General features: G+C 69.5%; 37 protein-coding genes (1 of these 37 running past the window's edge). 23 read left to right on the top strand and 14 right to left on the bottom strand.

Annotated features, from left to right (window positions below):
* Nucleotides 1-55 precede the first annotated feature (55 nt).
* Entirely contained in the window at nt 56-748 is a 693-nt protein-coding gene (locus VF092_17430; GenBank protein ID HEX6749085.1) for a hypothetical protein, read from the bottom strand.
* A 494-nt stretch (nt 749-1,242) separates the two neighbouring features.
* Between VF092_17430 and VF092_17425 the strand changes: the two genes are divergently transcribed.
* Nucleotides 1,243-3,630 carry a TonB-dependent receptor gene (locus VF092_17425; protein HEX6749084.1) on the top strand — a complete coding sequence of 796 codons (2,388 nt, stop codon included), beginning with the start codon at nt 1,243-1,245 and terminating at the stop codon, nt 3,628-3,630.
* Between the two features lie 373 nt (nt 3,631-4,003).
* Here VF092_17425 and VF092_17420 read toward each other — a convergent pair whose 3' ends face one another.
* On the bottom strand, nt 4,004-4,228 hold the full coding sequence (locus tag VF092_17420) for a hypothetical protein (GenBank protein ID HEX6749083.1): 225 nt from the start codon (nt 4,226-4,228) through the stop codon (nt 4,004-4,006).
* An 83-nt stretch (nt 4,229-4,311) separates the two neighbouring features.
* A complete protein-coding gene (locus VF092_17415; GenBank protein HEX6749082.1) occupies nt 4,312-6,120 on the bottom strand; it encodes a serine hydrolase domain-containing protein in 1,809 nt (602 codons plus the stop codon).
* A 308-nt stretch (nt 6,121-6,428) separates the two neighbouring features.
* Here VF092_17415 and VF092_17410 point away from each other — a divergent pair, with 308 nt between their 5' ends.
* The 6 genes from VF092_17410 to VF092_17385 all read left to right on the top strand — a co-directional run bounded on the left by VF092_17410 (nt 6,429) and on the right by VF092_17385 (nt 11,616).
* On the top strand, nt 6,429-6,974 hold the full coding sequence (locus VF092_17410; GenBank protein ID HEX6749081.1) for a hypothetical protein: 546 nt from the start codon (nt 6,429-6,431) through the stop codon (nt 6,972-6,974).
* 215 nt (nt 6,975-7,189) lie between these two features.
* A complete protein-coding gene (locus tag VF092_17405; GenBank protein HEX6749080.1) occupies nt 7,190-8,125 on the top strand; it encodes a S1/P1 nuclease in 936 nt (311 codons plus the stop codon).
* Between the two features lie 149 nt (nt 8,126-8,274).
* A complete protein-coding gene (locus VF092_17400) occupies nt 8,275-8,676 on the top strand; it encodes a hypothetical protein (protein ID HEX6749079.1) in 402 nt (133 codons plus the stop codon).
* Between the two features lie 98 nt (nt 8,677-8,774).
* On the top strand, nt 8,775-8,954 hold the full coding sequence (locus tag VF092_17395; GenBank protein ID HEX6749078.1) for a hypothetical protein: 180 nt from the start codon (nt 8,775-8,777) through the stop codon (nt 8,952-8,954).
* Between the two features lie 147 nt (nt 8,955-9,101).
* Nucleotides 9,102-9,716: a helix-turn-helix transcriptional regulator gene (locus VF092_17390; protein HEX6749077.1), complete on the top strand. Its 615-nt coding sequence runs from the start codon at nt 9,102-9,104 to the stop codon at nt 9,714-9,716.
* A 190-nt stretch (nt 9,717-9,906) separates the two neighbouring features.
* A complete protein-coding gene (locus VF092_17385) occupies nt 9,907-11,616 on the top strand; it encodes a M28 family peptidase (protein HEX6749076.1) in 1,710 nt (569 codons plus the stop codon).
* Nucleotides 11,617-11,731: 115 nt separating this feature from the next.
* On the opposite strand, the gene VF092_17380 is transcribed toward VF092_17385, so the two are convergent.
* A complete protein-coding gene (locus tag VF092_17380) occupies nt 11,732-11,953 on the bottom strand; it encodes a cold shock domain-containing protein (GenBank protein HEX6749075.1) in 222 nt (73 codons plus the stop codon).
* A gap of 770 nt (nt 11,954-12,723) precedes the next feature.
* Here VF092_17380 and VF092_17375 point away from each other — a divergent pair.
* The 5 genes from VF092_17375 (at nt 12,724) to VF092_17355 (ending at nt 17,116) form a co-directional block, all read left to right on the top strand.
* Complete coding sequence (locus VF092_17375; GenBank protein HEX6749074.1) at nt 12,724-13,656, top strand: DUF4382 domain-containing protein; 933 nt, start codon at nt 12,724-12,726, stop codon at nt 13,654-13,656.
* A gap of 358 nt (nt 13,657-14,014) precedes the next feature.
* On the top strand, nt 14,015-14,452 hold the full coding sequence (locus VF092_17370; protein HEX6749073.1) for a MarR family transcriptional regulator: 438 nt from the start codon (nt 14,015-14,017) through the stop codon (nt 14,450-14,452).
* Complete coding sequence (locus VF092_17365) at nt 14,452-14,724, top strand: CPXCG motif-containing cysteine-rich protein (protein HEX6749072.1); 273 nt, start codon at nt 14,452-14,454, stop codon at nt 14,722-14,724. Before VF092_17370 ends, VF092_17365 begins: the two co-directional genes overlap by 1 nt.
* A 497-nt stretch (nt 14,725-15,221) precedes the next feature.
* Nucleotides 15,222-15,734 carry a phosphohistidine phosphatase SixA gene (gene sixA, locus VF092_17360; protein HEX6749071.1) on the top strand — a complete coding sequence of 171 codons (513 nt, stop codon included), beginning with the start codon at nt 15,222-15,224 and terminating at the stop codon, nt 15,732-15,734.
* Entirely contained in the window at nt 15,731-17,116 is a 1,386-nt protein-coding gene (locus tag VF092_17355) for a CHAD domain-containing protein (GenBank protein HEX6749070.1), read from the top strand. Before sixA ends, VF092_17355 begins: the two co-directional genes overlap by 4 nt.
* A 385-nt stretch (nt 17,117-17,501) precedes the next feature.
* Here VF092_17355 and VF092_17350 read toward each other — a convergent pair whose 3' ends face one another.
* On the bottom strand, nt 17,502-18,797 hold the full coding sequence (locus VF092_17350) for a tyrosine-type recombinase/integrase (GenBank protein ID HEX6749069.1): 1,296 nt from the start codon (nt 18,795-18,797) through the stop codon (nt 17,502-17,504).
* A gap of 657 nt (nt 18,798-19,454) precedes the next feature.
* Here VF092_17350 and VF092_17345 point away from each other — a divergent pair.
* The 3 genes from VF092_17345 to VF092_17335 are packed head-to-tail and all read left to right on the top strand — an operon-like array spanning nt 19,455 to nt 21,634.
* Nucleotides 19,455-20,150, top strand: a complete 696-nt coding sequence (locus VF092_17345; GenBank protein HEX6749068.1) for an HNH endonuclease — start codon at nt 19,455-19,457, stop codon at nt 20,148-20,150.
* Between the two features lie 36 nt (nt 20,151-20,186).
* On the top strand, nt 20,187-20,825 hold the full coding sequence (locus VF092_17340) for a hypothetical protein (GenBank protein ID HEX6749067.1): 639 nt from the start codon (nt 20,187-20,189) through the stop codon (nt 20,823-20,825).
* Nucleotides 20,822-21,634 (top strand): HNH endonuclease, encoded by an 813-nt coding sequence (locus VF092_17335; protein ID HEX6749066.1) that lies wholly within the window; start codon nt 20,822-20,824, stop codon nt 21,632-21,634. The genes VF092_17340 and VF092_17335 overlap by 4 nt, the downstream gene beginning before the upstream one ends.
* Nucleotides 21,635-21,652: 18 nt before the next feature.
* Here VF092_17335 and VF092_17330 read toward each other — a convergent pair whose 3' ends face one another.
* The 3 genes from VF092_17330 to VF092_17320 are packed head-to-tail and all read right to left on the bottom strand — an operon-like array spanning nt 21,653 to nt 25,049.
* Nucleotides 21,653-22,714, bottom strand: coding sequence for a hypothetical protein (locus VF092_17330; GenBank protein ID HEX6749065.1), 1,062 nt, complete (start codon nt 22,712-22,714; stop codon nt 21,653-21,655).
* A gap of 11 nt (nt 22,715-22,725) precedes the next feature.
* Entirely contained in the window at nt 22,726-24,576 is a 1,851-nt protein-coding gene (locus VF092_17325) for a relaxase/mobilization nuclease domain-containing protein (protein HEX6749064.1), read from the bottom strand.
* Nucleotides 24,573-25,049, bottom strand: coding sequence for a hypothetical protein (locus VF092_17320; GenBank protein ID HEX6749063.1), 477 nt, complete (start codon nt 25,047-25,049; stop codon nt 24,573-24,575). The genes VF092_17325 and VF092_17320 overlap by 4 nt, the downstream gene beginning before the upstream one ends.
* A 427-nt stretch (nt 25,050-25,476) precedes the next feature.
* On the opposite strand from VF092_17320, the gene VF092_17315 reads away from it, so the two are divergent.
* Complete coding sequence (locus tag VF092_17315) at nt 25,477-26,685, top strand: hypothetical protein (GenBank protein HEX6749062.1); 1,209 nt, start codon at nt 25,477-25,479, stop codon at nt 26,683-26,685.
* Between the two features lie 32 nt (nt 26,686-26,717).
* Here the strand turns inward: VF092_17315 and VF092_17310 are convergent, their stop codons facing one another.
* Nucleotides 26,718-26,972: a hypothetical protein gene (locus VF092_17310; GenBank protein HEX6749061.1), complete on the bottom strand. Its 255-nt coding sequence runs from the start codon at nt 26,970-26,972 to the stop codon at nt 26,718-26,720.
* Between the two features lie 372 nt (nt 26,973-27,344).
* Here VF092_17310 and VF092_17305 point away from each other — a divergent pair, with 372 nt between their 5' ends.
* The 5 genes from VF092_17305 (at nt 27,345) to VF092_17285 (ending at nt 33,382) form a co-directional block, all read left to right on the top strand.
* Entirely contained in the window at nt 27,345-27,773 is a 429-nt protein-coding gene (locus VF092_17305) for a hypothetical protein (GenBank protein HEX6749060.1), read from the top strand.
* A 255-nt stretch (nt 27,774-28,028) separates the two neighbouring features.
* Nucleotides 28,029-28,328 (top strand): hypothetical protein, encoded by a 300-nt coding sequence (locus VF092_17300; protein ID HEX6749059.1) that lies wholly within the window; start codon nt 28,029-28,031, stop codon nt 28,326-28,328.
* A gap of 558 nt (nt 28,329-28,886) precedes the next feature.
* On the top strand, nt 28,887-29,450 hold the full coding sequence (locus VF092_17295) for a hypothetical protein (protein ID HEX6749058.1): 564 nt from the start codon (nt 28,887-28,889) through the stop codon (nt 29,448-29,450).
* Between the two features lie 186 nt (nt 29,451-29,636).
* A complete protein-coding gene (locus VF092_17290) occupies nt 29,637-30,182 on the top strand; it encodes a hypothetical protein (GenBank protein HEX6749057.1) in 546 nt (181 codons plus the stop codon).
* 326 nt (nt 30,183-30,508) lie between these two features.
* Nucleotides 30,509-33,382, top strand: coding sequence for an insulinase family protein (locus VF092_17285; GenBank protein HEX6749056.1), 2,874 nt, complete (start codon nt 30,509-30,511; stop codon nt 33,380-33,382).
* Nucleotides 33,383-33,660: 278 nt separating this feature from the next.
* Here the strand turns inward: VF092_17285 and VF092_17280 are convergent, their stop codons facing one another.
* Both VF092_17280 and VF092_17275 read right to left on the bottom strand, forming a co-directional pair.
* Entirely contained in the window at nt 33,661-34,983 is a 1,323-nt protein-coding gene (locus VF092_17280; GenBank protein ID HEX6749055.1) for a thymidine phosphorylase, read from the bottom strand.
* Complete coding sequence (locus tag VF092_17275; GenBank protein ID HEX6749054.1) at nt 34,980-35,426, bottom strand: cytidine deaminase; 447 nt, start codon at nt 35,424-35,426, stop codon at nt 34,980-34,982. Before VF092_17275 ends, VF092_17280 begins: the two co-directional genes overlap by 4 nt.
* Before the next feature lie 162 nt (nt 35,427-35,588).
* Here VF092_17275 and VF092_17270 point away from each other — a divergent pair, with 162 nt between their 5' ends.
* Nucleotides 35,589-37,121, top strand: a complete 1,533-nt coding sequence (locus tag VF092_17270; GenBank protein HEX6749053.1) for a serine hydrolase — start codon at nt 35,589-35,591, stop codon at nt 37,119-37,121.
* Nucleotides 37,122-37,433: 312 nt separating this feature from the next.
* Here VF092_17270 and VF092_17265 read toward each other — a convergent pair whose 3' ends face one another.
* The 3 genes from VF092_17265 to VF092_17255 all read right to left on the bottom strand — a co-directional run bounded on the left by VF092_17265 (nt 37,434) and on the right by VF092_17255 (nt 41,471).
* On the bottom strand, nt 37,434-39,632 hold the full coding sequence (locus VF092_17265; GenBank protein ID HEX6749052.1) for a hypothetical protein: 2,199 nt from the start codon (nt 39,630-39,632) through the stop codon (nt 37,434-37,436).
* Between the two features lie 618 nt (nt 39,633-40,250).
* The gene (locus tag VF092_17260; protein ID HEX6749051.1) at nt 40,251-41,042 is read right to left on the bottom strand and encodes a PhzF family phenazine biosynthesis protein; all 792 of its coding nucleotides are present in this window, start codon (nt 41,040-41,042) and stop codon (nt 40,251-40,253) included.
* 105 nt (nt 41,043-41,147) lie between these two features.
* On the bottom strand, nt 41,148-41,471 hold the full coding sequence (locus VF092_17255) for a hypothetical protein (protein ID HEX6749050.1): 324 nt from the start codon (nt 41,469-41,471) through the stop codon (nt 41,148-41,150).
* Between the two features lie 209 nt (nt 41,472-41,680).
* Between VF092_17255 and ispG the strand changes: the two genes are divergently transcribed.
* On the top strand, nt 41,681-41,932 hold the 5' portion of the coding sequence (gene ispG / locus VF092_17250) for a flavodoxin-dependent (E)-4-hydroxy-3-methylbut-2-enyl-diphosphate synthase (GenBank protein HEX6749049.1). The gene runs 999 nt beyond the window's last position; only the first 252 of its 1,251 coding nucleotides appear in the window; it begins with the start codon at nt 41,681-41,683; its stop codon lies off the right edge, out of view.

Raw genomic sequence — 41,932 nt, 5'->3', positions numbered from 1 at the left:
GTAACGGGTGCGCAGGTGCGTGAGTGCGCCAGTGCGTTCGGTCGAGTGCGCCCGCTCACGGGAGGCGCGGGCGTTTGGGGCGGCGGCTCATCAGCTGACCCATCACGTAGGCGCCCATGGTGCGCAGCGTGCTGGGGCGCGCGCGCCGGGCGATGCGCTGCGGCGCGCGGATCAGCGCCTCCACGTCGGCCGGCGCAAGGGCGCGGTGCTCCACCGCCAGGTACAGCCGGTCCAGGTCGTCGCGCAGCATGGTGCGCGCGTCGCTGCGGCGCGCGGTCACCATCCGCTCGCCGGCGTCGCGGGCGGCGCGGGCGAGGGCCCGGGCGCGGAGGCAGGCGCGCGGGTCACCCTCGGCGCCGCCGGCGCGCATCGCGCGGGGATACTCGCGCGCCAGCTCGTCGAGGATGTCGTCGAGCACCACGGCCCAGGTGGTGGCGTCGTCCAGGTCGCGCGGCTCCATCGCCCGGTCGATCAGCCGGTCCACCGCGCGCTTGAAGCGGATCGACGCCTCCACCACGCCGTCTTCGTCGTCCGGCAGCTCGGCCAGGAAGTCGACCAGCGCGTCGTAGATGCGCGCCGCCGCCACCTCGTCCAGCCGGTCGATCTCGTCCAGCAGGTCGCTGACGCGCGCGACCAGCGCCTCGCGGTAGCGATCCATCGACGCGGGGCGGTGCTCCAGCCAGAACCCCACCTCGGCGTCGATCAGCGTCTCGAGGGTGATCAGCCTGGCGAAGGTGTCGGCCCTCATGGACGCGTGCTCTCACGTTTGCGGCGATCGGGAGGGGAAAGCTCTCGGCGGGCGGGGCGGGAGTCAAGATCGGGAAGTGCCCAGTGCCCAGTGCCCAGTGCCAAGTGCCAAGTGCCCAGTAGTGCTGAGTGCCGAGTTCTGATGGGGGTGATGGAGATGCGGGGTGTTGTCTGATGCGAGCTTCCGTGGCGGCCAGGGGTGGGAGGGCGAATGAATTCGCTGCAACAACTACACGAAGTCCGCCTTCGCGGACTACTATCTGTGGTGTGGACGCGGTGCTTGCGCACGCGACGAGCATCGCCGGTCCGGCGGCATGATTCGGATGACCGGCGCGTTCTCTCCCGCGAGGTTGTAGACTGATGGTGCGGCCCGACGAAAGCGCGTCGCGCGCGCCGAAGCTTCGTTCCGAGCCGAAGCCTGCAGTCCGCGAAGGCGGACTTCGTGTGGTTGTTGCTGCGGTTTCAACCGCCCCCTCGATACCTGCGATCCCGCAGATGCCGATGATTCCGCTCACCCGTGGATGGCTCCTGCTCTCCTGCGCCCTGCTCTGCGCGCCGGCGATGCTGCGCGCGCAGGAGACGGGGTCGCTGGCGGGGCGCGTCGTTTCCGCGGCGGGGGCGCCGGTGGCGGATGCGGTGGTCACCGCGCGCGCGGCGGCGGGCGGGGAGCGGCGCGCGCGCTCGGGCGAGGACGGGTCGTGGCGGATCGCGCGGGTGGCGCCGGGACGCTACACCGTCCGCGCCGCGCGGGTCGGCTTCGCGGCGGCGGAGCTGGCGGTGGAGGTGGCCGCCGGCGCCGAGGCGCGCGTGGAGCTCCGTCTCACCGAGACGGACGTCCCCCTCGCGCCCGTCGAGGCCGTCGCGCGCGGCGACGCCCAGCGCGAGCGCTCGCGCTTCGAGAACGAGGCCGGCGTCACCACGCGGGTCATCACCGGGCAGGACATCAAGCTCCTCCCCGGCCTGGGCGAGGCCGACGTGATGCGCGCCGTCGAGGTGCTCCCCGGCGTCGTCAACACCTCCGACTTCTCCAGCGCCTTCAACGTGCGCGGCGGCTCGGCCGACCAGAACCTCGTCCTCCTCGACGGCTTCCCCATCTTCAACCCCTTCCACCTGGGCGGCCTCTTCTCCGTCTTCAACTCCGACGCGATCGCCCGCGCCGAGCTCCTCGCCGGCGGCTTCGGCGCGGAGTACGGCGGGCGCGTCTCCTCCGTCCTCAACATCGAGACGAAGCCCGGCGGCGGCGCCGACGGGTTCGGGGTAGAGATGGGAGTGTCGCTGCTGGCCAGCCGCATCGCCCTGCACGGCAACCTCCCCGGCGGCGTACGGCGCCTCCTGGGCGGCGACGGCGGGGGATGGCTGGTCTCCGCGCGGCGCTCGTACTTCGACGTGCTGCTGCGGCCCGCGGTCGACTTCCCCTATCACCTCACCGATCTCCAGGGCTCGGCGACGCTGGGGACGCGCGGGGGCGGGCGTCTCCGCTTCGTGGCCTACACCGGCGAGGACGTGCTCGACCTCAGCGAGTTCGATCCGCCCGGCGACAACCAGGACCAGGAGAGCGTGCTGCGCATCCGCTGGAACTGGGGGAACGCCGTCGCCGGCGCGCGGCTGGAGCAGCCGCTGGGCGCGTGGACGGCCACCGCCTCGCTCGGCATCACCCACTACGGCGAGGCGCTGGGGTTCGCCGACTTCCCCGACACGCGCTTCTCGTCGCGCATCACCCAGCTCACCGGGCGGGCCGACGCCGCGCGCCCGCTCGGGCCCCGTCTCACCCTGAAGGCCGGCGGCGAGGTGACGCGGATGGGGTACCACAACGTGGGCGAGGCGGGCGGCACCACTTTCTTCGAAGGCAACGCCAGCGGGGTGATGACGGGCGCCTTCGCGCAGCTCCGCTGGCAGCCCGGCGCGTGGATCGTGGAGCCCGGCATCCGCGCCGACGTCTGGCGCGCGGGAGAGAGCACGCGCGCGTACGCGTCGCCGCGCTTCGCGGTGAAGCGCTTCTTCGGCGCGGAGCGCGACGGCGCGGTGAAGCTGGCGGTCGGCCGCTATGTGCAGTTCGTCCACTCCCTGCGCGACGAGCAGCTCCCCGTCAGCAACGACTACTGGGTGACGAGCGACGAGAACGTCCCCGCCGTCGTCAGCGACCAGGCGCAGCTGGGGGTGGAGAAGTACTGGGGCGAGCGCTGGTACGCGTCGGCCGAGGCGTACTACCGCCGCTACCTCGGGGTGACGGACCTGAACGCGGCCGACGACCCGAACGACGCCGCCGACGACCTGCTGACAGGGCGGGGATACTCGTACGGCGCGGATTTCCTGGTCCGCCGCACGCAGGGGCGGCTCACCGGGTGGATGACGCTGTCGCTGCTGAAAGCGCGCCGCACCTTCCCCGACCCGCTGCGGCTGGACATCGACGGGGTGCCGGGGACGATCACGTTTCCGCCCGTGTTCGACCGGCGCGTGGACCTGGACGTGGTAGGCGAGTACCTGCTGCCGGGGAAGATCGAGGCGGGGGTGCGGCTGAACTTCGGGACGGGGGTGCCGTACTCGCGGCCGGTGGCGGCGTACGTGGGGTTCGAGACGGACCCGGTGGCGGGCGGCTACCGCGTCCCCCGCCCCGTCGGTGACGACCCCGAGATCCCCACCTACATCGTGCTGGGCGACCGCAACGCGCAGCGCTACCCCGCGTATTCGCGACTGGACCTGACCTTCCGCCGCACGTACACGCACCGCTGGGGCACGCTCACCCCGTACCTGCAGGTGCTGAACGCCACGAATCGCAAGAACGTGCTCTTCTACTTCTACAACTTCGACCTGACGCCAGCGACGAGGTCCGGCGTCAGCATGTTCCCCGTCCTCCCGACGATTGGGGTGGAGGCGGCGTTTTGAGGCTCGGAGAATTACCCTTAAATCCGTAGATTTGAGGGGTCACGTGTAGCCGAAATCCTTTTAAAGCCGACGTATGGACAAGAGTGCTCACGCAGCTCGCGCGGCTGCGATTCTCAAATCTGGTGATGATAGTAAGCTGCCCTACGCGGCGCTGGAACTCCGGATGGCGATGGAATCGATCGCCTATGAAAAGCTGCGCTTGTACGCGCCCCGACTACCAGCATCGGTTCTCGATGAGCGGGCTCAGGGCGTCGGACCCTGAGCCCGCTCTTTTTCTACCTGCTGCGCATCGTACTTCGCCGAAACCTCTTCCCGCGCAGGTCGGGTCTTCGTCCGCCTTCGATCCGTGCCTGTGCGGCACTGACCGAAAAGATCACCCACCGCACTCCAAAGGGTCGGCCGTGTAGCACACCGGCGTGCAGTCTCTTCCTCCCAAGTCGGCCGAGAAGTAGCATCGGTAATCGCGCGGGTCGTAGGTGGCGCAGTTGATGGGGTCTCCGCTGTACGCTTCGACGGTTCCCCGGTTGTCATTCGCTCGGCACTCCGGCTCGAACGTCTCCACTTCCAGCGAATCGATCTTCAGGCTCAGCTTCTTCATGTCGCCTCCCGGGGTGAATGAACCATCGCGCGGAGATCCGATGATTATGATAACGCGATATCTTTCGCGGCGTGAGCGCCAGATCATCCCTCCGGCGCCGCGCCGATCCGTGGTGCGTGGACCGGTCCCGCCGGGTCTTCGATCACCATCTCAGTCACACGGCCGCCCTCGGACACGAACCGCACTCGCAGGTCCGGCTCCTCCCAGCGGAAGGCGTCGACGAAGAAGCGGCCGCCGCCCTCGGGCCGGAGCTCCACGCGCGACGGGAGGGTGGTCCCGTAGTACCATCCCATCAGGCGCCCTTCGCCGTCCAACTCCGCGCGGACGAACCACTCGCCCTTCTCGAACGTCATCCTCGCGTCCACGAAGTAGCCGTTGCGGTCGGCGATCGTGCGCCAGGGGCTCGCCTTCACCAGCCGGCCGAAGCGCGCGTCCCGGTCGATCTTCCCGCGCAGCCAGAGGAGCGAGCTGTCCGACACTTCCGCCGCGCGGCGGGGGGCGAGCGCGCCGCGCAGCACCGCCAGATTCCCCGCCGCGAAGGCGTCGAGAATCCGCATCCCCTTCGCCACCGAATCGGAGCCGGGCGCGAGGGCGCGCTGCGCGGCGGCGGTGGCCAGCGACCACGACCCCTCGCCCGCCGCGGTCGCGATCAGCCGCCCATCGCGCAGCTCGACCACGACCTCGCGTCCCGGGGCGACGCGGTACCGGCCGGCGTAGCGGGGCAGCTCCGCGGCGGGGACGGCGGCCGGGAGGGGCGGAAGCTCGTACGCCTTCCCCAGCGCCCGCGCGGCGATGCGGCGGGCGATCTCCGCGGGAACGTCGACGCCGAGCGCCGGGAGCCGGTTGGAGAGGACGACGACCAGCAGCGAATCTTCGGGGAAGCGGTAGAACTCGGCCACGAACCCCGCCGAGGTGCCGCCGTGGCTGACCAGCGGACGGCCGTGCAGCGAGTCGGTGAACCAGCCGTAGGCGTAGCCCGCGCCGGCCCGGCCTCGCCCGACGTACGGGTGGTAGAACTTCTCGAGCTGCGCGGCGGGAAGGATCCGCCCCCCGGCGAGCGCCCTCTCCCAGCGGTGCAGGTCGCCCACGGTGGAGAAGATCCCGCCGCCGCCGAGGTTCCAGGCGGGATGCACGCAGGGCGCGCGTTTCAGCTCCGGCGCGTAGCCGTCGTACCCGGTGGCGTCCCGCGCGCCGGGCGCGGCCGGATCGGGCCGGCCGGTGTCGCGCATCCCCGCGGGGGCGAAGAGCGCCGTGCGCAGGTACTCGTCGAAGGGCATCCCGGAGACGCGCTCCACGACGGCGGCCAGCAGCGTGTATCCCGAGTTGCTGTAGCGGTACCGCTCCCCCGGCGTGAACTGGAGAGGGAGGTCGCGCGAGTACGCCAGCAGCTGCTCCAGCGTCCGCGGCGCGCAGTCCGGCTCGACGTTCTCCAGCTCGCCGCGGCGGAAGAGGCTGGGGATGCCGGACGTGTGCGTGAGGAGATGGTGGAGCGTGACCTGGTCGCCCGCGGGACGCGGGTAATCCGGGAGATGCTTCGACACGGGATCGTTGACGGACAGCTTCCCCTCCGCCTCCAGCCGGAGGATGGCCGCAGCGGTGAACTGCTTCGAGAGCGAGCCCAGGTCGAAGCGCGTGTCGACGGCGTTCGGCGTGCCCCGCTCGAGATCCGCCCGGCCGTACGCGCGGCTGAAGATCTCATGCCCGTTGCGCGCGACCAGCACCGCGCCGCTGAAGCGGTCCAGCGATGCGTACGTCCCCGCGATGTGGTCGGCCTCGCGCGCAAGCTCCGCATCGCCGGGCGGCGCCGGCTGCGCTGCGAGCGCCGGCGCGGCGAGAGCCAGCAATGCTGGGACGAGAAGCCAGGGAGAGCGGCGGCGGATCAGGGCGAGCATCGGAACCTCGGGCCGGGAGAAGGGCGGAGGGGAACGGATGTCGCTCTGTGCCGCGAGCGGCCGGAAGGGTTGCATCACCCTGCGCAGACCAGGGCATCGCGCGCGTGGTCGGGGGATGGCGTGATCCGGAATCCCCACCCCCATCGGCACCATTCTGTCCCGCCACGGAACTCCGCCGGCATCACGGAGAGTACACGCGCTGTCGGCGGACGCGGCGGACGCGGCGGACGCGGCGGAACGCGCGTCCGCGGGCGGAGCGGGAGATTCCTGCTCCGCGGGGGGATCAAACCTGCTTCGCGGGAGGCGGTATGAAGCGACGTTCGTTGGTGATGCTCGCCGTGGGATGCACGGTGTTCGCCGCGCGATCCGCGTCCGCGCAGATCGCCGAGCCGGCGCCCGGCCTCGGCGGGTCCGACACGCGCGGCCTCGCGCTGGGGATCAACCTCCTCGGGAGCAGCGATCCGCTGGGCGGCCTCAACCACGTGCCGGGCCTGGGGCTCGGCGTGACGGCGGCGTACGGCGTGAGCAACCACGTCTCCGTGTTCGCGCGCGGCGACGTGGCGTACCAGACGGCGAACATCGAGGCCGGCGCGCGTTACAGCTTCCGCGGCCCGGAAGCGCGGCTGCGGCCGTACGTGGAGGGCGCGATCACCCGCACCGGCATACGGTTCGAGGGCGCGCGCCTGTCCGGGACGGGGCTCACCGCCGGCGCGGGGGTGCAGTACTTCGTCCGGCGCAACCTCGCGCTCGACGTGGGCCTGGTCCACTCCGAGGGCAGGTTCACCAACGGCGTGCTCGACGGCCACGGGTTCTCCACCACGCGCCTGAACGTCGGCTTCCGCTGGCATCCGTAGGCGGTTCAGCCGCGGCAGAATTGGCAGAGAAGGAGCCGGGTTCGCGCACCCGGCTCCTTCGCGTTTCATCCAGCTGCGATCTTCCTTGACGCCGCCGCGATCCGTCCCGCAACGTGCTCGTCATCCGGCTTCATCCGCGCTGGAGATGCATCGGCCAACGCACCTCGATCTCCCACCGTCGTCGGTCCTTATCCCCCAATCCCCCCGAGGTCACAATGAAACGCTGTTTGAGCCTGCTCGTCGCAACCGCCGCCCTGGTGCTGGGAGCCAGCCCCGCGTACGCGTGGGACGACTTCGGGCACCGGCTGGTGGCGCGCATCGCGTGGGAGAACATGACGCCGCAGGCCCGCGCCCGCGCCATCTCCATCCTCCGCGCGGCCGACCCCGAGACGGGATTGCGCGGCACCGTCTCCGGCACGCTCAGCGAGCATCAGCAGATGCAGCTGTTCGTCTTCGTCGCCACGTGGGCCGACGTGGTGCGCGACACCACGCAGCCGCTGCGGATGGAGAAGTACCACCATCCCACCCGTCACTACATCGACACGTTCTGGCGGCAGGACACCGACTTCGGACCCGTCCAGGCGAGCACCCTGCGCCCCGAGGGCGACCTGCTGCGCGACACGCCGCGGCTCAGGCAGTGGCTGGCGAGCGGCAACGCCGAGGAGAAGGCGCTGGCGCTCGCGTGGCTGATGCACCTGGTGGGCGACATCCACCAGCCGCTGCACGCCAGCGGACGCGTGACCCCGACGGAGCCGTGCGGCGACCAGGGCGGCAACCTGTTCACGCTCGAGGAGATACCAAACTCCAACGGGCGCAGGCGCAACCTGCACTCGCTGTGGGACGGCATCATCACCAACACGCTGAGGCGCGACGGCGAGTCGGCCGACGCGTTCCTGACCCGCGCGGAGCACGAGGTCACCAGCCATCACCCGCGCAGCGAGTTCTCGAGCGAGATCAACCAGCGCGACTTTTCCCAGTGGGCGCGGGCGAGCGTGGAGATCGCGCAGCGCTCGGTCTATCGCGCGCCGCTGGTTCGCAACCAGGCGGCGCCCGCGTCGTACCGGGAGGACGCCTTCCGCGTCGCCGAGGCGCGCATCGCACTGGCCGGCTACCGCCTGGCCGACATGCTGAACCAGGCGCTGGGGCACTGAGCGGCGCTGTCTCCGCGCCCGCAATCCCCCGGCGGGACGAACGAGCCGCGCGGCAGCATGAGGTGTGCTGCCGCGCGGTTTCTCGCGCATACCCCGCGCGTGGACGGCCAATCCTCCCTTACGTCAACCACCACGACCCGGAGGTCGCGATGCGGGCAACCAAGAAGGAGACCTTCGATCTGCTGTTCGACATGCTCAAGCAGTACTACCAGGGTCTGCTGGACGGGCTGATCAAGACCGCGGGTGTGCTGATCATCGTCGCCGGGTGGGTGGCCACGTCGAGCACGCTCGCCGAGCACCTGAGGACCCATCGCTGGGAGCGGTACATCGGTATCGGCCTGATTGCGATGGGACACATCCTGTTCGCGATCATCGCCTATCGCGTCTACCGGCTCTCCCACCGGACCTACGATCTGCTGAAAGAGGTCGATTACCTCGATTCGCGGTACTACGACAACTTCCTGGTCCGGCGCATCACCTACCTGCTGTACTACTCGGCCAACCTGGTCATCACCCTGGGAATCATCCTGATGCTGTGGACCATCCAGTGATGCTTCGCCGGGTCGTCTGGGTCGCGAACGGCTCCGCGGCACGGGTCCTGCCTGCGCAACGCGTTGAACGCGTTGAACTTCGGCCAGGGGAGGAGACGATGGCACGCGAACGGGAGCTGATCGAGCCGCACAAGGGAGACAAGCGCTTCGTCCGCCGCGACGACCAGGGGCGCTTCACCAGCGACCAGGTGGACGTGGGCCGCTCGCTGGCGGCGGACCGCCGGCAGCACGCCAAGACCAAGGCGCCGCGCGGCCAGGGCGACCTCGGCGACCACTGATCGGCCGGGTCCGACGATGATCGAGGCGCCGCGGCGGGAGCTCCGCCGCGGCGCCTTGCGTTTGCTCCGCCGCGCGGCCCGGCGATTGCGTTGGAGGGGCCGCAAGTTGCTGCGTATCAACGCAATCCCGTGCACGGAGATAGAGACATGCCCATGCGACTCCTTCCCAAGCGCCTCATCGGCCAGACCATCCGCGGGATCCGCAACCGGCTGGGGATGAGCCAGGCCGACTTCGCGCAGGCCGTGGGCGCCGCCAGCGCGGCCCTGGTGTCGCGCTGGGAGAGGGGCGAGGCGCAGCCGGACTACGGCACGCTGGCCAAGATCGCCACGATGGGCGTGGTGGACGTGCTGGTGTTCCACGACGAGGTGTCGGCCGCGGAGACGCCGCAGCTGACGCCCGGCGAGGCCAACGAGCTGCGCGAGATCCTGTTCCGCATGGAAGCGCTGCTCGACGACGCGCGCCAGATCGTGGACCGCGCCAGCAGCCGCACCGCCCTGGATGCGCTGGAGGCCGCCACCGCGAACGTCCCCGTCAGCACCGCGGGCGCCGACGCGCTGGTGCTGGACGCCGAGGTCCGCCTGGAGACGAAGCCGCGCTCGCGCACCGCCTCGGCCAGCCGCCGCTCCGCCTCGCGCGCCACGCCGTCCACCACGCCGCGCAAGCGCTCGTCGAGCGGCGGCGGAACGACCTCGCGCAACCGGTCGCGCAAGCCGGCCGCGAACACTGAAACGACGGCGCCGACAGGCAAGGCGACGAGCTGAATCGAATTTCCCAAAGAAGGTCTCACGCAGAGTTAGCAGAGTCAGCAGAGAAGTAACTGCTGACTCTGCTAACTCTGCGCGAGATTATCTTTTTCTTTGATTGTGACGCTGTCGATTGCCTGCAACTTCGCGGCGGAGCATCTTCATCCGCCCTATCCGTTTCTCCATCTCCGCAACCCTGGAGCGGACCGTGATCCGATCCCGAACCGCCGCCGCGGCGCTCTCCCTCGTCGCCCTCGCATCGACCGCCGATGCCCAGCGCACGGGCGAGCTGCCGCGGAGGCACGCGCCTCGGCCCACCGCGGCCGCCATCACCCCCGCGGACCTGATGACGCGGCTGTACGTCCTGGCCGACGACTCGATGAAGGGGCGCGAGGCGGGGACGCCCGGAAACGTGAAGGGCACGAACTACGTGGCCGCGCAGTTCCGCGCCATCGGCCTGCGCCCGGCGGGCGACAACGGCACCTTCTTCCAGGCGGTGCCGCTGCAGAACCGCGGCGTCCTCCCCGGCGCCGCCCTCTCCGCCGACGGCGCGCCGCTGCGCATGGGATCGGACTTCGTGCCGCTCTTCTACCTCGGCCCGTACGTCTTCTCCTCAAACCTGCGGGCGGCGAACGCACCGGTGGTGTTCGGCGGCCGCATCGGCGCGGACACCATCACCAGCGAGCAGGCGCGCGGGAAGGTGGTGGTCCTGTTGCCGCCGCTGGGCCAGGACGGCCGCGACAACTACCGCTGGTGGCGCACGCCCGCCGTGCCGAAGTATCCGCACGCCGCCGCCATCGCCGTCGCCTCGCTGGACCTGACGCCGCCGACCACCGTGCAGGCGCTGCTGGCCCCGTCGCTGGAGCTGGGCGTGCAGACGTCCACGGACTCGGTGCTGGCGTCCGCGCCGGGGGCCATCGTCACGCGCGCCGCGGCGGAGCGGATGTTGGGCGCGCCGCTCGACCAGGCCAGGCCGGGCGAGGCCGGGAAGTCCGTGACCGGGAGCTGGGGATTCGGCGGCCTTGCCGTGGCCGCGCCGGCGCGGAACGTCGTGGGGATCCTTCCCGGGAGCGACCCCCGGCTGCGCGGGCAGTACGTGGTGATCAGCGCGCACAACGACCACGAGGGGGTGCTGGAGCGCGGGTTCGACCACGACTCGGTGCGCGCCTACAACCGGGTGATGCGGCCGCAGGGCGCCAACGACCCGCCGGGGACGCCCACGCCCGAGCAGGCGGCGCGCATCGCCGCGCTGCGCGATTCGCTGCGGCGCGTGCACGGCGGCGTGCGGCTGGACAGCATCATGAACGGCGCCGACGACGACGGCAGCGGCACGGTGACGCTGATCGAGATCGCGCAGAGCCTGGCGTCGGGCGCGCGGCCGCGGCGCAGCATCCTGTTTGTCTCCCACACGGCGGAGGAGAAGGGGCTGTACGGCTCGCAGTGGTTCACCGACCATCCCACGGTGCCGCGCGACTCGATCGTCGCCGCGCTGAACATGGACATGGTGGGACGCGGCCGGGCCGAGGACGTGGCGCACGGCGGGCCGTGGAGCATCCAGATGATCGGCTCGCGGCGCCTCTCGACGCAGCTGGGCGAGCTGATCGACTCGCTGAACGCGCGCCGGCCCAACCCGATGCAGGTGGACTACTCGTTCGACGCACCGGGGCATCCGCTGAACCGCTACTGCCGCAGCGACCACTTCATGTACGCGCGCTACGGCATCCCCATCACCTACTTCTCGCTGGGATACCACGTCGACTACCACCAGCCGAGCGACGAGCCGCAATACATCGACTACGACCACATGGCGCGCGTGGGCGCCTTCGTGCGCGACATCGCCCGCGCGGTGGCCAATCGTCCGCAGCGCTTGGTGGTGGACAAGCCGAAGCCGGATCCGAACGCGCCGTGTCGACAGTGAGTGCGTGAGTGCGTGGGGATCGCGCCGCTGGAGCGCACTCACGCACTCACGCACTGACAACGAAAGGCCGCCCGTTGCCGGGCGGCCTTTCGTTTGGGTCAGGAGACGGCTTCGCTCAGGAGGTTGCCGTGCCCAGGCGGACGACGTTCTCCGCGGCGGGACCCTTGGGGCCCTCCACGATGTCGAACTCGACGGCCTCGCCCTCGGTGAGGGTCTTGAAGCCTTCCTGCTTGATGGCGGAGAAGTGGACGAACAGATCCCTGCCACCCTCGTGTTCAATGAAGCCGAAGCCCTTGGCGTCGTTGAACCACTTCACCTTTCCGGTCGAGCGGGCCATCTCCTACTCCTGCTGCTGCGTTTTGGATGGAGCGTCGGTGCGGCACCTTCCGCACGTGCGACGTTTCGCGGGGCCGCGCCGGGCGGCGCGTTCGGGCGCCCCCGCGGGCGCACAACGGTGATCTCCTGCGGTGCGTTAGCGCTCGCGCGCGGCCCCGGCGCACGGCAGCACGGACGCCCGGGCCACGAAGGCACGGAACGCGGGACGGACGGCTGCGATGTGTGCGGGAAACACGGTATGGAGCGGGTAGAGCCGATCTTCTGCGAAGCGGAACGTGCGGGCTTGCGGAGGATCCTGAGAGGAGGAGCCGCGCGGGCTCCGGTCGCACCGACGGGGAGATGCCGTCTGGAATGGACACCTTAATAACCCGCGTGCAAGACCCTGTCAAGCGTTTTGTCGCGGCAGAGCGGGAAAAATGCCTCTCTCCGCCGCATCCTGCCGCGCGGCGTTGCGCCGCCGCCACGCTCCTTCTGAGACCGAACGGCCCGGCGCAAGTTTGCCGGGTCCTGCGAGGCGCCCGTAAGTGTAACGCTGCGTTGCACTTGCTGGCCCGGAACCTGTATCAGATCCCCGCCCGCCGCCGGATGTGACGCGGGCGGGGCCTCGTGCGTCAGGGGTTTACCAACGCGACAACGGGGGCGGGCTGCGGCGCGGATGCGCCGCAGCGGGGCGGGCGGACGCAGGCGCGTCCGCCGGGCCGATGCGGGCACCCGACGCGAGCCAGCGCCGGCGCGGGCTTCCGGCGAGACACCCTGTACGGAGGATTCGAGATGTTCAAGCGCAGCACCGTCCTTCTTCCGCTGGCCGCGGCGCTCTTCATGGGCGCCTGCAGCGGCGACTCTACCGGGGGCAGCGGCGCGCCGCGGGTCACCATCCAGCTGCACGACGCGGCGGGCGACCTGAAGGAGGCGTGGGTGAAGGTCGACCGGATCTCCCTGCAGGGCACGACCCCGGCCGACAGCACGTCGGGGCGGGTGGACCTGCTGACCACGCAGACCGGCTGGATCAACCTGACGCAGCTGACCGGCACCAACATCGCCACGCTGGTGAACAACGCCACGGTGCCGCCGGGCACGTACTCGCAGCTGCGCTTCGTGGTGTGCGAGGCCTACGTGGTGACGAAGGACAACCAGGTGTTCGCCACCTCGGGCGCCGCGCTCCCGGCGGGCGTCACGGCCACGGGGTCGCTGCAGGTGCCCAGCGGGTGCTCGAGCGGCTTCAAGGTGAAGCTGCCGAACGACGCGGTGACGCTGGAGAACGCGTCGACCATCCTGTCGGTGGACTTCGACGTGAGCCAGAGCTTCGGGCACCAGGCGGGGAACAGCGGCAAGTGGGTGATGCACCCGGTGATGACCGCCACGGCGGTGGGCTTCAGCGGCACCATCAGCGGCACCGTGTCGCTGGGCACGGGCGTGACGCTGCCCACCTGCGGCGGCGGGGCGGTGACGCTGGCCACCTTCACGCCGACGGCCACCAACGGCACCACGGTGCTGTCGGGCACGGTGTCGACGGGCGGGACGTACTCGATCGTGGCGGCGCCGGCCACGTACACGATGGGCTCGGTGCCGGCCTACAGCTTCACCAACGGCGACTCGCTGACGGTGGCGGCCACCCCCGCGCCCACCACGGCCGCGGTGACGGCGGGCGGCAACACCACGGTGAACTACACCATCACCTCCGCCACCTGCAAGCTGAAGGCGTGATCGCGGCCTGACGCTCGCTGGACGCGGACTCGGCGGCCGGGGGACTGGTTCTCCCGGCCGCTGATTTTCTTGAGTCCTAAGTCCTGAGTCCTAAGTGCTGAGTCCAAGTGCTGAGTGCTGAGTGGGTGCGCGCCGCGGCATCGCGCCCTCTCCGGCTCGCCTGGGCTCGCCACCTCTCCCGTACCGGGAGAGGTAGCACGGCCGCCATCGGCGTGGATGACGACCCATGGTGCGTTCGCGGCGCGGTTGAAGCCCGCGCGGTCACCAGCACTCAGCACTTAGGACTTAGGACCCAGGACTTAGGACTTTCCGTCCCCCCGGGGTTGCCCCGGCGCCGCCTTCGCAACATCGTTCTGGCATGAACGATTGCAGGGATACGACGTCGTCCGGGCTGCTCCCGCTCCTGCTGCGCGCGGGAACGGCCGTGGCCGACGAGTTGGAGCAGCGGCTGGAGCCGTGGAGCCTGTCGCTGGCCAAGCTGCGCGCGCTCGAGCAGCTGGCCGCCGCACCCGAGGGGCTGCCGCTGGGCCAGCTGGCCGAGCGGCTGTGCTGCGTCAAGAGCAACGTCACCCAGCTGGTGGACCGGCTGGAGGCCGACGGCTTCGTGCGGCGCATGCCCCGCCAGTCCGACCGGCGCTGCGTGGTGGCGCGCATCACCGAGCGCGGCCGCGAGCGCTTCCTGTGCGCTTCCACCGCGCGCGAGCAGGCCGAGCGCGAGGTGCTGGGCCGCCTGGACGAGGGCGACCGGCAGCGGCTGGTGAACCTCCTGGAACGGTTGACGGGGGAGGAGGCCTGATGCCGTACGGCCTGCACCCCGACGCGTTCATGGACGACGGCTCGCTCGAGCACGCCTTCCCGCTGGGCGACGGCACCGCCGACACCTCCGCCACCGTGGCCTGCCCGTACTGCGGCCAGGAGGTGGAGATCGCGCTGGACCCCGGCAGCGGCCCGCACCAGGAATACGTCGAGGATTGCGAGGTCTGCTGCCGCCCCTGGAACGTCTCCGTGGCCTACGGCAGCGACGGCGCCGCCACCGTCGAGGTCGAGCCCGCCGACGACTCGGACTGAGGGTGGAGATTCGAGAATCTCCGCGGGGAGCGGCCGGCTGGCTTGCTCCCCGTTCTCGTCGATGCACGGAGATCGGGCTGCGCCGATGAAGTCCGCGAAGGCGGACTGCGTGTGGTTGTAGCCGCGAGTTCACTCGCATTCTCCCGCACCTACTCGTCGCCGCAGGACGGAACCCGCGCGGGCGGCGAGGGGTTCTTCGAGGTGCGCCGCCGCTGGAGATTTGCGTCTCCGGCGGCGGCGCACGTTGCGGATGAACGGGTTTTGCTGATACATGCCCTGCACGGACGCGTGAGGGATGCGCGCCCGGAGGGCCGGGACGCCGCCGCGCGTGCACCGTCGCCGACGATCGGCGGGGATGCGGGGCGCGGCGGGGGCCCGGCGCGGTTGGCAACAGCGGTATCGTTGCCTACCGCGCGCGCAGCCCGGCCCCCGCGCAGCGGGGGACACGCCCGAATCACGCAGTTCCGTCTCAGTCCGTCGGAGGGAGGGGGGGAAGCATGCGTCTGCTCGTCATCCGCCACGGCCTCGCGGGCGACCGCGAGGAGTTCGCGTTCACCGGCCGGCCCGACTCGGAGCGCCCGCTGACCAAGGAGGGGCGCGTCAAGATGCGGCGAGGCGCCGCCGGGCTGGCCAAGATCGTCCCCGACCTCGATCTCGTCGCCACCAGCCCGCTCGCGCGCGCGGTGCAGAGCGCCGAGATCGTGGCCGACGCGTTCGGGGGGATGGACCTGACCATCGTCGACGAGCTGTCGCCCGAGCACGCGCCCGACGACCTCCTTCCCTGGCTGCGCTCGCACGACCCGGGGACGGTGATCGCCGTGGTGGGCCACGACCCGCACCTGGGCTTCCTGGTGGGCTGGCTGCTGACCGGGCGCCACGAGAGCTTCGTGGAGCTGAAGAAGGGCGCCGCGTGCATGCTGGAGTTCGACGACCCGCCCGCGGCCGGCGGCGCCACGCTGCGCTGGTCGCTGCAGCCCAAGCACCTGCGCCAGTTGCGCAAGGGGCGGTGAGCGCGCCCGCCGGGCTGCTGGACCTCTCCGCCGAGCGCGGCACGCGGCGGCTGGCGCTGGCGTACCTGGCCGACGCCGAGGCCGCGCACGCGCGCATGGAGCAGGGCGGCGACGACGAGGCGCTGCACGACTTCCGCGTGGCCATCCGCCGCCTGCGCAGCGCCGTGCGCGCGTACGGCGACCACCTGCGCGGCAGCATCGGCGGCAAGGACCGGCGCCGCCTCTCCGAGCTGGCCGACGCGACGGGCGAGGCGCGCGACCTGGAGGTGCACGCCGCCTGGCTGGACGCGCGCCTCGACCGCTTCTCCGACGACGAGCGGAAGGAGATCGAGCCGCTGCTCGACGACCTGCGCCGCGAGCTGGAGAAGGCGCGCGACGCGGTGCGGCGCGAGGTGGTGAAGGACTTTCCGCGCGAGCGCTGGCGGCTGGCGCGGCGCCTCCGCTTCTATCGCGTGGAGGTGGACGTCGACGCGCCGCCGGGCGGCGCGCGGCTGGCCTCCGCGTTCGGGCGCAAGGCGCTGGAGCTGGCGGCGGACCTGGAGCGGCGGCTGGCCGCGGTGCGCGCGATCGACGACCAGGACGAGGCGCACCGCGCGCGCATCGCCGCCAAGCGCCTGCGCTACCTGGTGGAGCCCTTCGCGGACGAGCTGGAGGGCGCGCCGGAGCTGGTGAAGCGGCTCAAGCGCCTGCAGGACGCGCTCGGCGAGATGCACGATGCCGACGTCCTCCTCGCCCGCGTCGCCGATCAGAGGGATGGGGATGGAGATGCGGCGCCCGGCATGGCCGCGCTGCGCGAGCTGCTGCTGCGCGAGCGGGGCGAGCGCTTCGCGGCGGTGGAGGAGGAGTGGCTGATGGGCCGCGCGGCAGGTTTCTTCGCCGCGGTGAGGGAGACGGCACACGGGGCGATGATGCGCGGCGAGCCGGACCGCGAGATCGAGCGCAAGTTCCTGCTCAAACGCATGCCCGCGATCCGGCGTCTAGATCCCGCGGTGCAGGACATCGAGCAGGGCTATCTCCCCGGCGACCGGCTGGCCGAGCGCCTGCGCCGCGTGCGGCAGGACGGCGAGGTGCGCTTCTACCGCACGGTGAAGCTGGGAAAGGGGCTGAGCCGCACCGAGGTCGAGGAGGAGACGACCGAGCGCGTCTTCCGGAAGATGTGGCCGCTGACCAGGGGAAAGCGCGTGCGCAAGCGGCGGTACAAGGTGAAGGAGGGCGGCTTCACCTGGGAGGTCGACCGCTTCCGCGACCGTCGGCTGGTGCTGTGCGAGGTCGAGCTCCCCGGCGAGGACGTGGAGGCGCCGCTGCCGAGGTGGCTCCGCCGCGAGCTCGTCCGCGACGTGACCGGCGAGGACGAGTACGCGAACATCAACCTGGCGAAGTGAGGGCGCTCGCGCTGGGGTACCCGGGCCTTGCCGGATTGGGTGAGTCTTGCCGGGTTGGCCGGCTTGGCCCGGGCGAATGAATTCGCGGCAACAAGGGCACAAAGTCCCTCCGGGACTGCAGACGCGACATTTTCGCGATTGGCGAACATAGGCGCGGCCGCGGCTGCCCTCACCCCGCGCCTTGGAGCGCTCGCCCTCTCCCGATAACGGGAGAGGGTTGGCTGGATGTCTGCTGTCGGCGTAGATGCCGGAGTTCAGTCCGCGAAGGCGGACTTTGGGCCGTTGTTGCCGCGTATTCTGCACAACAGATTCTAACCGTGCGTCCTGCAACAACTTAGCCTTTCGTTCGGCGGTCAACTGGCAGTTGCTACTGTCAGTTCGTCAATCAGGCCGCCAACCGCAGGCTTCCGGCGGGCTGGCTGGGCTCCGGCAGGGGCGCCGGATCGGCCTCCAAGGCCGCTACAGCGTCCTTCAACGTGGGAAGGTCAACGTAGTCGTACACCTTCCGCATCGTCTCCCACGTGGTGCCTGCAAGCTCCTCCTGCACCTTCGGCGGGAGCGCCCGGAACCGGGGATCACGAATCCCAGCGCGCTTCTCCGCGTGATACCCAAGCCTCGGAACCTTGATCCCGGCCCGGTTCTTGGCTCGCTCCATCCACCGATGCAGCGTGTTCTTGCCGACCGGCTCCGCCGCGTTGCTCTGCGCCGGAAGGAGCCAAGGCGAGTCCGCCAACCCTTCGGCCCGCCGCAGCTCCAGCGCCCGCAGGATCGCGCTCCGTGCCCGCGTGGACAGCGGCGTTACGCGCGTCTTGCCTACCTTGTCGTGCTCGCCCTGCCACCGCACGGTCCCGGCGGCAAGGTCAATGTCCGCAAGCGCGAGCTGACGCACGCTGTTCATGCGCCGCCGCGTCTCCCGGCAAAGATCGAGCACAACACCCATGCGCCAGTTCGGCGCCTTCTCCACGAGCTGCGCGTGCAGGTCGTGGGTCATCTCCGGGCGGGTGGGAACATCCTCGGTGGGGATCGGGAATCCCTCCCACGGGTTGCGCACCAGCAGCGCGTTCCCGTCGTCCCTCTCCACCTTCGCCCAGTTGAACACGGCCCGCATGAACGTCACTGCGAGCCGCGCTGTCTGCCGCCGGGCCGGGTGGGGGAATCCGGGTATGGTCCCCTCGGCTCTGGCCTTTAGAAACGCGTTGTAGCGCACCCGGCCGATTTCCGTCTGTGGCCGCCCGTTGGGTCCGATCCGCTCCACAACCGCGTCCGGACCGAAGAACGCGAGCACCATGCGAGCCATGATGCGGTTATGGCGCTGCGTGCCCGGCCGCTTGTTCGGGACAACCTCGTCCAGGTACAGCGACAGGAGCCGCGACAGGGTTAGCGGGCCCTCCACCTTGGGCGCCGCGACCGTGGGAGCAGTCCCCCGCTCGGCCATCTCCTCCGTCTTCGCAATCGCGGCGGCGTAACTTGTAATCCCCGCCGCCGTGAGCGAAAGACGCTGGCGCTTCTTCTTCGGCAGGTTGGTGCGGGGATCAACGACCGCAATACCCTTGTTGTCAAACACGGGCTCCAGCCATTCCAGCAGGAGCGGACCACCCTTGCCGTCCTCGTAGGCGCGGACGCGGTTGATGCCCTTCTTGCCCGCGATGTAGCTCCACGCCTGAGTCTTTTTCTGCGCCATCGTCCTCGCTCCGTCGTGAGCGATGGCGCGCGCAACCCGCATCTATAATATAGCACGTTATTGCAACATGCGCAAGGATTTTCTTTGCACTGAACGCGAGTTGATTGTAGGCAAAGCCTAGCGTTTATCAGCATTGGATGGTATGGGTTGCAATAAAAGGGCACGCTTGTGCAATGGCGTGCAATGTGTCGCGCCGCCCAGCGGTCGGGCTTGCCGCCCCTCGCACCGGGGCCGCCGCCGCGAGCCGAAAGCCGCCCCGCCACCGCACCCCCCGATGACGAAACGTGGGGGTGTGGGGGGCGCTGCCCCCCACAAAAATGGCGCCGCAGGCGACCGCCCCGCCGACCCGAAGGCATGAGGGCGGTGATCGACCGCGTGAGGGATTCGCGCCCGGCAGGGCCGAGACAGTGCCGCCACGGCTGTTTGTGGCGGTGCTGGCTCGGCGCAGTTGGGCGGCGTTGTTTGCCGCCCTACTGCGCGCGAAGCCCGGCCCCCGCGCAGCGGGGGACACGCCCGCGAATGGCTTTTCAGTTTCGCCAGTACGATCCGTCGGCGCTCTCCCTCGCGTCTATTCGGAACCTACGCTAGCTTTAGACGCCAATGGAAAAGTTTGTGCGGCCCCCCCCTTTCACGCATCAGTAAACCTCCGGGAGCCACATGGCACGGAATGACAATCAGATTCCTCGTCGGACTGCCAAGCTGGTTTTCCAGCAGTGCGACAGCCGCTGTGCGTTCTGTGGGGACCAAGAAATCAGCGTGTTAGACATTCATCACATCATTCCGCGCCGAGACGGAGGGTCCAATGATTTGGAAAACCTTCTCGTCGCGTGTAAGAATTGTCATGCACGGGTAGAAACGGGGGAGATCAGCGCCGATCAGGTGAATCGAAGAAAACGAATTCTTGTTAGCGGTCTGCGTCTGCATGGCGGAAGCGGTTCGTCAACAATTCAGATTAACGCTCCGGTCACATCCAGTATTGTCGCCCAAAATGTTCATCTACACTCACCCAAGAAGGCCAGCGTCCGTGTTGCACCTGCTCCCGGTACAATCGGCGCACGACCGGAGATGAAGAATTATGTCGACCATCTTATCACCCGCTATCATAAGATGCGCGAGGCGGATGCGAGTTATGGTCGAACGGCGCCACTGAAGTACGGTTTGATTCACGTAAGCATCCAGCGAAAGTTCGGGGCAAAGACGTTTTTTCTTCCCGAGTCCCTCTTTGAGGATCTCGCAACTTACTTGCAAGAGCGAATCGACAGCACCATTCAAGGGCGAGTGAATAGGCGGAATTCCGAGCAGAACTATTCGGAATTCAGCGACTATTTGAGAAAGTATGGTCACGCGAAGTAAACTACCGAAGAAAACTCACTTCACGGGGAACGAAACGTGATTACCGAAATCACCGACGACGGGCCGACGCGCCTACTGGTACTCCATCCCGAATCGTCGCAGGAGCGAGATAGACTACTCGAAACGCTGAAATATCCGGTGCCGCTCAATCCAGAGGACATGCGGGATCACGGGCGACTCTCCCTAGCTGACTACGAGGTGCAACCCGAAGGTGGGCGCGCCGCATTCGGGTATGTTGCACTAGAGTTTCAGGAGTCCCCCAGGACGAGCGGTTTTGACCCGGACCGGCACCTCCGACCTATGCGGGTCCCATCCGGTGAATTGCTCTCTCCCGATGATTTGCGTGGGCTGTGGCGTTTCACACCCTCGGCAGGGAGTCGGGTGCTGCCGTTTGAACTGGAAATAGAAGGCATATCGGCCGGGACCGTCGATACCGAAGCATTTGGAGTGATTACCGGGAAATGGCGGATCGGCGCATCACAGACACAGGTCGGAATCACAGGGTCGGCTGACGGTCGCACCGCTGTGTTTTCGTTCAGCTTATACCGTGAACTGGACGTTCGACTTGTAGGGATGTTCACCAGCCGGAGTACGGCAATCGCGACGTATCAGGCACGAAGTGACGACGGCTTTCTAATCGGCCAAGTAGAGGGCCTTCGCGTTCCTCCTACGTGAGAGAGCCAGTGTCCAGCACATGTATCTATTGTCGGCGGGACTCCACGGCTGCCCAAGGAGTTCCCCACGTGTTTCCGGAGGCATTTGTACAAAACCGTGTTGTCTTGCCTCTTGGAGCGGTTTGTGATGATTGCAACAACTATCTTGGAGTGGAATTGGACAGCGTGTTTGTCGCGCATCCAATACTCTCCGCCCTCGCGCAATTCCTGCGATTACCCGGAAAAAGTGGTAAGCTCCGGCAGCAGCTCGGGAACGTTGAACTCGACGCAAAGTTATCAGCCGATGAAGTGCCTCCGCGAACGATTACCATTCCGTGCGCAAAGCCAACAATTGTGATGCACCCCGACGGTTCGCGTACGGCCACGTTGCAACCGTTGATTGATCCTCGCTTTGATTTCCGAAGATTCAGGCGCGCGATCCACCACATCGCGTTCAACGCGTATGCGTTACAGTGCGGTTGCCCTGCCGCGCTGGACGCCCGCTTCGACGCGGTGCGCGATTATATACGGAAGCCAAAACCGAAAGAAGTATGGCCATTTGCGCAATATACGAACCTTGATATTGGCTTTAAGCGCGAGGTAACCATGCTGATTACGGCTGACGAGAAACAGGCCTTTGCAGGGATGGTGATCTGCGCCGGAATGGCATTCGGGGTTGACCTTCTCAATAGCGGGAACCTACGTGAGTGGATGACCGCAAAGTTCCCCCCATCTACTGAAATCGTTGGGGTAAATCACCACGTTCCACGTGCACAACGCCCACCGAAAAAGGGACCGAAGTACCGCTTCACGATTTACGTAGATGAGTGAAGCCGAATCCAGCCTGTGCTAACGACCGTGCGAATGGCGGACGCGCTCCTTTAGCTTTCGCTCTGTGTCGTATTCCAGATCGTTCGCAGTCGAGCGCGGTTGTTCTTGCGGCGCTTGTTTGATTGCAGCATCGGCCAAACTAGCGAGCGCGGGCGGGAGCATGGCATGCAGCGCGTGGCGGATGTGGCGCCGCTCGCGCTCGTTGTGGATGCTGCGCCACTGCATCCCGGCGAGCATCCGTGCAGCCGCCGCAACCTCCTCCGCCCCGGTGCGCGGCGGCTTCGACGCGAGCAACGCCGCATGCCGCTCGGATGCCTCGCGCTCCCTCGCCCCGGCCTCGCGGCCGGTCCGCCGCCGCGCGTGTGCCCGTGCGGCGGTTCCCAGCGCGTGCGCCAAGCTTCGGGCGCGCACACGTGCGTCGGTCGTGTCCTCCTCGATGATGAAGCCAAGCGCGCGCTTGCGCTCCACGAACAGGAGCGCGCCGAAGTGTTCGGGCACTTCGCGTATGACACGCTGCGCCTCCTCGAATCCGTAATCGCGCGCGTAGCACCAGATCGTGAGCGCCGCCGTGCGGGGCTGCTGGTACACGTCCGCCGCGTCTTCCAGCACGCCCGCCGCTGCTGCGCGCCAGTGCTCACGATCCTCCCGCGCGAAGCTCACGCGGGACTTGGCATCGGCCAGTTCGGTAAATGCGTCATACACGATGCTTTCGTGTGCGTGTGCCGCGTTCGCCGCACGGATCGCGGCGACCGCCTCCCGTAGCGTCTGCCGTGGACGGCTGGCGCGCAGCGCCCCGAACACGGCGACCGCATCCACCACAGCGCGGAGCTGGCCGGGATCGAGAGGTTCGCGCGGGACGCCGTAGCGTTCCGGCTGGACGAGGATCACACCCGCCGCGGCCTCGGGGTCGCGGTCGGCCGCGGCGCGGAGCGCGCGGCGGGCCGCGCGGGGATCGGCGTACACCCCCGCGAGTGCGCGGCGGAAGGTGCGTGCCCCGGCGGCGTATGCCAGCGCGGCCGGGGACGGCTTTCGGGGCTGGGGCGGCGCTGCGGCGCCCGGCTGGGTGTCGGTCTGCTGCATAGGTGGATTCCTTAGCGGGAGTGGCCGCGTTCGCGCTCGCGGTCGCGGCCCAGCGCCATGTCGCGGGCGAGCTCGCCGGCCTTCTTGACGAGCGCGCCGGCGGAAGTGGGGAGCATGGGGGCAACCTGCTGGACGAGCACGAGCGCAGCCTTGGCCGCGCCTGCGGCGAGCTGGCGCGCCGCCGCCTCGGCCATCAGCTCGGCGGCCTGCCGCACGCGGGCGGCAACGTCCACCGTGCGCGCGGCCTGCGTGAACGCCTGCCGTGCGGCGTCCGCCGCCGCGCGGGTCTGGCGCACGGCGCCCGCCGCCTCGGCTACCTGACCGGCGCGCGGCCGGGCCTCCACCCGCCGCGCCAGGTCGCGCACGGCGGCGGACAGCTCGGGCGTGCGCGCCTGCGCGGCGGTGTGGTCCAGCTCGCGCACCAGCCCGAACACGCGCGACCGCTCCACGCTGCGCAGCTCGCCGAAGCGCTCCGGCTGGTCGTGGACCGCGCGGGCGGCGGCGGCGTGGCCGTGGGACGCGGCATGGCGGTGCAGCTCGCGCAGCGCGCGCCCCGGATCGGCGTACACGTCGCCCGCCAGCTCGCGCACGCGGGCGAAGTCGTGCACGGCGGCGGCGCGCCGGGCGCGGAGCGCGTCGAGGGTGGACACGGCGCGCCGCGCCGCCTCGTCCGCTCGGCTCGCGCTGGCCTCGAGCCCGTGAACGCGGGCAGGCTCGCGCAGCAACGCGGCCGCCTCCTTGGCGGCGGTGCGGCTGCGGGCGGTGCGCTGGACGGCGTAGTCGTAGGCGTTGCCCGCCGCTCGGGCGGACTGCTCGGGGGTGCGTGCGGTGCGGAGCGCGCCGTATTGCGCGGGCTCCCAGCGAAGCGCCGCCGCAGCCTCGGCGGCGCCCCGGCTGTCCACCGCCCGCAGGAACGCGCGCCGCGCGTCCTGGGGGTGCGTGTAGGTCGCGCGGAGATCGCGGTCTAGCTGCCGGGCGGCGGCGCGGTAGCGCTCGCCCTGCGTGGTGGGTGTGCGCGGCAGCTCGGCCCCGCGCGGGGCGGGCTGGGCGGCGCGAGGCGCGCGTGCGTCCAGCACGCGCGCCGCCGCATCCTGACGCGCGCGATAATCGCTGTACGCGCCTAGCCTCTGCTCCAGCCGGTAGCGGGATGCCAGCGGGTGGACGTCGGACGCCTTCACCTCCTGCCGCCGGTCCGTCACCACCATCCCGCGCCCCTTCATCCGGAGCGCAAGGCCGTGCTCCGCAAGGCCGCGCTCAACTTCCGCCCACGACCCCGCGCGCTCCAAGTGCGGCCCCGCCTGTGCCCGCACACGCTCCGCGAACGCCGCATCCCCATGGGCGGCTCGCGCGGCGGGCGCTCGCTCTTGCCCCAGCTCAGGCACGCGGGCGAGCCGCCCCGGCACCACGCGCAAGCCCATCTCCACTTCGAGGCGGCGCAAGCTCGCCTCAACGCGCTTCTTGCTGAAGCTGTCCGCCCACGCGCGCCCCGTCTCCGGGTGCACGCGGTTGACGGCGAGATGAACGTGGGGATGCGCGGTGTCGCGGTGGGCGACGATGAGCGCTTGACGGTCCGCCAGCCCAAGGTCGCGGAGCACTTCGTCGGCCACGCGCCGCATCGCGGCGCGGTCTACCTCGTCGCCGGGGTCGAAGCTGATCGACAGGTGAAAGACGGGCTTCTGCGTCTGCACCGACTCCCGCGCAGTGGCCGCCATCAGCCGCGCGGCCACGTCGGGGCGCTCGGTCGGCAGGTTCCGGGTTTCGATCCAGTCCACCCGCTCGGGGTGGGCCCGGTCCTTCCCGGTTTCCAAGTAGCTCGCCAGCCCTTTGAAGCTCGTTCCGAGCTTGTTGACGTTGCCGATCACGCCGCCACCTCCCCGCGCACGGCCGCGTCCACGTGCGCCAGCGCGGTCAGCAGCTCGTCCGCCGGGGGAAGCTCCTCGGCCCCGTTGGCGCGGTGGGCCAGCGCGTTCAGCGCGGCGCCAGCGTCGATCAGCACGGCCAGCCCCTCGGCCGCGCCTGCGCCCGCCACGGCGGGCGCGGCTGCTATCGCGTTCTCCACCATACCGGCCGCGTCGGCGAGGAGCCCGGCGGCGGCCTCGTCGCCGTCCAGCTCGGCCACGCGGCCGAGCTGCCGCAGGTTGTTCAGCACCCGGCCAAGCTGCCGCACGCGCTCGTCCGCGCCACGCGAACGGCGCATTGCGGGCGGGTGCCCCAGCGCCGCCTCGCGCACGTAGCGCAGCGGCGGAACGCCGCGCGCCCGCGCCTCGGCCTCGACCTGGCACCACTCGTCGGGCGTCCAGCGGGTCGGCTTGCGGATGGTGCGGCGCGGGGGCATGGGCGGTCCTGCCGTTCCTTTGAGCGCAGCGAAAAGGCGAGCCGTGCGGAGGGGCCAGCGAGCGTAGCGAGCAAATAGGCCCCTCCGCACACTGCTCGCTCCGGGTGTTTCCATCCTACCGTCAGCCACACGCACGGGTTGCACTCGAAACAGCCGACTAACTTTCGCCCCATGTCTGCCTAATCCGCAGCTAACGCCGGTGCGGCCTCCACTGCGCCACTCGGTTGCTGCACCCGTAGGCGCCTCCAGTTCGGCGGCGCTCGTGGACGCCCGCCGTGGCGGCCTGCCGCCGTCCGCGCTATTCTGTCGCTTACTGTGCCCCACGTTGAGAATTGAGCGTTAGCCTCCCCACTCGATCATGGGCGAGAAGTCAAATGGAGTAGGGCGCCAGTCACGGCCACAGCGAATCCCGCCGAACCCGCCGCCATTGCCGGAATTGAACGTTCTCAAGGATCTTGAGAACGTGTTGGGGCTCGTGCTTTGGAAGGCTCTGCGGGACGTTCGCACCTGGGCGGAGGTGGACCCGGATAGCCGCCGCCGTCACTTCCGGCCCCCGTCCGATGAAGTCCGCGAACGGTACGCTTACGCCCGGCACGAAGCGCCTGAACTGGAGCAGCCGCTTGCAACCTTCGCCCTACTGGTTCAGGCGCCGGAAGCCGTAGACGCAAACCAGCTTGCGACTGCATGCGAGGCCGTCTACACGTGGGCGGAATCACGGGGGATGTTGCTGACGGCGCTCTACTTCGCCGAGGCAGCAGCGTACGCGCTGCCCGACGACGCTGCACGGGCGAACCAAGCCGCGCGAGCAGCCCGCCGCAACCTCATGCGCAACCGTGCGGCGAGCTGGCACATGCGCGCCTATCGCCTCGGCCAGCGTACGGGGAAGAAGCGCGAGGTGGTGTGGGCGTTACTCGGCTACGGGGCCATGATGCGAGACGCAGGCAACTTCGAAGAAGCTCGTCGTTTCATCGAACGGGCGGCACGTCGGGCGGTTGGCCTGCGAAAGCGGAAGGAAGCCGGGATGGCGTATCACGACCTGTACGTGATCGCCGTTGAACAGGAGCGGTACGCGCTTGCGATCAAGCACGCGCGCAGTGCCTTTTATCGCTACCCGGTTCGGAACCCGAGCATCCCCCGGCTGGCGCATGATCTGGCTTTCCTGTTCATCCGGTTACGCCACTTCGCGGCCGCAATCGCGATCATCACGCGAGCAATTCCCCTCATGCTGCAACCCGTCGAGCGGGCCCTTGCTTGGTCCTCTCTGGCGTGGGCTGCGGGCGGCGCGGGACTGCGGGATCGCTTCCACGACGCCGAAAGAACCACGCTCCAGCTTGTACCCGATCATCCCGACTTCGCCCCGGCGATCTTCATCCACCTTGCGGAAGGTGCGCGCACTCTGTCTGACTGGCCGCGTGCTCTCCGGTACGCGGAAGCGGCACGGGCCAGCGCTCGCACCACGAAAAGCCCTGCGTTGGAACGCGAAGCGGCGGAGTTGGCATCGAGCATCGACGCTCGACAGCCAGCACCGCCGCAAGCAACTCCCGAACCCGAGATTGAATCGCTGACCGCGCTAGTCCTGGACCGCTTGGAGCGGTGGAAGCCCCCGCGCAAATCGCCCGGCCCAGGCGGCGGATAAAGCAATCACCCGTAGCCCGTCCGGATAAGCTGTCACGCGCCGGAGCCCAGCATGTGGCCACCGCGCCCGGTCGTATCACCTGCCGCTGCCGCGTCCATCGTGGCGGCGGTAGTCGCGCTGGTAGTATCGACGAACGCCCCGGAGCCGAGCATGTGGCCGCCATCGAACAGCGGTCCGACCGGAGCGGAGTTCCGCGCCTCCGGGCGGGCGCTGACAGGGTTTTCGACACACGCGCCGACGCACACGCACGCGAGGGCAGGAATGAGGATTCTCCGGGGATCGAGCATGAGCCACCATCCGTGTTTGAGGGGAGGAACCGATATGAACTGACAACGGAACCCGCCCGGCCAATTTAGGAGTGCCATCCCGTTCCCGCCACGAACGACGACGCGTTGTGAAACGTCAATTTCGCGTCTCTTCCCTTACGCCGTTTACCGCGTAAACGTTGGTGCATGACACCGGAACTCAGACCCGCAGAGCATCCCGCTCCGGCGCGCGTGGCCGCGCGCCACACCCTCGGAAGCGATCCGGACGGCGCGGGCGCACCTGTCCGGTTAAGTGGCGAGCCGCCCGCAGAGCGGGAGCTTCCACCGCCGGAACTGGCGCGGCCCGTCTGGTGGCTTGCAGCGCAACAAAGCTCGGCTTCGTGGTCAGGAACCTTGGAGGCGCCCAAGCTCGTCGCGCGCATCGTCGCCCAAGTGGATGGGATGTGGTCGGTAATAGATGAATTGGAAGCGCTCTACACTGCTGTGCCGCGCCGACCATCACACGAAAGAGACCTATTCACACACTTCCTCTCGTTCGTAGAACGGGATCTCGTGGGGCTGTTTGTTGATCTGGTGCGGCAAGTTGGGCTGGTGCTGTCCAGCGGCGGCGATCTCTCATGGGATCCCGCCGGGTTTGATGGTGAGGGAGAGCGTTTCGCCCGCAACTTGGACATAATGCGGTTGGCAGCCTCAGACCCCGTTATCCCTGAATCCGTCCGATCGGTTGTGCAGCGGTCCGCCCGCCATCTTTCCGAGTCTTTCCCCGATTTTGCCGCGCTCGTCGGCGCACTCGCGGCCCTCTGCCGCTTCCACAGGCACTGATTCCGCCACTCGTAGCCGTCCGCGTCTCTCGCGCCGCTCAGCTAACATGGTGGGCCGGTGCAGGGCTCGTTGCGGCTGTTGTCCGCATGCTCCGACCGGATGGAGAGCGGTTCGCCGAGAGTGGGGGCTTGATTGGGGGTCGTCTGGTGCTGAGGGCTCGGCTGTTCCAGCTACGTCCTGACGGTACACACCAGGGCTGGGCGATCCCTTCCTCCCGCGTTGAATGCAACTCTGGCTTTATGGCTGCGCCCTCCCATGACCCACGCACCACTTGACGGTTTTTCCGACGACGAACTGCTGCGCCGATGCATTGGTGAACCGGCAGACGACGACGGCGAAACGTTCCTAGCCATCTACACGCGTTGGCGTGAGCCGGTGAGGCGGGAGCTGGAAGATGCAGGGCTTGACCCTCATGAGGCGGAGAATCGCCTTGGGACGGTGTTCATTCGCGCCCTTGATCCGGACGAGCGAATACCTGCCACCGTTCCGCTACATGAGCGTCTAAAGCGCTTCGCGCGGGAAGTGGCATCGGACCCCGACTGGACGCCGTATTGAGACGCATAAGGAAGAATCAGGCTTTAGCCGCCACGCCCGAAGATGCGCTTCCGCCTGAGCCTGTAAGCGTGCATGCGAAAAGGGATCGGGACAGACGCGCGGAAAGAGAGTGGTTGGACCGGTTGCTCCGCGAGTTGCCCCCGCTCGGCCGCGACGGTTTCTACGGATCGGGGCTGTAGCGTGAGTGGGGGCGCGGAACACGAGTCCGTGGAAACGTTACGCGCGGAGTTGGCGGCGCTCGCGCGTGAAATTGCGCGTGCTCTGCTGGAGCCGGGGAACGACGATGACGTGCGAGATCTCGACCTCCGCGCTGCCGCGCTTCGCAGGCGGATCACACAGGCAGAGCCTTGCGCACCCGACCCTCCGCTGGAGCCGTGGTGTTTGCGACGGACGCTGATCGTCAGCGGTGGGTGAACGCGAGAAGGTGCATCCGCAGACGGGGCAAGTCGGGGCACGCCCGAGAAAGCGCTACACCTTCGGCGGGCGAGCGGGGGGCTTGTCCCCCCCGAGCCCGCCGTTCCGATTTTGGAGCCACATTCACCGGAGCGACGAGATAGTATGGCGGAAGAACGGGAGCGCCTTCGCCGGGAGCTGGTTGGGGATATCGTGGCGGACATTCCGGAAGATGAGCGCGATAGCGCGCGGGCTGAGCTGCTGGCCGCCCTCGCGGGCATCTACCGCAAGCGCAGCATAGCGCCGCCGCCCTGGCTCGCGGAGGTGAATCCCGAGCCAGAAGATCCGGAGCATTTGGTTTTCATCCACGCCGTAGCGGTGACGGAAACCGTACGGTTCGCCATCCGTCGCGCGGCATGGGTTCACCCGCGCGGGATTGCGGGAGTAGCGCAGGACACCGGCGTCCCGATGGATGCGTTAAACGGGATCATCTCCAGCGTCGATATGGTTTCGCCGGAGACGTGGGAGCCATTGGCCGCGCTGTCCTACGCGCAGGGAGCAAAGGCACCGCATCCAAGCGTTGTCGGGCTTGGGCTCGCCGTCGCCGACCTTCCGGCCGAGCACCGGACAGCCGCGCGGGAAGCGCTCACGACGGCGTTGACGGAGTACCTACGGACGCACAGCGACACGCTCCCCGGCTGGCTACAGGACGAAGCGGTCCAGCCCTGAAAAACCAGCGCGGCGGGCGAGTGGGGGGCTTGTCCCCCCCGAGCCCGGCCCGCCTTTCCGATTTTTGGATTTTGGAGCCCGGTACGTTTATTATTCGTCCGCCCCGCTGTGCCCCGTATACAAAAAGCCAGATCCCCCCCAAGCCTCAGAAAGACCAAGCCGAAGATGCCGGAGACATTGAAATCTGTGGACGAGCTCCTTGCGCCCGACAGCAGAAGCGTAGGCGCACTTTTGAATACGGAAACGGGAGAAACGCGGCCGGTTACCCTAGAGGACTTCCATCGATACGCTACCCGCGTCCAACTCAACGACGCCGTGCCCGAGCAAATCCGCGAACACTTTATCACGGCACTTCATCTTGGCGTCTATTCGTGGTTCGTCTACCGTTTCACGATGCTGAGCCAGCAACAGGCGTACGCAACTCTTGAATGGGCTTTGCGGGAGCGTCTGGTCAGGAGCAGAAAGCGTCGGCCCTCATTCGCGGAACTCCTTACAGAGGCCCTTGACACGGGCCTTCTTAAAGGACGCTTGTTCAAACAGTGGACGTTGATCGGCGGGGACCCAACTGACGACCAAGCTGCGGATGCATGGCTCCGCGATGTGGCCGAGATGGTACGGACCTTTAGGAACGAGCTTGCACACGGCTCGTGGCAACTCGTCCCAATGCATTGGACCGTTCTGCATATAGTGGCCGACGCCGTAAACCAGTTGTATCCGGGCGAAGAGAATTAGAAGCTTGTTTGCGACACTCCGCCACGGGCTGGCGAAGCGGGGGGCTTGTCTCCCCGAAGCCTGATGACGATTTTCCGGGCAGATTAGCCCCCGGATGATTGGAGCCCGCCGGGGATTCCGGCGGGCTCTGGCTGTCAGTTCTACTGTCAGTTACCCGCGCAAGCTGCTGGGTTCGGCGGCTCTGGACGTGCAGGTTGCGCGCGCACATCTAGGTTTTGCGCCGTTTCCGAGCATCTTGCTCCCGAATGGGCATTCAGGCTGAATCTGCCGCGAATTCATTCGCCCGGCAACGCCCGCGGACGAACCATCACCTGAAACGTAGCGCAGTGCGAATCATCACCCGGATCACCCCGATCTCCCGAATCCTTCCCGCCCTCGCTGCGGCGATGGTGCTGGCCGCGTCCACGGCTGACGCGCAGCGGACGACGACGGCGCCCGCACGGCCGCGCGCCGCCGCGGCGGACTCGCTGCTGCCGAACGACACCAGCGTGGTCGTCGGGCGGCTACCGAACGGGCTGACGTACTACGTGCGCCGCAATGCCGAGCCGCCGAAGCGCGCCGAGCTGCGGCTCGTGGTGAACGCCGGCTCCGTGCTCGAGGACCCGGACCAGCGCGGGCTGGCGCACGTGGTGGAGCACATGGCGTTCAACGGCACGCGCCGCTTCGCCGGGCAGGAGATCGTCAACTTCCTCGAGCGCGTGGGGATGCGCTTCGGGCCGGACGTGAACGCGTACACGGGGTTCGACGAGACCGTGTACATGCTCACCCTCCCCACCGACACCGCGGGCGTGCTGGAGCGCGGGCTGGACATCCTGGAGGACTGGGCCGGCGCCATCTCGTTCGACACCGCCGAGGTGCGCAAGGAGCGCGGCGTGGTGGTGGAGGAGTGGCGCCTGGGCCGCGGCGCCGGCGCGCGCATCCGCGACAAGCAGTTTCCCGTGCTCTTCGCCGGGAGCCGCTACGCCGAGCGCATCCCCATCGGCGACCCCGAGATCGTCCGCACCGCGCCGGTGGAGGCCGTCCGCCGCTTCTACGAGACGTGGTACCGGCCCGACCTGATGGCCGTGGTCGCCGTCGGCGACTTCGACCCCAAGCGCGTGGAGGCGATGATCCGCGAGCGCTTCGGCCGCCTCGCCGCGCGCCCGAACCCGCGGCCGCGGCAAGAGTTCGGCGTTCCTGGCCATGCCGACACGCGCTTCTCCGTGGTCACCGACCGCGAGGCGACCGGCTCGTCGGTCGACGTGGTGCGCACCGTGCCGTCGCGCATCCGCCGCACCGCGCGCCTTTACCGCGAGGGGATCGTGGAGTCGCTGTACGGGGCGATGCTTGACCAGCGCCTGACCGACATCACCCAGCGCCCCGACGCGCCCTTCCTGAACGTCAGCTCGTACCGCGGCTCGCTGCTGCGGCGGCTGGACGCCTACTTCCTGAGCGCGCAGGTGCCCGACGCCGGCGCGGAACGTGGCCTCGCCGCGCTGCTGGCGGAGTCCGGCCGCGCGGCGCGCTTCGGCTTCACCGCGCCGGAGCTGGCGCGCGCGCGCGCCGAGCTGCTGCGGCAGTGGGAGCAGATCTACGCGGAACGGACGAAGGAGACGTCGGGCGACTTCGCCGGGCGGTACGTGGGGCACTTCCTCTACGGCGGCCCGCTCCTCTCCACCACCACCGAGTACCGGCTGAACCGCGACCTGATGCCGGGGATCACCCTGGCCGAGGTCGATTCCGTCGCCCGTTCGGCGCTCGCGACGACGGACCGCAGCATCCTCGTCGTCGCCCCCGACACCACGCGGGTCCCCACCGAGCAGGCGCTGGCGGCGATCGCCGATTCCGTCGCGCGCGCGCCGCTGGCCGCGTACGCCGACACAGTCTCCGACGCGCCTCTGCTCGACCGCCTTCCCGCGCCGGGGCGCATCGTCTCCACCAGCAGGACCCCGGAGATCGGGGTGACGGAGTGGCGGCTGTCGAACGGCGTGCGCGTGGTGTTGAAGCCGACCGACTACAAGCAGGACGAGATGATCCTGGCCGGCCGCAGCCCGGGCGGGACGTCACTGATCCCCGACTCGCTCTTCCGTTACGCGCAGACGGCGGGCGCGGCGGTGGCGGTCGGCGGGGTGGGGCGATTGTCGGTGACGGACCTGTCGAAGCGGCTGGCGGGGAAGGCGGTGAGCGTGGGGACCGAGGTCGGCGCGCTGGGCGAGTCGGTGAGCGGCTACGCCAGCCCGCGCGACGCGGAGACGATGTTCCAGCTGGTCTGGCTGTACATGACGCAGCCGCGGCGGGATTCGGTCGCGTGGCAGGCGTATCTCCAGCGCGGGCGGGCGGCGCTGCGGGACCGCGGCGCCAGCCCCGAGAGCGCGTTCGGCGATACGCTGACGGCCCTTCTCAGCGGCCACCATCTCCGCGCGCGGCCCTTCACCTCGGCCACGTTCGACTCGCTGAGCCTGGACCGCTCGCTGGCCATCTACCGCGAGCGCTTCGCCGACGCGGGAGATTTCACCTTCTGGATCGTGGGCGCCTTCAACCCCGACTCCATCCGCCCGCTGGTGGAGCGCTACCTGGGCGGGCTGCCGTCGTCGGGACGGAAGGAGAACTTCCGCGACGTGGGGATGCGCGCGCCCGCCGGCGTGGTGCGCACCGAGGTGCGGCGCGGGATCGAGCCCCGGTCGCGCACGGCCATCGTGTTCAGCGGCCCGCTGCAGCAGTTCGACCGGCGCACGGTGTCGCTGCTGCGCACGCTGGGCGAGGCGCTGGAGATCCGCCTGCGCGAGCGGCTGCGCGAGGAGCTGAGCGGCACCTACGGCGTGGGCGTGAGCGGCGGCGCGGAGCGCGACCCGGTGCCGGAGTACCGCTTCTCGGTGGATTTCGGGGCGGCGCCGGAGCGGCTGGAGGAGCTCACCCGCGTGGTCTTCGCGGAGATCGACTCGGTGAAGGCAAGCGGCGTGCGCCCGGAGGACCTGCAGAAGGTGCGCGAGGCGCAGCGCCGCGAGCGCGAGGTCAGCATCCGCGACAACGGCTACTGGGCGGGCGCGCTGATGATCTACGACCAGTACGGCTGGGACCCGCGCCTGATCCCCGCCGTGCCGCTGTCGCAGACCCTCACCAGCGACGACCTGCGCGACGCGGCGCGGCGCTTCCTCGACACCGGCCGCTACGTGCGCGTCTCCCTCTACCCCGAGCAGACGCCGCCGCTGGGCTCGCAGTGATGCGTGCCCAGCGCTTGCTCGCACCGGGTAGATCCGACAATGCGAGTAAACTCGCGGCTACGAAGACACACAGTCCGCCTTCGCGGACTTCAACGGCGACAAGACGAGTGGCTGCGCATCGGCGATGCGCAGCCACTTTCCGTTGATGACTCACCGCCGCGTCCGCGCGGATGTGATGTCCGCGAAGGCGGACTGCGTGTAGTTGTAGCCGCGAGTTCACTCGCATACTCGACCGACATCCGAGCCGCCCAATCCAGGGCCGCGTCGGGAATCTTCTCCTACGCCCCGATCACCTCGTACGCGTCGGACGGGGCGGCGACGGGGTCGGGGGAGAGGACGAAGGCGGCGCGGAGGGCGTCGATCGCGCGCTGCGCATCGGCGTCGCCGCGGGCGTGGACGTCGGCCAGCGGCTGGCCGGGCTCCACGCGGTCGCCGATGCGCGCGCGCAGCACGATGCCGACGGCGGGGTCGATGGGATCGCCCTTCTTCCGCCGCCCCGCCCCCAGCGCCAGCGCCGCGTCGCCGATGGCGCGCGCGTCGGCCTCGGCCACCCAGCGCGCGCCCTCGCCCTCCACCTTCATCTCCATCACCACCGGCGCGGCGGGGAGGCGCGACGGGTCGTCGACCACGCGCGGGTCGCCGTGCTGCGCCTCGACCAGCGCCGCCAGCTTGCGCGCGCCGGCGCCCTCGTCGCGCAGGCGCGTGAGCGTCGCCCGCGCCTGGTCCGCATTCGACGCGAGGCCGGACATCAGCAGCTGGTGCGCGCCGAGCTCCAGCGCCAGCGCCCACAGGTCGTCGGGGCCGCCGCCGTTCAGCGTGTCGATGGCCTCGCGCACCTCCAGCGCGTTGCCGACCGCGCGCCCCAGCGGCTCGCGCATCGAGCTCAGTACGGCCCGCGTCGCGCGCCCCGCGCCCTCGCCGATGCGGACAAGCGTGCGGGCCAGCGTGCGCGCCTCGCCGAGCGTGGTCATGAACGCGCCCGATCCCCACTTCACGTCGAGCACGATCGAGCGCGCGCCGCCGGCCAGCTTCTTGGACATGATGCTGCTGGCGATCAGCGGCACCGAATCGACCGTGGCGGTCACGTCGCGCAGCGCGTACAGCTTGCCGTCGGCGGGAACGAGCTGGGGAGACTGGCCGACGAGCGCGGCGCCGATGCGCTCCACCTGGCGGCGCATCTCGTCCAGCGGGATCTCCACGCGGAAGCCGGGGATGGCCTCGAGCTTGTCGAGCGTGCCGCCGGTGTGGCCCAGCCCGCGCCCGCTCATCTTCACGAACGCCGCGCCGGCCGCCGCCATCAGCGGGACGAGGACGATGCTGGTCTTGTCGCCCACGCCGCCGGTGCTGTGCTTGTCGACGGTCGGCCGGCCGATCCCCTCCCACTCCAGCTCGCGGCCGCTGGCCACCATCGCCCGCGTCATGGCCAGCGTCTCGGCCTCCGTCATCCCCCGCCAGCAGACGGCCATCAGCCACGCCGACACCTGGTAGTCGGCCACCTCGCCGGCCACGTAGCGGTCCAGCAGCCACGCGATCTCGTCGGCCGCCAGCTCGCCGCCGTTCTTCTTCCGCTCGATCAGCGGCACCACGCCGGGCGTGCTCACACCGGCGTCCCCTGCACGGGCAGCCGCGCGGCGTCGAACGCGCCGGGAAGGAGCTCGCGGACGGAGTACATGCGCACGCCGGCACCGTCGGGCATCACCAGCACCATGTCGGGGGTGAACTCGAACAGCACCTGGCGGCAGGCGCCGCACGGGCTGCACTCCACCGTGTCCTCGGGCCCGATCACGGCGATGGCGGCGAAGTCGCGCACGCCCTCGCTCACCGCCTTCCCCACGGCCACGCGCTCGGCGCAGTTGCACAAGCCGTACGACGCGTTCTCCACGTTCACGCCGGTGAACACGCGCCCGTCGGCGGCCAGCAGCGCCGCGCCGACGGGGAACTTGCTGTAGGGCGCGTATGCGTTCCCGCGCGCCTCGCGCGCGCGGTCCAGCAGGTCGCGCGCGGCAGCGGCGTCCAGCGCGGGCGTGCGGTTCTCTTCGCTCAAACCACGTCCAACGTTCAGGTTGATGATAAGGGGCGGGAAGAATACACCGGACGGTGGGAGATGTCACCCTCCGCCCCGCATCCCCCGCTGTTGCCGATCCCATGCGGTCCCTAGCTTGTCCCCGTCCCGCGATTCGATCACGATCTCCATCTCAGAATCACCATGAACCACCACCGTCGACCCCTCTCCATCCGCCTGCTCGCGATCCTCGCCGCCGCGCTCGCGTGGGCGTTGCCGCTGCGCGCGCAGGCGGCGGACCCGCTGCGCGGGCTGGACGCGTACATCGAGCAGGCCATGCGCGACTGGGAGGTGCCCGGCCTGGCCGTGGCCATCGTGCGCCACGACAGCGTGATCTACGCGAAGGGCTTCGGCGTGCGCGAGCTCGGCAAGCCCGAGCGGGTGGACGAGAACACCGTCTTCGCCGTCGCATCCAACACCAAGGCGGTGACAGCGACCGCGCTGGGGCTTCTGGTGGGGGAAGGGAAGCTGCGGTGGAGCGACCGCGCGACGCAGTATCTCCCGTACTTCCAGCTGCACGACCCGTGGGCCACGCGCGAGCTGACCGTGCGCGACCTGCTGGGCCACCGCGCGGGCTACGCCACCTGGCAGGGCGACCTGCTGTGGTACGGGTCCGACCGCTCCACGCGCGACGTGCTGGCCGCGTACCGCAACCTGGAGCCCGTCACCAGCTTCCGCGGCGAGTACGGCTACAACAACGTGCTCTTCGTGGCCGCGGGCGAGATCATCCCCGCCGTCACGGGGACGAGCTGGGCGGACTTCCTGCGCGCGCGCCTCCTGCAGCCGCTGGGGATGACGCGCACCACGACCAGCATCTCCCAACTGCGGGGGATGGAGAACGTGGCGCGGCCGCACACGAAGATCGGCGGGCGCATCGTCACCGTGCCCTACCGCGATCTCGACAACGGGCCAGGCGCCGCCGCGCTGAACAGCAGCGTGCGCGACTGGGCGCAGTGGCTGCGGATGCAGCTGCGCAGCGGCGCGTACGGCGGCCGCCGCATCGTGGACTCCGCGGTGATCCTGCAGCTGCGCAACCCGCAGACGACGATCCCGATCGGCGCGGCCACGCGGCGCCTCTTCCCCAGCACGCACTTCGCGGCGTACGGGATGGGGTGGTTCCTGCGCGACTACTCCGGGAAGCTGCTGGTCTACCACAGCGGCGGGATGGACGGGATGCTGTCGTACACCGGCTTCGTCCCCGAGGCGGACTTCGGCGTGGCGATCTTCACCAACTACGACGAGCAGTCGCTGTACTCGGCGCTCTTCTGGGAGATCATCGACCGGATGCTGGGCAACCCGGAGCGTGACTGGAGCCGCGTGCAGCTCGGCCTGCGCCAGCCGCCGGCGGACCCCGAGGCCGGCCACGTCACCGGCACCCGCCCCACGCTGGCGCTGGATGGCTACGCGGGCACGTACCAGAACCCCGTGCTCGGCGAGGCGCGGGTGACGGCGGCGAACGGCGCGCTGCGGCTGCAGTTGGTGCACAACCCCGGCATCGGCGGCGAGCTGGCGCACTGGCAGTACGACACCTTCCGCGCCACGTGGCAGGACCGCTACCTGGCCACCAGCCTCGTCACCTTCACCGTGGACGCGAGCGGGAAGGCCGACTCGTTCCGCATGCAGGTCCGCCCCGACTTCGTGGACCCGCAGGAGTACGTCTTCCGCCGCGTGCGGTAAGATTCGAGCCGAGCCGGGGATGGGTCCTCACCCGAAAAAGCGAAGAGCCGTGACAAAACTGCCGTCACGGCTCTTCACTTTTTCGACCTCTCCCAAACCGATGGGAGAGGTAACTGCAACACTGCAACAACAACTTAGCGCACTCCGAAGCGGCAGCGGTCCAACTGCTCACCCTGCTGACTCTGCGTGATCCTCTGGCGATCTATTTTTCACACGGAGACACGGAGGAAAAAGAGAGGCACAGAGGACCGCGATTGGTTCTCTGTGCCTCTCTTTTTCCTCCGTGCCCTCTGTGTGAAATTCTTTTTGGATCTACAACGCCGCATCCATGTAGAGCTCGAGGCGCCACCCCTTCGGCTCGCGGAGCGCGCGCGCCAGGTCGACGCGGATGAGCCCGTCCAGCACGCTGGCGCCGGCGCCCACGGACCAGAGCGGGCGATCGAAGGAAACGGCGTCGCGCGCGCCGGCCCAGCCCACGTCGGAGAACACGGCGTAGCGGAACGCGCCGGAGCCGATCCCCAGCTCGCCGCGGCCGCGCCAGAACGCGGTGCCCGCCGCGCTGCTGCCGTCGTAGCCGCGCAGCGTGGCCGCGCCGCCCAGGCGCCAGAGCGACTGCACCGGCACGTCGCCGAAACTGGTGCCCGCCGCGCCCTCCAGCGCCACCGCGAGCCGGCCGAGCTCCGTGGCGCCGCGCAGCGTGAGCGAGGGCCGGGCGAAGCGGAAGGTGCCGGCCTCGGCGTCGAGCCCCAGCGCGGTGCCCCAGCGCACGCCCAGCACGTCGCGGTCGGCCCATGGCCGCAGGGTGAGCGCGGCGCCGAACTGGTCCGCGCGGTCGGCGCGGATGTTGGGGCGGAAGTCGAAGTCGGAGAACACGCCGCGCAGCGTGGCGTCGGTCTCGTTGTGCACCGGGCCCTGGTGCTCGGCGAACAGGCGCCACTCCACCCACTGCCGCACCGAGCGCGGCGGCGCGCCGCGCAGCTCCACGCCGGTGGCGCGGAAGTAGTCGCCGTTGTCGCGCCCCCACAGCAGCGCCGAGAGCGAGTTGCCGATCCCCAGCGGCCGCTCCTCCGGATTCGCCGCGGACAGGCGCCGGTACCCGGCCAGGCGCAGGCGCCGCTCGGCCGTCTCGCGCCGCACGCCGATCTCCACGTCTGGCTCGCCCGTGGCCGTGGCAATGCGCAGCGTGCCGTCGGCGGCGATGGGGCCGAAGTCGCCCGACTGGCGGACGCCGACGGACAGCCCCTCCACGCGGTTGTAGCGCATCAGCAGCGGCGCGCGCCGCCACGCCGGCGGCTGGAAGATCCACGGGTCGCTAGCCACGCGCCGCAGCTCGCCGGCCAGCTGGTCGGCCTCCTTGCCGGAGAGGAGCGGCGCGCCCTGCTCCAGCGGCGGCGGCAGGTCGGGGCTGCTGGCGAGCGTCGTGGTGTCGGCCGGCATCCGCACCTCCACCTCGCGGCAGACGCCCACCGCGCACAGGCACTCGCCGCCGTCGCGGCAGGCGGCGGGGGTGTCCGGCCGCTGCGCCCGCGGCGGCGCGGCGGCCAGCGCGCCCGGCGCCGCATCGCCCTCCACCGCGTACTGCGAGTAGCTGCGCTCGAAGCGGACGGGCACGGTCAGCGGCCCCGCGGTCATCGTGGCGTCGATCGCCGAGAGCGTGGGCATCCACCACTTCCCCTGCACCAGCCCGTATTCGGTGGTCACGTAGCGCACGTCGATGCGGATGTCCGGCAGCATCCCCATCCACCCGCTCCCGCCGCGGCGGCGCCGGCGCTGGGGCGTGCTGTCGCCGCCGATCTGCGCGCTCACGTTCACCTGGCGCCGCCCGGCGGAGTCGCGGCGGCTCTCCGTCCGCAGCTCCTCCATCAGCGAGTGCGACAGGCGCAGCAGCGTGCGGACGACGCCGTAGCTGCGGTCTTCCAGCCAGATCGACCCGCTCACAAGCGGCGCGTCCAGCCGGCGCGGCTCCACGCGCAGCTCGTACACGCGCACCGTCTCGCCGCCGCTGAGGCGCACGGTCAGCGTGTCGCCGGCGCGGAAGCGGTAGTCGCGCTCGCTTCCCTCGGCCAGCGGGTGACGGATCCAGGTCTCGCCGCCCAGCAGCCCCATGCGCATTCGGTCGTCCGCCGGGTCGAAGGCCAGGCTGCGCGCCTCGCCGCGCACGTCGTTGTCGTCGTCGTCCTCGTCGGCCACGTTGCGGGCGCGGGCGCCGACGATGTCGACGCTCACCGGCCCCTCGCGGCGCCAGTCGATGCGCGCCGCCAGCTCCTGCGAGGCCAGCATCCGCTCGCGCAGCGGGGTGCGCAGCCCGGCGGCCATCCGCTGCCGCGCCAGCGCCCGGTACGCGCGCACGCTCCGGTCGGTGGTGCGGCGATATTCTCGCGCGCGCCGCACCAGCTCGCGCGCCACGGCGTCGTCCTGGTAGGCGCTGGCGATGACGGACGCGGGGAGCGCGCGCGAGCTGTCGGCGGGCGCGCCGGTGAGCAGGAGCAGGGTTGCGGCTGTGGTGAGCATGATCGGAAACGGCTCGGGGGGATGACGGGACCGTCGCGGATGGACGTCGCCGCCGCACCATGGATCATCCGCGCCACGCGGGACGGATTTCGCGCCGGGATCGCATCTCCTTTCGCTGGATGGAGATGCGGATCACCGCGCGCGGGATCGGCGCTCGGCGGCGGTCGCCCTGCGTCCACGGATGCGGACGCCGCGTGTGTCACATTGTGCGGGCCTACGGAAGCGAGGCAGCGCAGGTTTCTGCAGAAGCAGCAAGCCCCGGCGGATCGATTCCGGCCGGGGCTCGTCCTTCGAACCTTAACCTGAAGACGTCATCCTGAGGGCGCCGCCGCCGAATGCCTGCGTCCGCACGAACGCTCGCGGCGCCCGAAGGATCTATCGCATCGGCGTGAACGCCCGTCGCGGTACCGAGCCGAAACACGGGGCAAGCATCCTCGCGTCTCCGCAAGTGTGTGCCGCAACAGGCTATAGATCCTTCGGCCTGCCGTCATCGTCCGCGACGAAAGTACGGTCTGACCGGCCTCAGGATGACGTTCTATCCGCGTTTCGTGCACGCCTGATCGCAAACGCCCCACTCACTCAGGACTTAGGACTTGGGACTTAGGACTTTCTTTCCCCTCAGTCCGCCAGCTCGCCGCGGAGGACGGTGACGGCGCGGCCGCCCAGGAGCACGCGATCGCCGGCGACGCGTACGCGCACGGTGCCGCCGCGGCGCGAGGCCTGGTAGCCGGTCAGCTCGCCGCGGCCGAGTCTGCGCGCCCAGTACGGTGCGAGAACGCAGTGCGCCGACCCCGTCACCGGGTCCTCGTCCAGCCCCGCCGCGGGCGCGAAGAAGCGCGACACGAAGTCGTATCCCCCGTCCGACGCGCGCGCGGTGACGATCACCCCGCGCGTCCGCACGCCGCGCAGCGCGCGGAGGTCCGGCTCCACCGCGCGCACTTCATCCTCCGATCCTACTTCCACCAGCACGTCTAATTGGCTGCGGCCCACGTACACCAGCGGAACGCCCAGCGCCTCGGCCAGCCCGGGGATCGGCTCCGACGCCTGCTCGGGCTGGGCGGGAAAGTCCATCCAGACCCACCCGTCGTCGCGGCGGCAGGTGAGGAGGCCGCTCTTCGTGTGGAAGCGCGCCTCGTCGCCCGGCGCCAGCGCGCCCGTCTCCCACAGCACGTGCGCGCTGGCCAGCGTGGCGTGCCCGCAGAGCGCCACCTCCACCGTCGGCGTGAACCAGCGCAGCCGGAACCCGCCGTCCTCCGGGTGCAGGAACGCCGTCGCGGAGAGGTTCATCTCCACTGCCACGTCCTGCATCCACGCCTCGTCGCGCGCGGCGGGCATCACGCACACCGCGGCGGGGTTGCCGCCGAACGGACGGTCGGCGAAGGCGTCGACCTGGAGGATCGGCTGGGGCATCTCGGGTGCGAAAGTGCGAAAGTGCGAAAGTGCGAAAGTGCGAAAGTGCGAAAGTGCGAAAGTGCGGGGAAGATACGCGCGTCCACGGTCGCCGGCATCACCTGGTCACGCTCCCCATCGCCCGATCACGTAGCCGATGACGGCGCCGCCGATCGCGCCGAGGACGAGGATCGGCGCGTAGGCCTTCGTGATCACCGCGTCCGCGGCGCTGACGAGGAGGCCGATCACCAGGCCGAGCGCCCACGGCGGGACGTTGCTCACCTGCGGCGCCCCGACGGCCATCCCGATCACCGCGCCGATGGCGAAGCGGTTCAGGAAGGCGCCGATCAGCGCCGCGCGCTTGTCCGGAAAGCTCAGCGGGATCATCGACGCCGCGGACAGCCCGCCGTAGACGATCCCGCACAGGACGCCGAGCCAGAGTCGTGACATGGGGGTAGGAGATCGGAGAGAGGAGAAGGAGAGATCGGGAGACGGCGATCACGATAATGCGCCACTTCGGACAAGCAACGATCCTGACGGCGCGCGCCCGATCTTCCTTCTCCGCCGATCGCGATCCGGCCGGCGGCGAATTGCCGTCTTCTCCGCATCTGCGTTAGATTTATGGCTTCCTGATCCACCGTTCAGTCCGTCTGAGACGCATGCAGCCGATCCAGCGAAGGCCGACCGTCACCACCTGGGTGGGCGACGTTCCCGTGGGGAGCGCGCACCCCGTGGTCGTGCAGTCGATGACCAATACAGACACCACCGACATCGAGGGCACCGTCCGCCAGGTGGCCGCGCTCTGGCGCGCCGGCAGCCAGATCGTGCGCGTGACGGTGAACAACGACGAGGCCGCGCGCGCCGTCCCCCACATCGTGGAGTTCCTGGCGCAGCGCGGCGTGCACGTGCCC

Source organism: Longimicrobium sp., from assembly GCA_036377595.1.
GTDB lineage: Bacteria > Gemmatimonadota > Gemmatimonadetes > Longimicrobiales > Longimicrobiaceae > Longimicrobium.
Note: the sequence above shows the minus strand (reverse complement) of the source record. Positions and strands in the feature narration are given on the sequence as shown.

Coding starts and splice junctions, on each gene's coding strand:
- VF092_17430 (HEX6749085.1), bottom strand. CDS start 748: ATGAGGGCCGACACCTTCGCCAGGCTGATCACCCTCGAGACGCTGATC.
- VF092_17425 (HEX6749084.1), top strand. CDS start 1,243: ATGCCGATGATTCCGCTCACCCGTGGATGGCTCCTGCTCTCCTGCGCC.
- VF092_17420 (HEX6749083.1), bottom strand. CDS start 4,228: ATGAAGAAGCTGAGCCTGAAGATCGATTCGCTGGAAGTGGAGACGTTC.
- VF092_17415 (HEX6749082.1), bottom strand. CDS start 6,120: ATGCTCGCCCTGATCCGCCGCCGCTCTCCCTGGCTTCTCGTCCCAGCA.
- VF092_17410 (HEX6749081.1), top strand. CDS start 6,429: ATGAAGCGACGTTCGTTGGTGATGCTCGCCGTGGGATGCACGGTGTTC.
- VF092_17405 (HEX6749080.1), top strand. CDS start 7,190: ATGAAACGCTGTTTGAGCCTGCTCGTCGCAACCGCCGCCCTGGTGCTG.
- VF092_17400 (HEX6749079.1), top strand. CDS start 8,275: ATGCGGGCAACCAAGAAGGAGACCTTCGATCTGCTGTTCGACATGCTC.
- VF092_17395 (HEX6749078.1), top strand. CDS start 8,775: ATGGCACGCGAACGGGAGCTGATCGAGCCGCACAAGGGAGACAAGCGC.
- VF092_17390 (HEX6749077.1), top strand. CDS start 9,102: ATGCCCATGCGACTCCTTCCCAAGCGCCTCATCGGCCAGACCATCCGC.
- VF092_17380 (HEX6749075.1), bottom strand. CDS start 11,953: ATGGCCCGCTCGACCGGAAAGGTGAAGTGGTTCAACGACGCCAAGGGC.
- VF092_17375 (HEX6749074.1), top strand. CDS start 12,724: ATGTTCAAGCGCAGCACCGTCCTTCTTCCGCTGGCCGCGGCGCTCTTC.
- VF092_17370 (HEX6749073.1), top strand. CDS start 14,015: ATGAACGATTGCAGGGATACGACGTCGTCCGGGCTGCTCCCGCTCCTG.
- VF092_17365 (HEX6749072.1), top strand. CDS start 14,452: ATGCCGTACGGCCTGCACCCCGACGCGTTCATGGACGACGGCTCGCTC.
- sixA (HEX6749071.1), top strand. CDS start 15,222: ATGCGTCTGCTCGTCATCCGCCACGGCCTCGCGGGCGACCGCGAGGAG.
- VF092_17350 (HEX6749069.1), bottom strand. CDS start 18,797: ATGGCGCAGAAAAAGACTCAGGCGTGGAGCTACATCGCGGGCAAGAAG.
- VF092_17345 (HEX6749068.1), top strand. CDS start 19,455: ATGGCACGGAATGACAATCAGATTCCTCGTCGGACTGCCAAGCTGGTT.
- VF092_17330 (HEX6749065.1), bottom strand. CDS start 22,714: ATGCAGCAGACCGACACCCAGCCGGGCGCCGCAGCGCCGCCCCAGCCC.
- VF092_17320 (HEX6749063.1), bottom strand. CDS start 25,049: ATGCCCCCGCGCCGCACCATCCGCAAGCCGACCCGCTGGACGCCCGAC.
- VF092_17310 (HEX6749061.1), bottom strand. CDS start 26,972: ATGCTCGATCCCCGGAGAATCCTCATTCCTGCCCTCGCGTGCGTGTGC.
- VF092_17300 (HEX6749059.1), top strand. CDS start 28,029: ATGACCCACGCACCACTTGACGGTTTTTCCGACGACGAACTGCTGCGC.
- VF092_17295 (HEX6749058.1), top strand. CDS start 28,887: ATGGCGGAAGAACGGGAGCGCCTTCGCCGGGAGCTGGTTGGGGATATC.
- VF092_17270 (HEX6749053.1), top strand. CDS start 35,589: ATGAACCACCACCGTCGACCCCTCTCCATCCGCCTGCTCGCGATCCTC.
- VF092_17265 (HEX6749052.1), bottom strand. CDS start 39,632: ATGCTCACCACAGCCGCAACCCTGCTCCTGCTCACCGGCGCGCCCGCC.
- VF092_17260 (HEX6749051.1), bottom strand. CDS start 41,042: ATGCCCCAGCCGATCCTCCAGGTCGACGCCTTCGCCGACCGTCCGTTC.
- VF092_17255 (HEX6749050.1), bottom strand. CDS start 41,471: ATGTCACGACTCTGGCTCGGCGTCCTGTGCGGGATCGTCTACGGCGGG.